Raw genomic sequence first — 57,671 nt, 5'->3', positions numbered from 1 at the left:
CTCGAGCGATGGCCGTGGGCGATGCGCTGGCAGTTGCCGGCATGGCGCCTGAGGCCATGGCTATAGGTGTAGCTTGCCCCCTCGATGGTCTCTTCGCGCAGTGTCAGTCGAATGGCCTCAACCCGCGGCGGTGGCTCGTGCGACAGCTCGGCGGCCAGCTGCTCGGCCAGTCGGCTCGGGGTGATCGCATCCCAGGGCAGCAGGGTGAAGGCCTGGCGAGGGCCACGGACCTCCATGACATAGGGAGTCTCGGTGCGCACACAGAGCCCCTCGTCGCAGTCGTGCACACTGATGCCGGCGGCCGCGGTAGGTACCAGCAGGGTGTGGTCGGCGTCCCGGTCGAGCCGCGTCTTGATCCACGGCTTCACCTCGCCGAAGTCGAATAGCATGCCATCCTCGCCGAGCTCGCCGTCGAGCTCGGCATCCACGGACCAGCTGGCGCCGATCAGGCCTCGGCTGGGACACCACAGGGAAACGTCGAGATGGGTGAGGCGGTTGACGAACAGTGTCATCAGTCGATCCCCGCAATCTTGTGGGTCTGCAGCGACAGCCGCCACTGGGGGTTGGCCAGACAGTAGGCCACGGTCTCGGACAGGGTGTCGCCGACGACTCCTCGGGGAGCGGTGTCCATGGGCTGCAGGAAGAAGTGCCGGAAGTCCAGGTCGACAAACTGTTCGGGCAGCGCCTCGGCCTGGGGGTAGACCAGCTTGAGCTCGTCGCCCGAGGCCTGGACGAGCGGGGCGGTGCCCTTGGGGCTGACACACAGCCAGTCGATGCCAGGCGGCGCCGGCAGAGTGCCGTTGGTCTCCACGGCGACATCGAAATTGCGGGCATGCATGGCGGCAATCAGGGGGGCGTCGAGCTGCAGCAGCGGCTCGCCTCCGGTAAAGATCACCTGCGGCGTGGCCGTGCCGGGGGCGTCCGGCCACAGGGCGACCAGGTGGTCGGCCAGTGCCGAGGCCGAGGCGAATCGCCCGCCGTTCTGGCCATCGGTGCCGACAAAGTCGGTATCGCAGAAGCGGCACACTGCCCGGGCCCGGTCCTCCTCGCGACCCGACCAGAGGTTGCAGCCGGAAAAGCGGCAGAAGACGCTGGCGCGGCCGGCCTGGCCGCCTTCGCCCTGCAGCGAGTAGAAGGCCTCCTTGACCTGATACATCAGTGATCTCCTGTGGCAGAGCGTAGGGCCGGGGAGGCGGCGGGGTCGGGTTGCTGATCATCGGCGGCGGCGTCGGGCCGCTGGGAATAGCTCAGCGGATCGCGCACCCCGTTGGCGGCGAAGGCCGCCAGGCGCTCCCGGCAGCTGCCGCAACGCCCGCAGGCCAGGGCTTCCCCCCGGTAGCAGGTCCAGGTCTCGGCATAGTCGAGTCCCATGGCCAGGCCATCGGCGAGGATGGCGGCCTTGTCGTGGTGCAGGTAGGGCGCATGAACGGCGATCGGTGTGAAGTGGGCGAGGCCGGCCACGGCCTGCATGGCCGCGACGAATTCGGGTCGGCAGTCCGGGTAGAGCACGTGGTCGCCACCATGGGCACCGTAATCGACCCGGTCGGCGCCGATGTTCACCGCCTTGGCGATGGCCAGCGAGAGCAGGATCATGTTGCGGTTGGGCACCACGGTGTCCTGAAGGCTGGTCTCTTCGTAGTCGGCCTCCGGTAGCGTACGGCTGGCATCGGTCAGTGCCGAGGCGTCGATCAGGCCATGGATGGCGGTGATGTCGACCACCCGATGGGGCACGCCGAGCCGCTGGCAGACTCGGCGGGCGACCTCGAGCTCGCGGGAATGACGCTGGCCGTAGTCGAAGGAGAGGGCGTGTACCCGGCGGCCCTCGCGCAGGGCACGGTGCAGCACGGTATAGGAGTCCATGCCACCGGAGTAGATCACCACGGTGGCCGGGGAGTCGGGTTGGGTCATGGGGATACCTGATGAGTCGGAGAATTTTTCCGTCCCGTCGCACCATCTGTCGGGCGCGTCGGGACCTTGGCCGGGGTCCGGTCCGGAAGGCCGCCTAGTCTACGCAAGGCGGGGGATTCTGGCCAGGATCGGCGTGAGTTGCTACACTTTCGCGCCTTTCATCCCCTTGCATCCCTGCGGCCAGACGCCGTCGAGGGTGCCATCGTCCTGACAACGGTGATCCCCATGCAAGCCCCTGAACTGCTGTCCCCCGCGGGCACCTTCAAGAACATGCGCTACGCCTTCGCCTACGGCGCGGATGCGGTCTATGCCGGCCAGCCGCGCTACTCGCTGCGCGTGCGCAACAACGATTTCAAGCTCGATAACCTGCACAAGGGCATCGCCTATGCGCATGAGCGGGGCAAGCAGTTCTACGTGGCCTCGAATATTGCGCCGCATAACAGCAAGCTGAAGACCTATCTGCGCGATATGGAGCCGGTGATCGAGGCCGGGCCGGATGCGCTGATCATGTCCGACCCTGGCCTGATCATGATGATTCGCGAGCGCTGGCCCGAGCAGGAGATTCACCTCTCGGTGCAGTCCAACGTGGTCAACTGGGCGGCGGCCCGCTTCTGGCAGCAGCAGGGGATCAGCCGAATCATTCTCTCTCGCGAGCTGTCGCTCGAGGAGATCGCCGAGATCCGTGCCGAGTGCCCCGATCTCGAGATCGAGACCTTCGTGCACGGTGCCCTGTGCATCGCCTACTCCGGTCGCTGCCTGCTCTCGGGCTACTTCAATCACCGCGACCCCAACCAGGGTACCTGCACCAATGCCTGCCGCTGGCAGTACAACACCGTGGCGGCGGCCCACGACGAGACTGGCGACCTGGTGCCGGCCAACTCGGCCGCGGCCCATGCCGCCAGCGGTGTCTGGACACCGGGCCAGGGGGGTGGCCAGGGCGGGTTGATCGCATCGGGCGGTGGCAGCACGCGCCACAGCACGGCCACGGCCGGCGGGGTAGAGGGGCAGGATGAGCTCTCGGCCCTGATCGAGGATGCCACACGCCCCGGTGAGCTGATGCCGATCTTCGAGGATGAGCACGGCACCTATATCATGAACTCCAAGGATCTGCGCGCCGTGCAGCATGTGCCGCGGCTCACCGAGATGGGGGTCTCCTCGTTGAAGATCGAGGGGCGTACCAAGTCCCACTACTATGTGGCGCGCACCGCCCAGGTCTATCGTCGGGCCATCGATGACGCCGTGGCGGGCCGTCCCTTCGACATGCGTCTGATGGATGAACTCGACAACCTCGCCAACCGCGGCTACACAGAGGGCTTCTATCGACGCCATGTCCACGACGAGTATCAGAACTATGAGCGTGGCAACTCCGTGGGGGTGCACCAGCAGTTTGTCGGCGAGGTGATCGGCTACGACCCCGATCGCGGCGTTCTCGAGATCGACGTCAAGAACCGCTTCGAGGTGGGGGATGGCATGGAACTGATGTTACCGGGTGGCAATCGTCGTTTCGTCCTCGAGCATATCGAGAACAGGCGCGGTGAATCCGTCGGCGCCGCCCCCGGTTCGGGTCATGTGGTGCGCATCCCGGTGCCCGGCGAGGCGATCGCTCCGGAGCGAATCGAGTTTGCGCTGCTGATGCGCGATCTCGGCTGACGAGGGATTGCTGCGGTAAAGAGCCAGTCGGCGCCACCTCTCCCCAATGCCGGGATGGGCGGCGAGGCGCTCATCCCGGCGTCATGCAGGTGAGAGACGATGCGAGCCCACCCCTTTCCAGGGAGTGGGCTCGCGGCGTATATGGCGATCATTCGGGTGGGATGTCACCCCTTGCGCAGTGAGGCGTTGAGGTGATCGACCACCTCGGCCCAGTCGGCATCCTCCTCGATCGCTTCGCGCAGGAACTCCGCCTGTCCTTCGTTCCAGCAGGCGGCATCGGGCAGGGCCGTCTCCTCGGGGATGGGGGCGTGGCGGTCGATAAAGCGCTTGATCGAATCGGGGTCCGAAGCGAGCCCGAGCTGTTCGAAGAGTTCGCTGAAGGGGTGGTCGGGATGTTCCATGTTGGTGTCCCCGGCTGGGTCAGTGGGGCGGTCAGCCGATGGTGACCGCGAAGCATGCACCCCCACCATAGCCATTTGTCGCGCTCTCTGCCTGAGGCGCGTCAACGCTCCCGAGTCGGTGGCGCTAACGCTCTCCCACCAGTGGCGCAAGGAAGCGACGTCGCCGCTCGGCATCCTCCAGCGGCTGGGCGAGCAGGTGAACCAGCTTGGTCAGGGCCGCCTCGGGAGTCATGGCTCCACCCGCCAGCACCCCGGCATCGGTGAGCCCCTGGCCGGCGGCATAGTCCCCCGGGCTGATGGTGCCATGGGGGCACTGGCTGATGGCGGCGATCAGCTTGCCGTCAGCGCTGGCTCGGGTCAGCTGTTCCAGCAGGGCAGGATCGTGGGGCAGGTTGCCGGCTCCCCACACCTCGAACAGTGCCCCCTTGAGGCGTGGGTCGTTGAACCAGGCCGCCAGCTGGCGGGTGCTGATGCCAGGCCACAGCGCGATGCGTGCCACGCCGCCGTCGCCAAGCGGCGCATAATCGGGCAGCTCAAAGCGCGGCGCGATATCTTTCTCCTGGTCAAGGCCATGTTCGGGATAATGCCTGGCGGTGCCTGCGATCTGCTCGCCGAGCAGCGGGGCGTTGGGACTTTCGAAGGCGATGGCATCGCGAGTATGCCACTTGCGGGCACATACACCGCGGAGCAGCCTTCCCCCGAAGGCGATGGCGATCTCCTGGAGTGCCGGGTTGGCGGCGAAGCGCAGTGCCAGGGCGACGTTTCCGGCGGCGTCGCTGTCCGGCGCCTCCAGGGGCTTCATGGCGCCGGTGAGCACCACGGGGCGGTCGATGCCCTGCAGCTGGTAGGCGAGACTCGCGGCGCTCCAGGCCAGGGTGTCGGTGCCGTGAAGTACCACGATGCCGGCATGGTCACGGTAGCGCGCGGCGATGATCGCGGCCAGTCGCGACCAGTCGGCGGGGGTGGCCGCGCTGGAGTCGATGGGGTTCGATAGGGAGAGCAGCTCGTAGGCGGGCAGTTCGGCGACGCTGCCCGCCGGCAGGCCCCTCAGGGCGCGTGCCAGGCGGGCTTCGATATTGCCGCCCGGGGCCAGTCCCCTGGGCGTCTCCTGCATCCCCAGGGTGCCGCCGGTGTAGATCACCAGCAGGGGGCGAGGCCGTCGGGAGTCAGGCGTGCTCATGGGCGGCTCCTAAGTGGCTGTGGCCGATATCATGTGAGTGGCGTGTGGCCGATATCCTGGTGGCACAGGGGCATGATCAGAGCGTCTGGTCGCTATCGGGTGACCACCTGGCCATCATTGTCGATCTCCAGGCGGCGGTTGCGACCGGCAAAGAGGGCAAAGGTGGCCGCTAACGCACAGATCGCCAGCAGCACGCCGGTGATGCTGCCGAGCCCCAGGTCGAGCTGAAGCATCACGCCTACCCCCAGCGGGCCCATGGCAGCCAGCGTGTAGCCACCGCCCTGGGCAAGGCCGGAGAGCTTGCCGGCCAGGCGCGAGTTGCCGGTGCGCAATACGATCAGCGTCAGGGCGAGACTGAAGCTGCCCCCCTGGCCCAGGCCGAGCAGGACCACGCCGACCCAGCGCAGCGAGGGTGCCCCCTGCAGCAGCAGCCAGAATCCCGAGGCGACCAGCGTCAGTACCAGGAGCAGGGCGGGACGCTGATCCCGGGCCAGGCGTGCCAGCCAGGGGGCGGCCAGGGCGGCGGGCAACTGCACCATCACCGAGGCGCCCATCATCCAGCCGGCCTCGGCTTCTCCGTAGCCACGGGCCACCAGCAGGGTGGGAAGCCAGCCAAAGACGATATAGGCCAGGGATGACTGCAGCCCCATCATCAGCATGACCTGCCACGCCAGGGGCTGGGTCAGCACCGCGCGCATCGAACCGCCGCCGCTGGGCAGCGCCGCCTCATCGCGGCGGGGAGCCAGGGTCTGCCAGGCCACCAGGGCGATGAGCGCCAGCGCCGACCAGCTGGCAAGCCCCAGATGCCACGCTCCCAGCCAGTCGGCCAGAGGAATGCTCAAGCCCGCCCCCAGGGCCCCGCCCAGGCACAGCGCCATGGTGTAGACGCCTGTCATCAGATCGGCCCCCGCGGGGAGCTCGCGCTTGACCAGCGCCGGCAGCAGGGTGCCAGCCACCCCGATGGCGGCGCCCGCCATCAGCGTGCCGATAAAGAGCGTGGCGATGACGGGAATGCCACGCAGCGCCAGTCCCACGGCCAGCAGTATCAGCCCGGCGGCCAGGGCCCGCTCGGGTCCCAGGCGCTTGGCCAGCCAGGGGGCCATGGGCGCAAACAGCCCCAGGCAGAGAACCGGTAGCGTGGTGAGGGTGCCGATGGCCAAGGGCGACAGCCCCATGTCCTGCTGGACACGAGTCAGCAGCGGGGCCAGGGAGGAGAGGGCAGGGCGCAGGTTGAGGCCCACCAGTACCATCAGGGAGATAAACAGTCCCAGGCTGACGGTGGAGTCCCGCCTAGTCGCGGTCATGGCGCCACTCCCAGGCCTGTTTGGGTCGCAGTCCCAGGCGCTGCTCTTCCCTGCGGGGGGCCAGGAGGGGATGCTCCTCGTTTTGGTTCTCGGGCCGAAAGACCACCCTGCCAAGATGGTGGGGCATCTCTTGTTTCACCTGGTGCAGGATATCGGTGACATCCTCGACGCTGACCAGTGCGCCCCCACCGTTCAGCGGGTCGGGCTGGGCCACCAGGCGACCCTCGAAGAGCCAGCAGCGCTGGGGAACCTGGGCAACCTGCCAGTCGCGGCCCTGCCACCGGGCCCGGCCATCGGACAGCAGCTGTAGCTCACCCAGCGGCACCAGCGCCTGGAAGAGTCGAGCGTTGAGCACGGCTCGACCACCACGGGCCATGGTCACAGGGCCCGTGTAGCGAGACTCGGCCAGCGCGGCCATCACCGCCTTGCGATTCGGCTTGGCGGCCAGGGTCCCACGACCACAGAGATGCAGCAGGTCATGGTCGACCTGCTTGATAACCCAGATATCAATAGGTTGTTTGCCAAACAGTTGTTTGAGCATGGTTGAGTGACACTGTCAGGAGAGTAAGAGATATATTCACATATTGTGATGCTATCTGCTACTACCGAGTCAGGCCTGCTGACGACCGCCGCCGCTGCCTCCGCGGCGCCGGCGACGCGTTCCCGCTGGCTGCTCGGCGCCACGGCCCTGCGTTTGCCCGCGGTTCTGGCCACCGCCACCGCGCCTCTGGCCATTACCGCCGCGTCCACCACCGCCACGACGATTGCGGCCGTTTTCGATGGGCTCCGGCTTGGCATTGGGGTCGGGCTCGAAGCCGGGCTCGATGCGCTTCTCGAGGTCGCGCTTGATCAATCGCTCGATGCCCTTGAGCAACCCGTGTTCGTCGACGCAGACCAGCGACACCGCCTGGCCCTCGCTGCCGGCACGGCCGGTGCGGCCGATACGGTGGACATAGTCCTCGGCGACATTGGGCAGCTCGAAGTTGACCACGTGGGGCAGCTCTTCGATATCGAGGCCGCGGGCGGCGATGTCGGTAGCCACCAGCACCTGCAGGTCGCCGGTCTTGAAGGCAGCCAGGGCCTTGGTGCGCGCGGACTGGCTCTTGTTGCCATGGATCGCCATGGCCGGGATCTCCTGCTTGGAGAGCTGTTCGGCCAGACGGTTGGCACCGTGCTTGGTGCGGGTAAAGACCAGTACCTGATGCCAGTCGTGCTCGGTGATCAGGTGGGCCAGCAGCTCGCGCTTCTTCTCGCGGTCGACACGGTAGATCGTCTGGTCGACGAGCTCGGCGGTGGTATTGCGGCGAGCGACCTCGATCATCTTGGGATCATCGAGCAGCTTGTTGGCCAGCGCCTGGATCTCGTTGGAGAAGGTCGCCGAGAACAGCAGGTTCTGACGCTTCTCGGGCAGGACCCGCAGGATCTTCTTGATATCGTGAATGAAGCCCATGTCGAGCATGCGGTCGGCTTCGTCGAGCACCAGGATCTCCACCTTCGACAGGTCGACGTGTTTCTGCTGCTGCAGATCGAGCAGACGTCCCGGGGTGGCAACGAGCACATCGAGGCCCGGGCGAATGGCATCGACCTGGGGCTGCTGGCCGACGCCGCCGAAGATCACGTGGCTCTTCAGGGTCAGCAGGCGACCATAGTCGGCCACGCTCTCGCCCACCTGAGCGGCCAGCTCACGGGTCGGTGTCAGCACCAGGGCGCGCACCTGACGCTTGCCGGGACGTGGGCCGTCGGCCAGGCGCTGCAGCATCGGCAGGGTAAAGCCGGCGGTCTTGCCGGTGCCGGTCTGGGCGCTGGCCAGCAGGTCCCCGCCCTTGAGCACGGCGGGGATCGCCTGCTGCTGGATGGGAGTCGGGGTGGTGTAGCCTTGTGCCTCGACGGCGTTCAGCAGTTCGGCACGCAGGCCGAGTTCGGAAAAGGTCATGCGGTCTCCGCAGAACACCTCGGCCGCGCCGCGCGATCGTGCGCAGCCAGTCCCGGGCCGGGGTGTGAAAGATTCGGGGTCATGGCGCGGCAGGAGGGACTCGCTGATGTGCCGCGATGCGCATTATGCCAGATTCCGGGCTTGGGCGCAGCTACTCTTGTCGGCGTGTGCCGCGAACGGCCGCGGCGAGCTCGTCGGCCGCGCTGTCCCAGCCTCGGCCCAGGGCGCGGACCAGCGCAGGATAACCATCGGCCTCGAGGACGTTCTCGAGCTCCAGGGTCTGCATCGCCAGCAGGCTGCCGTCGGCGGCATGCAGGCGCCAGCGGCCGCCGATGATGGCCCGGCCATCGTGACGTCCCTGGAAACGGTCGATCTCCAGCGCCAGACTCAGGGCGTGTGCCTCGCGGGGGGCCGTGCCGTCGAGCAGGACCCGGGTATCGGGAAGCCGCTGCGCCAGGCGGTCGCGCAGGCCGCGTTGCAGCTGCTTGCCGAGGGCTTCGGCCCACTGATGACCGCGGGCTTCCACCAGGGTGATATCGTCGATCTGCATGACGATGCCCTCGACATCCAGGTAGTCGGCGAGTCGTGGCGTGGCAACCTGCAGCTGATAGCGCGTTTCGGCTCCCGCCGCACCCTGCTGGGCGGCCTCTGGCAGAGTGGTTTGGGGCAGAGTGGCTTCTGGCAATGTGTAGCGCTCGGGCGCGGGCTTGCTGCTGGCGCACCCCCCCAGCGTGCCAGCCAGCAGCAGGGGGGCCAGGGCGGCACCAATCCATCTTCTTGCCATCATTACAAGCTCTCCTGAGGGTAGTCACTCTCGTGGTGCGCGCGGCACGGGGTCCTCGGTATCCAGGCTGTCGAACAGCAGGGCTCGCGGGTTGTCGGACAGCGTTCTTGCCACCGGCTGGAGGTCACGCAGCAGCCGCTCCAGGCGCTGGGTGGCGCCCACCAGCTCCTGGTAGGCCGATGACTCGGGCGAGAGTCCCTCCAGGGTGGTGCGCAGCCCCTCCAGGGTGGCATTGAGATTGGCCGGGACGTCGCGGGTCCCGGGGGCTTCCACCAGCTCCCTCAGGGAGGCGGAGAGCGTGCGTACCTCCGCGAGCATTGCCTCGGAGGCATCGAGGTTACGGTCGAGGCCCTCCAGCAGGGGCTCCACCTCCAGATCGTTGAGCTTGGCCAGCAGGCTGGTGATCTGGGACTCGATCAGCGCGAAGCCGCCGGACGTGGTGGGGAAGACGCGCTGCTCGGCGAAGGTGAGCGGCGAATACTCCTCCTCCAGCTCGCTGTGGAAGTTGAGATCCACGAACAGCGCTCCGGTCAGCAGGTTGCCGCTCTTGAGGCTGGCACGCAGCCCCAGCTCGAAGAAGCGCTCATAGCGTTCCCGCCATTCGTCGATGTCGACCGCCTGGTTTTCGATGCCCAGGCGCTGGGGCTCGATGCGGATCAGCACCGGAATGGCGAAACCGTTGCGACCGCCGGGCTGCTCGGCGGTAAAGTTCCAGGGCACGGCGGCCACGGTACCTAGGCGCACGCCGCGAAACTCCACCGGCGCCCCCTTGGTGAGGCCGCGAACGGAGTCGTCGACCAGCAGCACGTATTCCAGATAGCGGTTGAAGGTTCCCTGGCGTGCGGTGTCCTCGTCGGGGTAGAGGGTGAAGGTCGTGTCGGCGGCCACCGTGCCGCCCAGCGGCAGGTCCTCGGGAATGCCGAAGGTGACGCCACCACCGAGCAGGGCCTCGAAGGATTCGACATTGACTCGAAAGCCTTCGGAATCCAGGCGCAGGTCGATGCCGCTGGCCGACCAGAAGCGGGTGCTGTCGGTCACCAGGCTGGCGTAGGGGGCCTCGATAAAGACGCGATGCTGCATGCGCCGGGTGGTGGCGTCGAAATTGGCCTCTTCCACGCGGCCCACGGTATAGCCCTGGTAGGTGACCGGGTCACCCACCCGCAGCGAGTTGCCCAGCTGGCTGATCAGGTTGATGCGCAGGCCGGCGGCCCCGGCGGGTGCCACGGGCGGCTGGTCACTCACCTCGAACTCGCGCGCCTCGACCTCGCTTTCGCCCGGTTGCAGCTGAATATAGGCACCGGACAGCACGGTGTTCAGGCCGCTGATGCCCTCGCGCCCCACCCGCGGCTTGACCACCCAGAACTGGCTATCCTCGACCAGCATCGCCTCGTTGTCCGGTCCCATGCGTGCGGTGATGACGGCGGTAGAGAGGTCCTCGGAGAGGTGCACCTGCTCGACCCGGCCTACCTCCACATTGCGCGTCTTGATCAGGGTGCTGCCTGCCTCGATGCCCTCGGCGTTGCTGATGGTCAGGGTGATCTGCGGGCCACGGCTACGATAGTTGTCGTAGACCAGCCAGGCACCGATCAACAGGGCCACGATGGGCACGATCCAGATCGGCGAGACGCGTGCCTGGGGCGTTGCCCGGGCATGGTGCTGCGGGGTGGCGTCGTCATGGCGCGGAGTCTCTTCACTCATCCAGAGCTTCCTTCAGGGTGTCGTCCATGGAGGGGCGGCCGAGACGCCGTTGTCTCAGAGGGCGTCGGCGTGTCCCAGATCAGTCGGGGGTCGAAGGTCATGGCGGCCAGCATGGTGATCACGACCACGGCGCCGAAGGCCAGGGCGGCGGGCCCCGGCTCGATGGACATCAGCGTGCCGGCGCGAATCAGCGCCACCAGGATGGCGACCACGAAGACATCGATCATCGACCAGCGACCGATGAATTCGGTGACGCGATAGAGCCGTGTGCGGGCCGCCGCATTGAGCTCGCTGCTGCGTCTGACCATCAGGCACAGCCAGGCCAGGGCCATCAGCTTGCCGACCGGCACGATCACGCTGGCGATGAAGATGACGGCGGCGACCGGCCAGGAGCCCATGCCGATCAGCTCGACGACGCCGCCGACAATCGTCGAGGGGGAACTATGTCCCAGGCTGGTGGTGGTCATGATCGGATAGACATTGGCCGGGATATACATGATCGACGCGCCTGCCAACAGCGCCCAGGTGCGCTGCAGGCTATATGAACGCCGCGCATGCAGTGTCTCGCCGCAGCGCTCACACTGGCCATGACCGCCGGCATCGAGGCGGCCGACCAGCCCGCAGGTGTGACAGCCGGTGAGGCCCTGAGGGGCCGCGGTCTCGCCGGTGCGGGCCCCCTTCGGTGCACGCGGTTCGCCGGCCAGCGAGAACCACATCCAGTCGGCATCCAGCGACTGGGTGGTCAGCAGCAACAGGAGGGCGAAGGCGCAGAACGACCAGAACGACACGCCGAGGTCGATGTCGGCCATGCCGGCGATCTTGATCAGGCTCACCAGGGCGCCAATGATAAAGACATCGGCCATCATCCAGGGGGTGAGGTGTGCCAGGGAGCGCGCGATCGTTCGGCTGGCCGGTAGCGGGGTGTCGCGTAGCAGCCCCAGCTGCAGCCAGATCACCCCGGCCAGATAGATCGCGGGCAGTACCACGATGGTCAGGAGCACGGCACCGCCCACTATCGGCTGGTGGAAGCCGATCAGTGTCGTCGCGGTCTGGGTCAGCTCGATGCGATTACCGATGCCCCGCACACTGAAGCTGAGGAAGGGAAAGGCCAGGGCCAGGCCCAGAGCCATCAGGGCGGCCAGCGCCAGGGCCAGGCTTCGCTGGACGGGACGAAAATGGCGGGTCACCAGGATGTGATGGCAGCGTGGGCAGTCGGCCTTCTCGCCGGGGCGCAGTGGTGGCAGGGCGACCAGCCAGTCGCACTCCTGACAGGCGCGCAGGCGGCGGCGCGCGCGGCTCTCCGGCGGCGTGCGCTCGACGCGTGGTGCCTCACCCTGCAGCAGCGGCGGGGTGGTCAGGCGTTGGCGAAGGGGAATAGAGGGCGTGGCCAAGGGGGCTGATCTCTCCTGGGGCGCGGCTTCACTCGAAGGGCGGCGCAGGCGTACACTGCGCCGGGCCGTGGGCTAACGGAAAGTGTGACACGTCACCACGGGCACTGCCATTTTTCAACATGCACATATGAATGTAACGGGAACGAGACGATGATCCTACCCGCGGTGGCGGTAGTGGCAGGGTTGATCCTGCTGGTGTGGAGCGCCGAGCGTTTCGTCGATGGCGCGGCGGCAACCTCGGGCCGCCTGGGGCTGTCGCCGCTGCTGATCGGCATGCTGGTGATCGGCTTCGGTACCTCGGCGCCGGAGCTGGTGGTCTCGGCGCTGGCGGCGGGGCAGGGTAACCCCGGGTTGGCGCTGGGCAACGCCTACGGCTCCAATATCGCCAATATCGGTCTGATCCTTGGGCTGGTGGCGCTGATCGCGCCGCTGACGGTGCACTCCTCGGTGGTGCGTCGCGAACTGCCGGTGCTCGGCGTCGCGACACTGCTGTCGGCGTTGCTGATGTGGGGAGGCGTCATCGGTCGTCTCGAAGGGGGCTTGCTGCTGGTCCTGCTGGCCGCCTTCATGGGAGGGAGTATCTGGCGTGCCCGCCACGAGGGCTCGGATTCGCTGGCCGCCGATACCGAGGAGAGCCTGACGGTTCACCCCATGAGCCTGAAGGCGGGTCTGGTCTGGACCGGTGTCGGCCTGGTGCTGCTGGTGGTCAGCTCGCGAGTCCTGGTATGGGGTGCCGTGGCCATCGCCCAGGGCCTCGGGGTCAGCGACCTGATCATCGGGCTCACCGTGGTGGCGGTGGGTACGTCGCTGCCCGAGCTCGCCTCATCGGTCAGCGCGCTTCGTCGCAACGAGCATGATCTGGTGCTGGGCAATGTGGTGGGGTCCAACCTCTTCAACACTCTCGGAGTGGTGGGCCTGGCGGCGGTGATTCATCCCATCGAGGTGGGCGCCGAGGTGCTGCTGCGCGACTGGAGCCTGATGACCGTCATGACGCTCATGATGGCGCTCTTCGCCATGGGCTGGCGTGGACGAGAGGGGCGCATCAACCGCCTCGAGGGGGCGGCGCTGCTGGCGATGTTCCTGGGGTACACCGGCTGGATGGTGAACCTGGTGGTGAGCGGCGGGGGTGGTTGACCCGGCGACTGCGACAATGCGACTCCCCCCTGAAAGGCTTCTTACACTGTGGGTCACTGGTGAATGAGCGTATGCTGATAGGAAACCGAGTGGGTAGCGGTGGCCGACTGATCGCGGCCCTCGTTTCACTCGGACCTGCTAGGCTTTGACTGTTCCCAGGTGTCCAGGAGGCGTGCATCCATGCACCCCCTTGCGACCTTCTCGAGTTAACAGCGTAACGAGGCAAGCGCCATGGAACTGGATCCTCTTCTGCTGTCGCGACTGCAGTTCGCCTTTGTGGTCTCCTTTCACGCCATCTTCCCGGTGTTCACCATCGGCCTGGCATCCTACATTGCCGTGCTCAACGGCCTCTTCTACAAGACGGAACACCCCGCCTGGGACCGCCTCGCGCAGTTCTGGACCCGAGTCTTTGCGGTGGTGTTCGGCATGGGCGTGGTATCGGGCATCGTCATGTCGTTCCAGTTCGGCACCAACTGGAGCAACTTCTCCTATGCCACCGCCAACTTTATCGGACCGATGCTCAGCTATGAGGTGGTCACGGCCTTCTTCCTGGAGGCGGCCTTCCTCGGGGTGCTGCTGTTCGGGCGTGGCAAGGTGCCCCAGGGGGTGCACCTGTTCGCCGCGATCATGGTGGCGCTGGGCACCTTCATCTCGTCGTTCTGGATCCTCTCCGCCAATAGCTGGATGCAGACCCCGGCCGGCGCGGAGCTGATCGATGGCCGGTTCCATATCACCGACTGGTCGGCGGCGATCTTCAACCCGTCGTTCCCCTGGCGCTTCTCCCACAAGGTGATGGCCTCGTTCGTTACCGGTGGCTTCGTGGTGGCGGGCGTCAGCGCCTGGTACCTGCTGATCGGCCGCGATGTCGAAGCCAACCGCCGGGCGCTCTCCATGTGCCTGTGGCTGCTGCTCGTGCTGACGCCCACCCAGGCGGTGATCGGTGATTTCCACGGCCTCAATACCCTGGAGCACCAGCCCACCAAGGTCGCCGCCATGGAAGGCAACTGGGAGACCGATACCAATGTGCCGCTGCTGCTGGCCGCCTGGCCCGACCAGGCGGCCCAGGACAATCGCTTCGAGATCGGCATTCCGAACCTGGCCAGCCTGATCCTGACTCACCATGTCGATGGCGAGGTTCCGGGTCTCAGCGAGGTGTCGGAGGATGAGCAGCCGACGGTATGGCTGGTGTTCTGGTCGTTCCGGGTCATGGTCGGTCTGGGCGTGCTGATGATCGGTGTCTCCCTGGTGGGGCTGTGGCTGCGTCGTGGCGGCCGCCTCTATCGGCAGCGAGGCTACCTGCAGGTGCTGCGGCTGATGAGCGTAACGCCCTTTATCGCGGTGCTGGCCGGATGGTTCGTGACCGAAACGGGCCGCGCGCCCTGGCTGGTCTACGGACTCATGACCCACGCCGAGGGGGTCACCCCGTCGCTGACCGGTGGCATGGCACTGTTTACCCTGATCGGGTACATGACGGTCTATGCCGTGGTGTTCGCCTGCGGCCTCTACTATCTCACTCGCGTGGTGCGCCAGGGCATGCTGCCCGAATCGGGTGACGATGCCGATCCTTCGCCCCACGCCAAGCGGCCCTTCTCGGCAGCCAATGCCCGCTTCGATGACGATGCGGCCCCAACCTGGAGGCAGTGATATGGAATCCTTCGACCTCTCCATGATCTGGGCGGTGATCATCGGCTTCGGCGTGATCATGTACGTGCTGATGGATGGCTTCGACCTGGGCCTCGGCATCCTCTACCCCTTCGCGCCGAGCGAGGAGGCTCGGGATGTGATGATGAACTCCGTGGCCCCGGTGTGGGACGGCAACGAGACCTGGCTGGTACTGGGTGGGGCCGGGCTGCTGGGGGCCTTTCCGCTGGTCTACTCGGTCTATCTGCCGGCCCTCTATATCGGTGTCTTCCTGATGCTCGCCGGCCTGATCTTCCGCGGCATCGCCTTCGAGTTCCGCTTCAAGTCGCGACGCAATCGGGTGTGGTGGAACCGTGCCTTCTGCTGGGGCTCGGCGGTCGCCGCCTTCGCCCAGGGCGCCGTGGTGGGGGCCTATATCGAGGGCTTCCCGGTCGAGGACTTCGTCTTCGTCGGAGGGGCCATGGACTGGTTGACGCCCTTCGCGGTCTTGACGGGCATCAGCCTGATGGTCGGCTATGCACTGCTGGGGGCCACCTGGCTGATCCTCAAGTCGGAGGGCGAGATCCAGCGCTGGGCCTACCGCATCACTCCGGTCCTGCTGCTGGCGGTGCTCTCCGCCTTCGCCATGATCAGCGTCTGGACCCCGCTGGTGGATCCGGCGGTGTTCCAGCGCTGGTTCGACCATATTCATCTGATCTGGGTGCTGCCGGCCCTGGCACTGGCCTGTGCCGCCTGGCTGTTGATGGCGGTTCATCGGCGCCAGGAGGGGCAACCCTTCATCGCGACGCTGGGACTCTTCCTCTTCACCTACCTGGGCCTGGTGGCCAGCAAGTGGCCGGTGATAGTGCCCCCCGACTACACGATCTGGGACGCCGCCTCGGCCCCGGAGTCACAGCTCTTCCTGCTGATCGGTGTGCTCTTCGTGATTCCCATCGTGCTGGCCTATACCGCCTGGTCCTATTGGGTATTCCGCGGCAAGGTCCGTCCCGGCGACGGCTACCACTAGTCGGTGGGCAGTCGTCATGGTGCCGCCGGGGAGGCCTCCCGGTGGCTGGCCGCTTATGCCGCCGATGAGCGCTGGCGCCTGACCCTGGCGGTCGTCGCCGGAGTGGTGGCCGCCCTGGCCACACTGGGCCAGCTGGCGCTGCTCGCTCGATTTATCAGCGAGCTGCTGATGGCGCAGGCGCCGTTGGCGAGGTTGACTCCCCTGGCGCTGGGCATGCTGGCGCTGCTGCTGGTACGCAGCCTGGCGCTGTTCCTCCAGGAGCGCCTGGGACTCGTTGCCAGCCTGGCCCTGCGACGGCGGATACGCGGTGAACTGCTTGATCATCTGGCCAGGTTGGGGCCGGCGGGGCTCTCCACCAGGCACTCGGCGTCATTGGCCAGCCAGCTGGTCGAGCAGGTCGAGGCCCTGGATGGCTATATGGCGCGTTATCGCCCCCAGCTCGCCCTGGCAATATTCCAGCCGCTGGTCGTGCTCGTGGCGGTGGCCTGGCTCGACTGGCTGGCGGCGCTCTTCCTGCTGCTGTCGGCGCCACTGATCCCCTTGTTCATGGCCCTGGTGGGCATGGGGGCCGAGCGCCTCAATCGCGAACAGTTCGAGGCGGTCTCGCGGCTGTCGGGCCACTTCATCGACCGGGTCCGGGCGATCACTACCCTGCAGCTCTTCGGTCGCACCCGGGAGGCGACGGCCGAGGTGCATGGCGCCGCCGACGACTATCGCCGGCGCAGCCTGCGCACCCTGCGCGTGGCCTTTCTCTCCTCGGCGGTACTGGAGTTCTTCGCCTCGGTGGCCATCGCCGTGGTGGCGATCTATGTCGGGTTCGGTCTGCTCGGCTATATCACCTTGGGTCCCTCGCCTGAGCTGACCCTGTTCAGCGGCCTGCTGGTGCTGCTGCTCGCCCCGGAGTTCTTCCAGCCGCTGCGTGTGCTCTCCCAGCACTATCATGATCGGGCCGCTGCCCTGGGCGCCGCCGACGGGCTGATGGCGCTGCTTGCCGAGAGTGTCGAGGAGCTGCGCGGAAGCGGCGGTGAAGAAGCGCCACCCGCCGCCGTATCGGGGGAGCTGATTCGCCTCGAGGCGGCCACGGTGAGCTATCCCCAACGCGGCCGTGTGCTCGGCCCCCTCGACCTGGTCCTGGTGCCCGGCGAGGTGGTGGTGGTGAGCGCCCCCTCGGGGGGAGGAAAGTCGACGCTGCTGCAGCTGCTGGCGGGCTTCGTTGGCCCCGAGCGGGGGCGGCAGCGGATGGCGCCGGGGCTGCGCTACGCCTGGATGGATCAGCGGCCGCTGCTGGTCAAGGGCAGCCTGGCCGATAACCTGCGCCTGGCGGCACCGCAGGCGGATGTGGGGGCCATGCGCCGGGCCCTGGAGCGTGCCGGCCTGGGCGAGCTGCTGGCACGCCTGCCCCGGGGGCTCGATACACCGCTGGGCGAGCGGGGCGCGGGGCTCTCCGGTGGTCAGGCCCAGCGCCTGGCGCTCGCCAGGGTCTTCCTGTGCGATGCCCCGCTGGTGCTGCTGGATGAACCAACGGCGAGCCTGGACGCCGCGACCGAGGCGGATATCATCGCGGCGCTGGGGGAGCTGGCCTTGGAGGGACGCTGTCTGGTGATCGCTACCCACCACCCGGCGCTGATGGCACTGGCCGACCGGCGGCTGATGCTCGATCAGCAGGGGGAGCGCATCCGATGAGAAAATCCGTCGAGGGGCGTCGTGACCTGTGGGGCGAACTGGCTCCCTGGCTACAACTGCTGGCACGCCGCCGTGGCCGGCTGGCCGCTGGCACAGGGTTGATGGCAGTGACGCTGCTGTCGGCCATCGGTCTGCTGGCGCTCTCCGGCTGGTTTATCACCGCCACCGGTCTCACCGGCATGCTGCTGGCCGCAGGCGTGGCGGCACGGCTGGATGTCTATCTGCCGGGTGGCGGCATCCGCGCCTTTGCGGTGACGCGAACCGTGGCCCGCTATCTGGAGCGGCTCTACAACCACGACACGGTGCTGCGACTGCTCGCCGATCTGCGCGGACGGCTGTTCGGGATGATCGCCGCTCTCGATGCGCACGCCCTGAGAGAGCGGCGCGCCAGCGACTGGCTCAACCGGTTGACCGCCGATATCGATACCCTGGACAGCCTCTTCCTGCGGCTGCTGGCCCCGGCCGTGGTGTCGCTGCTCGCGATCCTGGGGCTGGGGGGCTTCCTGGCCCTCTGGGCGCCCATGGCGGGTCTCGTGGTCGGGGGCGTGTTGCTGATCGGCTGGGGCTGGCTGGTGGTCGGCCAGGCGCGTCTCGGAATGGCCGCCAGTCGGCGCCAGATCACCACTCGCGAGTCACTGCGAGGGCGTCTTGTAGAGCAGATGCAGGGCATGGCGGAGCTGGAAGCCTATGGCGCCCTTGCTCATCATCGTCAGCGGATCGAGGCCCTGGAGGCGGAACTCTATCGGGATCAGCGATGGCTCGGGACCCTGGTGGCGCTGGGCAATGCCCTGGTCGCGGTGCTGGTGGGGGGCACGGCACTCACGGCGCTGTGGCTCGCCGCCACGGCCTGGCAGGCCGACATGCTCAGCGGGCCGGTGGCGGTGATGATGCCCCTGGCGGTGCTGGCCATGAACGAGGCACTGACCGGCCTTCCCGCTGCCTTTACCTGGCTGGGCGCCACCCGGGGCGCGGCCCGGCGACTCAACGGGCTGCGCCGGGCCGCGTCTCGGCCGCCGGCGGTGAAGAGTGGCCGGGCCGCACGCCCCGGTCCTCTTTCGGTAAGCATCGACAGGGTCTCGCTGCACTATCCCGGGGCGCCACTGGCGGCTCTGGAGGGGCTCACGCTGAAGCTCGCTGCCGGTGAGCGGCTGGCGCTGTGCGGTGTCTCGGGGGCGGGCAAGTCGAGTGTCGCGGGGCTCCTGCTGCGTCAGCTCACGCCCAGCGCCGGCGAGATCCAGCTGGGAGGCGTGGCCCTGGACGCCTGGCCAGAGGCATCGCTTCGCCGGCGAGTGGCCGCGCTGACCCAGCATATCGACCTGCTCGATGACAGCCTGGCCGCCAACCTGCGCCTGGCCCGACCGGAGGCGGAGGAGGGGGCGTTATGGGCGGCACTGGCCTGGGTCGAGCTGGCCGACTGGGCGCTGACGTTGCCCGCGGGCCTTGACACTCGAGTCGGCGAGGGGGGGCGACGCCTCTCCGGTGGCCAGGCGCGACGCCTGGCCCTGGCTCGGCTTTACCTGCTGGACCCCGATCTGGTACTGCTCGACGAGCCTTTCGCCAGCCTCGATGCCGCCACCGTGGCGCGGCTGAGCCCCCGCCTGGATGCCTGGCTCGAGGGGCGCACCACGATCTACCTCGTACACCAGCTGGATGGCGGAGATTTCGACCCACCCGGGATCGATCACCGCCTGATACTGGTCGAAGGTCAGGTGAATTTATACAAGGAGTCGATATGACTGTCAGGGACGCACTACCCGAGCGGGGCCGTCGCCATCTCTCTCTTCGCCTCGTCATCCTGCTGGCCGGGGCATGGCCACTAGGCTCGGCCATGGCCGCCGAGCTGCCCGTCGAGGCGGTGACGCTCTCCTCCGGTGGCCTGGCGGAGGTGCAGCGCAGGGCCAGTCTCGAGGGAGATGGCACCCTCTATCTGGAGGTGCCCCTGGAGCAGGTCAACGATGTGCTCAAGAGCCTGGTGGTGCGTGACCCGGCGGGACGCCTTCAGGGGCTCAGCCTCGATGGCCTGGCGACGCTTGAGGAGACCTACCGTCGGCTGCCCTTTGGTCCGGAGGATCTGGGCTCGGTGGCCCGACTGGCCGATAGCCTGCAAGGGGTGAAGGTAAGGGTGAGCTCCGGTGGCCAGCGCCTCGAAGGGCTGCTGCTGGGTGTCGCGGAGCATGGTGCCGACGAAAACGGGCGCGCCGTGCAGACCCTGTCGCTGCTCGAGGAAGAGGGTGGCGTGGCCACATTGCGCCTGGGCGACGATGCCCGCCTCGAGGTGCTGGACCCAGACCTGCGTGAGCGCCTGGCCGAGGCCGCCGAGGTCAGTGGTCGCGCTCGCACCGACGAGATGCGCCGCATCGCCATCGATCTCGAGGGCGAGGGCGAACGTGATGTGTCGCTTACCTATGTGGTGGCGGCTCCGGTCTGGAAGAGCAGCTACCGACTGCTGCTCGAGGCCGATGGCAAGGCTCGCCTGCAGGCGTGGTCGGTGATCGAGAATGCCAGCGGCAGCGACTGGAGCGATGTGGCGCTGACGCTCTCCAGCGGCGCCCCGGTCACCCTGACCCAGCGCCTGCTCGAGCGCTACTGGCCAACGCGCACTGAGGTGCCGGTCACTGCCGACAGCATCGCACCGGTGCGGCCCGACGAGGGTGCCATGGAGGCGCTGCGTGGTGCCAAGGCCGAATCCATGATGGCCTATGGCGACGCGGCAGTGAGCCGCAGCGCGGTGGCGCCGTCTGCTCCGGCATCGCGCCCCGAGGTGGTCGAGGGCGCCACGACGGCCACCTGGCGTCTCCCCACCTCGGTGGATCTCGCGGCGGGGCGGACCCTCTCGCTGCCCTATATCGATGCCGCCGTGCCGGCCCGCCGTGTCTCGCTCTACCAGCCCGAGCGCGGCGAGCGTCATCCGGTGGCGGCGGTGCGCCTGGAGAATGACACCGATGCCTGGCTGCCTCCGGGTCTGGTGACCGTCTATGACGCCGGAGTGGGACACGTGGGTGATGTCAACCTGCCGGGGATTCCCGCCGGGGAGTCGCGTCTGGCCAGCTTCGCCGCCGATCGCAAGGTGCGTATCGTCGAGAGCGCCCGCCCCGAGGAGCGGCTCGAGCGCATGGTCATCGTCGATGGTGCCCTGCGGATCACCCACCAGTCGCGGCGGGTGACGCGTTACGCGGTAGAGAACGATGCCCGTGAGGCCCGGGAGGTGGTGATCGAGCATCCCCGCCGCAGCGGCTGGGAGTTCGCCTCCGAGGCCCTGATTGAGAGCACCCCCGGCCATCATCGCCTGGAAGTGAGCCTGGCACCTGGCGAGAGTGGTGAGGTCGTAGCGCGGGAGACCCGGGTGCGGCGTCAGAGCCTGGCGCTGGCGAATGCCGGCGTGACCCAGCTTGTCGAGTGGCGAGAGGCCGCCGACGGCGAGACCGCGACGCATCTCGAGCAAGTGCTGGAGCGTCGCCGGGCGCTGGCCGAGGTGGAGCGCGAGCTGGAGGATCTCGAGGAGCGGCTGACGCGAGCCGCCGAGCGCCAGGCACGAATCCGTGACAACCTGGCGGCGGTAGGCACCGACAACGACCTCGGCCAGCGCTATCTCGGGGATCTCGAGGCCGAGGAGGAGGAGATCGCCGCGCTGGAGGAGCAGCGAGAGGCGTTCGAGTCCGAGCGAGAGGTGCGCCGCGAGGCCCTGGCCGAGACGCTGCGTGAGTTGCCGTAGAAGCGTTGACAGGCGCGGCTTTCGTGTAGGCCCGGTTTCTTTCAGGATGGGGCCATACCGTTCCGGGAGAGTGAGATAAACGATGCGTGACTTCCTGACCCGACTGCCCAAGGTCGAGCTGCACCTGCATATCGAAGGCACCCTGGAGCCCGAACTGATGTTTGCCCTGGCCGAGCGCAACGGCGTCACGCTGCCCTATGCCTCGGTGGAGGAGGTGCATGCCGCCTACGACTTCAGTGACCTGCAATCCTTCCTCGACCTCTACTATCAGGGGATGAGCGTATTGCAGACCGCCCGGGACTTTCATGATCTGGCCATGGGCTATTTCCGTCGCGCCCATGCCGAGGGCGTGGTGCATGTGGAGATGCACTTCGACCCCCAGGCACATCTCGTGCGGGGCGTCGGACTCGCGGTCGTCATGGAGGGGCTCTCCCTGGCATGCCGCGAGGCCGAGAGGGAGCTGGGCCTCTCCACGGCACTGATCATGGCGTTTCTGCGCGACCGCGATGCCGCCGAGGCGGTGTGGGTGCTGGAGCAGGCGTCGCCCTATTGGGAGATGCTCGATGCCGTGGGGCTGGATAGCGCCGAGCTGGGCAATCCACCGGAGGCGTTCAGCGAGGTCTTCGAGCGCGCTCGCCGCCTGGGCATTCCGCGAGTGGCGCATGCCGGCGAGGAGGGCCCCCCGGAGTACATTCGCAACGCTCTCGACCGGCTCGACGTGTGTCGTATCGATCACGGGGTGCGCTGCCTGGAGGATCCGGCCCTGGTGGCCCGCCTGCGTGACGAGCAGGTGGTGCTGACGGTATGTCCGCTCTCCAATCTGCGCCTCAAGGTGGTCGAACGGCTCGAGGAGCATCCGCTGCCACGGATGCTGGCCGAAGGGCTCAATGTGACCCTCAACTCCGACGATCCCGCCTACTTCGGCGGCGGCATGCTGGCCAACTTCCTGGCCTGCAAGCGCGCCTTCGGCTGGGACAAGGAGACCTTCCGGCGCCTGGCCGGCAACGCCATCGAGGCCGCCTTCGTCGGTGAGGCGCGCCGCCAGGAGTGGCGTCGGCGGCTGGCAGAGGCCTGACCGGCCAGTCGTAACGCCATGACCGAAGACGGCAGCCCGGAGGCTGCCGTCTTGCTATCCAGGCCCGGCGCATGGTCAGGCCTGCATCATCCCATCGGGCTCACGTGGTGGCGAGCAGCACCACGCAGAGGGCGGCGGAGACCCACATGGCGAGTCGAATCTCGCCACCCTTGCCGGTGGCCAGCTTGATCAGCACGTAACTCAGGAAGCCGAAGGCGATGCCCAGCGTGATGGAGTAGGTGAGCGGCATCAGGATGATCGCCAGGAAGGCGGGAAAGGCCTCTTCGTAACGACCCCAGTCGATGCGGCCGATCGGCGACAGCATGAACAGCCCCACCAGCACCAGGGCCGGAGCGGTGGCGATGACTGGCACCAGCGACAGCAGCGGCGACAGGAACAGGAAGGGCAGGAACAGCAGGGCGATGGTCACCGCAACCAGCCCGGTGCGTCCCCCCTGGGCCACGCCCGCCCCGGACTCGATAAAGGTCTGAGCGGCACTGGTGCCCAGTGGTGCCGCGATCATCGAGGCGAAGGCGTCCACGGTCATGGAGCGCTTGAGGTTGCGCGGGTTGCCATCTTCGTCCTTGAGGTCGGCGGACTCCGACAGCGCCATGAAGCAGGAGAGGGCATCGAAGAAGTTGGTGAACAGCATCACGAAGATGAAGGGCAAGTAGGCCACCTTGAGGGCGCCGAGGATATCGACCCTCATGACGGCACCGAAGTCGGGCCAGGCGGCGAGACCGCTCCACTCCACCATCAGCTCCTCGCCCCACAGCCGACCCATGGGGGCCGCCAGCAGCGTGGTCAGCGCGATGCCCAGGATCAGGGCGCCGTTCATGCGCAGGATCACCATCACGGCGGTGGCCATCAGGCCGATGAAGAAGGTCACCAGACCGGGATCGAAGCTGCCCAGCGTCACCAGGGTAGCCTCGCTGCCCACGATAAAGCCGGCGTTCTTCAGCCCGATAAAGGTGATAAAGAGGCCGATGCCGCAGGTGATGGCATAGCGCAGCGAGGCGGGAATCGCCTCGATGATCGCCTTGCGCACATTGAAGACCGCGAGCACGGCAAACAGCACACCCGACCAGAACACGCAGCCCAGGGCGACCTCCCAGGAGAGGCCGGCCCCCAGCACCAGCGTATAGGTGAACAGGGCGTTCATGCCCATGCCCGGCGCGACCAGGATGGGGTTGCGCGCATACAGGCCCATGGCCAGGCTGCTCATGAAACTGATCAGCACGGTGGCGGAGAGTGCCGCCGAGAAGGGGATGCCGGCCTCGGCCAGGATCGCCGGGTTGACCACGATGATATACATCGAAGCCAGAAAGGTGGCGACGCCGGCAAGGATCTCGGTCCTCAGGCTGGAGCCGCGTCGGCTGACACCGAAGTAGCGATCGAGAGGGTGTTCGTCGGCCGGCGTTGGCACGCTCGTCGTTTTATCGGCCAGTGGCGAAGTGTTGGCGCTCATGGATACCCCTTGTTGTTGTTGAGTAGCTGTATTGAATTGGTTGTTGTCGATCGGCGATTCTTGATGGGCCATGGTGATGGAGCGCTCCCTGGTGCCTATCATGGCCGAGCCGTGTCGGCGCCTCGCTGGTACGCCGACACGTGGAGCCTTCACTCGTGTTCAGGATCCGTGGCTTTCTTCCAGGTCATCACGTCGATGTTGTAAACGACCATCGGCCCAGGTTTCGGCGACACAGCGGTCGTCGCCCATCATCATCACCGCGAAGAGCGTTTCGGAAAGCGAGGTGCTTCGCGCCGTACGCCTCGCCATCAGCGGTGTGGCGGCAGGGTCGAGCACCACGAAATCGGCGGCCATTCCCGGTGCCAGGCGGCCGATATGGGCATCGAGAGAGAGTGCCCGGGCATTGCCCAGCGTCAGGCCATAGAGTCCCTGCCAGGCGGTGAGAGGCTGACCGCGCAGCTGTCCCACCTGATAGGCGGCCTTGAGCATGGCAAGACCGGAGAGGTCGGTGCCGGCGCCCACATCACTGGCGAAGGTGACGTTCAACGCCATCTCCCGGGCGGCCTGACGGTCGAACAGCCCGCTGCCCAGGAAGAGATTGGAGCTGGGACAGAAGGCCAGGTTGGCCCCGCGCTCGGCGAGACGGCCGCGCATCTCGTTGTCGAGGTGGATGCCATGGGCGAAGGTGCTGCGTGGTCCGACCAGCCCCGACTGCTCATAGACCTCGAGGTAGTCCCGACTGCCCGGGAAGAGCTCGGCGACCCAGTCGAGTTCGCCGGTGTTCTCGGCCAGGTGGGTCTGCACCCACAGGCTGTCGTCGCTGCGCAGTACCCCTCCTGCGGCGTCGAGCTGCGCGCGAGTGGAGGTCGGGGCGAAGCGCGGCGTCAGGCTGTAGCCGAGCCGCCCCTTGCCGTGCCAGTCGCCGATCAGTCGCTCACTGTCACGGATGCCCCCCTCGAGGTCGTCGGTCAACCCAGCCGGGGCATGGCGGTCCATCAGCACCTTGCCCGCCAGCATGCACAGGCCGCGGCGGTGACTGGCGGCGAAGAAGGCGTCCACCGAGGCGGGGTGGCTGGAGCAGAACACCTGGGCGGTGGTGGTGCCGACCCGCAACAGCTCGTCGAGAAAGGCGTCGGAAAGCGCCGCGGCGTGGTCGGGGTCGGCGAAGCGCTGCTCCTCGGGGAAGGTGTAGTCATTGAGCCAGTCGAGCAGCTGGCGACCGTAGGAGGCGATGATCTCGAGCTGCACATAGTGCACGTGGCTATCGATAAAGCCCGGGGTAATCAGCTTGCCGCGATGATCGATCACCTCGGTACCGGGGGGCAGGGTCGGTGCCAGGCTGGCGTACTCCTCCACTGCCCGGATCCGGCCATTCTCGATCCACAGGGCACCGTCGGCGATATGGCGCACACTGCCCGGGGCGGGCGTGTCGCTGTCGCCGGGGTCGTCATCGAAGCTCAGCAGTTCGGCGCGCAGCACGCGCGAGTCAGACTTTGTCATCTTTAGGGCTCTTGGTTGCCGCCATCGGGCTGATCCGGCAACAGACCTTCGAAGAGGCGCTGTGAATCCGTCCCTGGACGCTACATTTGCCATCCATGGCAAATGACCTCCTCTTCGGTCTGTTCCCGGCGCCCGATGGCGATCGTTGTCGAGGCTCAGTGGATCTTTTGGGTCGCTGGCTAGAAAAGAGCGCGCAGCTCGGCCGGATTCAGGCCCCGCTGTTCGGGGCGTTCGTTGTCCGCCACCAGTGGCAGCAGCTCGGCCACGGTGGCCAGGGCGATGGCGTAGGGGCGCTTGTCGCTGCCTCTCTTTTTATTTCCCTCCGGGCCTGTCGTCATGCCCATGGGACAGCGCACCCGAGCCAGGGCGGTCTCATCGTGGCCGGCGTCGCGCAGACGCGAGCGGAAGCTGGCCCACTTGCTCCGGGAGCCGATCAGGCCGATGGAGGCGCAGTCACCGCGACGCAGCAGGGCGTCCATCAGGGCGCGGTCTTCGGCATGATCGTGGGTCATCACCAGACAGTGGGCGCCCGGGGGCAGGGCGGCCACGGCGGCCTCGGGGTCCGGTGCCGGACGGCATGCCAGCCGCGCCTGGTGGGATGCCCAGTCGGGAAAGACGCCCTCGCGGCTGTCATGCCATAGCAGCTGCCAGCCGAGCGGCTCGATCAGGCGGGCGATCTCGCCGCCCACATGGCCGGCGCCGAATAGCGCAAGGGTGGTGGTGCTGCCGGGGAAGACCTCGATCAGCACATTGACGAAACCTCCACAGCACTGGCCGCTGCGCCCGCCCAGGCTGAAGGCTTCCAGGCTGATGCCGGGTTCCGGTCGTCCCTCGTGTCCGGTCAGGCGCTGCCGGGCGGCGGCAATGGTCTGCCACTCGAAGGTGCCGCCTCCCAGGGTGTCATAGACGGCGTCTGCGGTGATCACCATGCGTGCCCCGGGCTCGCGTGGCGTCGAGCCGGCACTGGTGACCTGGGTGGCCAGGGCATGGGGCACGCCCTCCCGCTGCAGGCGGTGAAGGGCGGCGTGCCAGCTTTCCGGGCGCGCATTCATGGCACTACCTCCTCGCTGGGCCTTGCCTCCTGATGGTCATGGCGGCGCAGCGCCTCGGCGGCCATCAACACCCGCTCCGGCGTTGCCGGCGTATCCAGGCGTGGCGAGGCACGGTAGCCAGCAAGGCTTGCCAGGGCATCGCGCAGCGCCGACCATACCGAGATGGCCAGCATGAAGGGGGGTTCACCCACCGCCTTGGAGCGGTAGAGGCTGGCCATGGAGTTGGGGTGGCCCTCCATCAGCTCGACATTGAACACCGGCGGCAGGTCCCCGTAGGTGGGGATCTTGTAGGTGGCTGGCCCCTCGTTGAGCAGGCGCCCGTCGTCGTTCCACCTGAGCTCCTCGCTGGTCAGCCAGCCCATGCCCTGGATAAAGCCGCCTTCGACCTGGCCCAGGTCGATGGCCGGGTTGAGCGAGTCGCCGACGTCGTGAAGGATATCGACGCGCGCCACCCGGTACTCCCCGGTCAGGGTGTCGACGTGGACTTCGCTTACGGCGGCGCCGAAGGCGTAGTAGTAGAAGGGGCGCCCCTTGCCGGTTTCACGGTCATAGTGGATCAGCGGGGTGGCATAGAAGCCCTTCTCGGAGAGCGATATCCGCCCGAAGTAGGCCGCCTGCACCAGCTCACCCCAGGGGATGCGCCGCTCGCTCTCGCCGTTGCCGGCCACCAGGTGGCCCGCTTCCAGGCGCATGCCGTCACGTTCGAGGCCCTGGTCGACATGCAGGTTCGTGGCGGCGAAATTGAAGAGCCGCTCCTTGAGCCTGAGACAGGCGTCCCGGGCGGCCATGCCGTTGAGGTCGGCGCCGCTGGAGGCGGCTGTCGGCGAGGTGTTGGGAACCTTGTCGGTGCGGGTAGCGGTGATGCGTACCGCCTCGAGGTCCAGCCCCAGCTCGCGTGCCACCACCTGACAGATCTTGGTGTGCAGGCCCTGGCCCATCTCGGTACCGCCGTGATTGATCTGCACGCTGCCGTCGGTATAGACGTGGAGCAGGGCACCGGCCTGGTTGAGGTGTCTGGCGGTGAAGGAGATGCCGAACTTCACCGGCGTCAGCGCCAGTCCCCGCTTGATCACGGAGTCTTGGGCATTGAACTCGGTGATCTCACGCCGGCGCTGCCAGTAGTCGCTGGAGGCTTCCAGACGCTCGATCAACTCGTGGAGCAGGCCAAGCTGTTCCACCGTCTGGCCATAGTGTGTGGTTCGGCGCAGGGGCGTCTCGCCCCCTCGATAGAGATTGCGCTTGCGAATGGTCAGCGGGTCCTCGCCGACACGCCGCGCAATGTCGTCCATGGCCGCTTCGATCACCATCATGCCCTGGGGGCCCCCGAAGCCGCGGAAGGCGGTGTTGGAGGCGAAGTGGGTGCGTGCTCGGTGGCCCGTGACCCGGGCCTGGCCCAGCGAGTAGGCGTTGTCGGCGTGGAACATGGCGCGGTCGACGATCGCCTCGGAGAGGTCCGGCGAGTATCCGCAATCGCCGATCAGGGTGAGTTCGCCGCCCTGGATCACGCCCGACTCGTCGATGGCCAGACGGTAGCGATTGTGGAAGGGGTGGCGCTTGCCGGTGACGCGCATGTCCTCGGCGCGAGGCAGGCGCAACTTGGCGGCACGCCCGGTGCGACGGCTGATCAGGGCGGCGATGCACGCCCACGGCGAGGCCTGGGTCTCCTTGCCCCCGAAGCCGCCCCCCATGCGGCGCACCTCCACCGTGACCGCATGCAGCGGCACGCCCAGCACCTCGGCGACCAGCTTCTGGGTCTCGCTGGGGTGCTGGTTGGAGGTGTGAACCACGACACCCTCATCCTCGGTGGGCGTCACCAGGCAGGCCTGACCCTCTAGATAGAAGTGCTCCTGACCGCCGACGAACTGCTCGCCCTCCACGACCGAGGAGGCCATGGCGAGGGTGGCCTGCCAGTCGCCGCTCTCCTGAACGTGGGTCGGGCGCACGAACTCGCCGCGCTCGGCGGCGGCCACCGGGTCGAGGCTGGCCGGCTGCTCGTCGATCTTCACGACGCCTGCGTCCATGGCGGCCTTGACCGCCTCCCGGGCGGCCCGGTGACTCTCCCCGGCGACCGCAAACAGGACCTGGCCCGCGTAGCTGATCTCCTCTTCCACAAAGATCGGATCGCCGGGAAATACCGGGCCAATATCGGTATGCCCCGGCACGTCGTGAAAGCCGACCGCGTCGATCACGCCTGGCAGGGCGCGGACGCGTTCCATGTCGATCGGCGCCAGGCGGCCGTGGGCGACCGGGGAGAGCGCCAGCGCGAGATGCAGGCAATTGGACGGTGCCTGAATATCGTCGATATAGGTGGCCTTCCCGGTCACGTGCTTGACGGCGCTTTCGTGGGCATGCGCGTGGGTATTGCCGGCGGTGGCGCTCCCCTGGCGCTGCTGGCGGGGCTTAGTGAGCGTACGCATGGAGCATGACCTCCCGGGAGCCTTGGGGGTTATCGTCGGATGGGTGCGATTCGCTTACCACCAGCCGCAGGCGTTCTAGCAGGTTGGCGGCGCTCAGGCGGCGGTAGTCGGCGCTGCCGCGCACATCACTCATGGGCTGGAAGTCCGCCTCGAGAGCGGCTCGGGCCGCAGCGAAGGCCGCGGGTGTGGGGGCGTGTCCCTCCAGGGCCGCCTCGGCCGCCTCGGCGCGTCTGGGGATCGCCGCCATGCCGCCGAAGGCCAGGCGCACCTCACGCATCACGCCGTCGTCAAGGCGCCAGGTGAAGGCGCCGAGTACCGCGGAGATATCATCCTCCCGGCGCTTCGAGAGCTTCCAGATCCTCAGCTCTCGCTCGGGCTGGGGGTGGGGCAGGAAGATGGCGCGAATCACCTCGCCCGGGCGCAGTTCGGTGCGCTTGTAATCGAGGAAGAACTCATCGAGGGGGAGCACGCGCTCGGCTATTCCTTCATCGTCTCCTCCTTCAGCGTCTCCCGGGCCCGCCAGCCAGAGGCGACTGCCCAGGGCGAGCAGCACCGGTGGGGTGTCGCCGATGGGCGAGGCGTTGGCGATATTGCCACCCAGGGTGCCGCGGTTGCGTACCTGGGCCGAGCCCAGACGATGGAGCAGATGCTCGAAGGAGGGGTAGTGCTCGGCCAGCAACGGCCCGAGTCGTGCATAGGTCACCGCCCCGCCGATCCACCAGCCGTGCCGTCCGTCATCCAGCGTGGCCGGCTCGATGTGCTGGAGCTCGGGCACCCGGGTCAGGTCCACGACGCGCGGGAAGCGGGCCAGGCGCTGGGTCACCTCGAGCCAGAGGTCGGTGCCCCCGGCGACCAGTGGCGCCTCGGGGTGAGTTCGGCGCTCGGCCATCAGCGACTCAAGCGAGGCGGGCTGAATAAAGCCGGACTCCTTCGACTGGGACGCCGGCCTGGCGCTCTCCGGCTTCTCTCCCTCCTTGACGCTGTTGCCTTCCGGGGCCGTCGGCTCCCAGGCCCTGACGACGGGGGCGGGGTAGTCACCCATGGTCATGGCGGCATCGTGAATCGGGCGATAGCCGGTGCAGCGGCAGAGGTTGCCGCCAAGCGTTGCCTCCAGGCGTGCCGCCGTCAGTGGGGCAGGCGTACGCTGTTGTTCCTCGTGGAGGGTAAACAGCGACATCACGATCCCCGGGGTACAGAAGCCACACTGGCTGGCGTGGCACGCGACCATGGCCGCCTGGGCCGGGTGCAGGGCATCGCCCCGGGACAACCCTTCGACGGTGACCAGGGCGCGACCGTTGAGCTGATGAGCGGGCGTGATGCAGGCGTTGGCGGCCTGGTAGCGAAGGGTACCCTGGTCGTCGCGCTCGCCGATGGCCACGGTGCAGGCGCCGCAGTCTCCGGTGGCGCAGCCCTCCTTGGTACCGGTCTGGCCCAGGGTGTCGCGCAGCAGCTCGAGCACGCTGGTGTCGGGCGTCGCCTCGCACCGGCGCGGTTGGCCGTTGAGCAGAAATTCAATCATCGCCGTTCTCTTTGTGGTTGGAATTCGGGCGGTGGCGGAATCCGAGGCTTTGCTGTCAGGGGGGGCCTCGAATCCAGTCTGACCGATCGGTCAGGATTGCTTTCAGCTTGGTTCAGGAAAGGGAGAAATGCAAGCACTGGCCGACTGCTCCAGGGCAATCGCAGTTATCCGAACCAAGGGGCGCTGGGGACAAGCCGAAGGGGAGGTCCGAGGACCAGGGACGGCCGAGGTAGCGTACAGGGAGGTATTTACAGCGCCTCCTCGTAGGCTTGTCGACAGGTCAGCCCCGGGCTACCAAGTTGCCAAGCTATCTACGAGTTTCCGCCATGGTTTGCACGCCTTGGGGGCGTGCGGCAAACTTCTGCCATTCAGACCGCCCAGGAGAGCCCCATGACCCAGCGTGATGCTGTCGTTTCCGTTCGCACCGACAACGGCAGCGGGGCCACCCGGGAGCGCAACGAGCGCGAGATACTGGCCGCCGCCGAGCGGGTGTTCGCAGATCATGGCTACCGTGGCGCCAGCCTAGCCGAAATCGCGGCCCAGGCGGGGCTTCCCAAGTCCAATCTCCTCTACTACATGGGCAGCAAGCGTGGCCTCTATGTGCGTCTGCTGGAGCGGATGATGGCGCGCTGGAATGCGCTGCTCGACGAGATCTCCGTGGATGACGACCCGGCCGAGGTGCTGGAGGCCTTTATCCGCAGCAAGATGCAGCTCTCCCGGCGACATCCCGAGGGGTCGCGGCTGTTTGCCGCCGAGATCCTGGCCGGCGCCCCCTTCCTCCAGGAGTACCTGCGTGGCGACCTGCGGGACTGGGTAGAGGCCCGCGCGGCGATCTTCCGCCAGTGGGCCGAGCGCGGCCTGATGGACCCGGTCGACCCGGTCTGGCTGATCTTCCTGATCTGGTCGGCGACCCAGCACTACGCCGATTTCGAGGCCCAGGTGGTCGGCATCACCGACCGGGAGTCGCTCAGCGACAGCGATGTCGAGAGCATCACCACCTTCCTGACCCGGGTGATCCTCAAGGGCTGTGGCGTTGAAGTACGTGTCGAGACGGAGCGCTGACACCTCATGACCCTGCCCATCGACGCGCGACTCGACGCTATCCATGCGGCGCTGGCCGATCACTCCCGTGCGTTGCTGGTGGCCGAACCCGGTGCCGGCAAGACCACCCGGGTGCCGCTCTTCCTGCTCGATGCCCCCTGGGCCCGGGAGGGCCGCCTGCTGCTGCTCGAGCCGCGACGAGTGGCGGCACGACTGGCCGCCGGCTTTATGGCCGATCGACTGGGTGAGCGGCTCGGGGAGACGGTGGGGTACCGGATGCGTGGCGAGAGCCGGGTGGGCCCCGCCACGCGTCTGGAGGTGGTGACCCAGGGGGTGCTCACCCGGATGCTGCAGGAGGATCCCCTGCTCGAGGGCGTGGCCGGCATCCTCTTCGATGAGTTTCATGAACGCAGCCTGGAGGCGGATCTGGGCCTCGCTCTGGCCCTGGACGCCCAGACGGTGCGTGACGACCTGCGCCTGCTGGTGATGTCGGCCACCCTGGATGTCGATGCCCTGCTCGGTGTGCTGGGTCAGGAGACGCCGGTGATCGAGTGTCCAGGGCGAACCTTTCCGGTCGAGACCCGCTATCGAACGCTCAATGCCCGCCAGGAGGTGCCTGCCCAGCAGGCCAGGGCACTGCTCGACGCCATGGCCGAGCAGCAGGGGGATGCCCTGGTGATCCTGCCCGGGGTGGCGGAGATTCGTCGCCTGGGGGCGGAGCTGGCCAGCCGTGCCCCCGAGCTGCTTGCCCTGGAGCTCCACGGACGCCTGCCTCTCGAGGCCCAGCGCCGCGCCCTGCGCCCCGACCCCGAGGGGCGCCGGCGGGTGGTGCTGGCCACCGCCATCGCCGAATCCAGCGTCACCGTGGATGGCGTGCGCCTGGTGATGGATGCCGGTCGCGAACGGGTACCGGTGTTCCAGCCGCGCAGCGGCCTGACCCGGCTGGAGACCCGGCGAGTCAACCGCGCCAGCGCCGACCAGCGACGCGGGCGTGCCGGCAGGCAGGGGCCGGGGCTCTGCGTTCGACTGTGGGCCGAGGAGCAGCCGCTGATCCCCCATGGTGAGCCGGAGATTCGTCAGGCCGACCTGGCCCCGCTGGCCTTCGAGCTGGCGCGCTGGGGGATCACCGATGCGCACCAGTTGGCCTGGGTGACGCCGCCACCGGCCGGGCCTTTGGCCGCCGGTCGCGACCTGCTGCGCCGCCTCGGGCTGGTGGATGATGCCGACCACCTCACCGAGCTGGGTCGAGGCGCATCGCGATGGCCCATGCATCCTCGCCTGGCGGCGATGTTGGAGCGTGCCGGCGAGCGTCGGGCCTCCTCACTGGCCTGTGCCCTGGTGGCACTGCTCGAGGAGCGCGGGGTCGACCAGGAGCGTGACCTGGAGCGCATGTTGCAGGCCCGGCTGAGCGAGCCCCGTTCGCACCGACAGTGGCAACGAGACGCCGAGCGCCTGGCCCGCATCGCGGGGGTGGCACTCAAGGTCTCCGACCCGAGCCCACTCGGGGAGCTGCTGGCCATCGCCTACCCGGAGCGTATCGCCCAGCGCCTCGAGTCGCCGGGGCGTTTCCGCCTCGCCGGCGGTGGGCACGCCACTCTGCCCGAGGGCCACCCCCTGGCCCACACCGAGCTGCTGGTGGCCGCCGAGCTCTCCGGTGAGGCCAGCGGTGCGCGAATCTTTCGCGCCGTGGCGCTGTCTTGCGAGCGCCTGGAGGCGCTCTATCCCGAGTGTGGCGAGTGGCGCACGCGTCTCGAGTGGTCCGACGAGCAGGGTAGGCTGACGGGGGAGGAGGTGCGTGGCCTGGGGGCCGTGGTGCTCGAGCGACGTGCGCTTCAGGCGTTGCCGCCGGAGGCGGTGCGCCAGGCTCTGCTCGATGCCCTGCGCCGCCGCGGGCTCCCGGACAGCGACGCGCTGACTCAACTGCGGGGCCGGCTGGCGTTGCTCTACCGCACCCTGGGCGAAGCGTGGCCGGAGGTGACCGACGAGGCGCTGCTCGAGGGGCTCGACGACTGGCTGGGGCCCCACCTCGACGGCATTCGTCGGCTCGACGCCGTGGAGCGCCTGCCGCTGGCGCGTCTGCTGCTGGATAGCCTCGACGGGTCCCTGCGGGGACGCCTCGATGAACTCGCTCCGGAGCGCCTGACGGTGCCCAGCGGTGCCACCCACCGGGTCGATTACGCGCCCTGCCTGGCGGGCAAGCCACCGGTGCTGGCTGTAAAGCTGCAGGAGTGCTTCGGTTGGCACGCCTCGCCGCGGGTCGCCGAAGGGCGCGAGGCGGTACTGTTGCATCTGCTCTCGCCGGCGCGTCGGCCGCTGCAGGTCACCGCCGACCTGGCGAGCTTCTGGGCGGGGGGCTATGCGCAGGTGCGTCGCGAGATGCGAGGTCGGTATCCCAAGCACCCCTGGCCCGAGGATCCCATGGCCGCCGAGGCCACCGCCGGTACCAAGCGGCGTCGCGGTTAGGAAACCCTCTTTTTGGAAATGCTCGTGTTTCGATGGCAGTTATTGCCCTTGTCCATTTTCGGGGGAAGGACAGCGCAACACCCAGGCAGGGGGCGTGCGCCTACATCATCGAGACAGGCCCCTAAATATCAATGGCCTGCATGCTAATATATGCCGCTTGTATCAATGACAAGGAGGGCCGCGCATGGCACAACAGCTAGAGGACAATACGACGCCGTCAGGCGAAGGCCTTCCCGCCCCCGATGGACCGACCCAGTTGATCGACACGGATTACCAGATCGGTCAGGACAATATTCAGACCAACACTCTTGGGGTGGATGTTGATCTGCATGGCAAGGTATTTGCGGTCTCGGCACTCGTGGTGCTGTTCTTCGTGATATTGACACTTGCCCTGCAGGACCAGGTCGAGCCGTTGTTCACCCTGATGCGCAGCTGGCTGACAGACAACCTGGCGTGGTTCTTTATTGTCAGTGCCGATGTTTTCGTACTGCTCTGTATAGGCTTGATTATCTCGCCTCTGGGACGGGTGCGACTGGGCGGTCCACAAGCGCGGCCCGATTATGGCTTTCTCGGTTGGGTCTCGATGCTGTTTGCCGCGGGCATGGGTATCGGGCTGATCTTCTACGGTGTCGCCGAGCCGGTGACCCACCTCTCCTCTTCCCTTGGGGGAGTCAGTGTGGGGGAGAGTGGTCTGCGTACCGACTGGGCGCCGCTGGGAGGTGCCGAGGGAGATGCAGCGTCGGCATCATCGCTGGCCATGGCGGCCACCATCTACCATTGGGGGCTCCATCCCTGGGCGATCTATGCGGTGAGCGCGCTGGTGCTGGCACTCTTTTCGTTCAACAAGGGGTTGCCATTAACCATGCGTTCCGTGCTCTACCCTCTACTGGGCGAGCGCGTTTGGGGCTGGCCAGGCCATATCGTGGATATTCTGGCGGTGTTCGCCACGCTGTTCGGGCTGGCCACGTCGCTGGGTATCGGGGCCTCCCAGGCAACCGCAGGGCTCGGGTATCTGTTCGATATTCCCGCCAATAACTTGACCATGGTACTGCTGATCTCGGGCATTACCGTCGTGGCCTTGATCTCGGTACTTGCCGGTGTGGATAAGGGAGTACAGCGCCTTTCCCAGCTCAATATGCTGGTAGCGTTCCTGCTGCTGTTGTTCGTGATCATGGCGGGCCCGACACTCGGCATCCTCCTCGGCTTCTTCGAGAATCTCACCGCTTACGCGCGGCATCTGCCTGCACTATCCAACCCGTTCAATCGCACAGATGCCAACTACAGTCAGGGCTGGACGGCCTTCTACTGGGCATGGTGGATCAGTATTGCACCCCTGGTGGGCATGTTCGTGGCGCGTATCAGCCGTGGGCGCAGCGTGCGCGAGTTCCTGATCGCCGTGTTGCTGGTACCTTCGGTGATTTCCGCCTTCTGGATGACCGCATTCGGCAATACCGCCATCGACCTGTTGATTGCCCAACAGTTCGATGCCTTGAGTGAGGCGGCGGTGGAGCTGCAACTGTTTGTCATGTTGAGTCAGCTGCCGCTCTCCTCCATCACGTCCTTTCTGGGGATCGTGCTGGTGATCGTGTTCTTTACCACGACGTCCGACTCAGGTTCGCTGGTCATCGACTCGATCACCTCCGGCGGCAAGGTGGATGCGCCTCGTGTGCAACGAGTGTTCTGGGTCATCATCGAGGGGGCCATCGCCATTGCCCTGTTGCTCGGTGGTGGGCTCACGGCCCTGCAGGCGATGGTGATCTCGACCGGAGTACCGTTTGCCCTGGTATTGCTGGCGTGTAGCTACGCGGTGATCAAGGGGCTGCTGAGTGAGCCACGCCATCACCATCAATAGCGCGCAATGGCACGCCGATGGTTCCTTCCTGAAAGGCTCAGCGTGATGGAGCCCCGCACCGGCCGGCTGCCGAAGAGACCACCGAGGCTGAGGGTGCTGCCGACCAGGAAGCGACTGTTGGTCTGGTAGGCGGCGCTGCCGGTCGAGCCGTCTGCCGACCCTTGGTAAGATGGTGGACTGCCAAGCTCACAGGAGCCACCATGCCGAGCGCTTCAATTTCCTGTCCCTGTGGCGGTGGCAAGCCGCTGGACGCCTGCTGTGGCCGCTACCATGCCGGGGAGGCCGCCCCCACGCCCGAGGCGCTGATGCGTTCGCGCTACAGCGCCTTTGTGTTGAACCTTACCGACTATCTGCTCACGAGCTGGCATCCCGAGACCCGCCCCGCGTCGTTGACGGCGGATGACACCACACACTGGCTTCGGCTGCAGGTAGTGAGCAGCGGCGAGCAGGGGGATGACGGCTGGGTGACGTTTCGTGCCACCTTCCGTGAGGGCCACCATTACGGGGTGCTCGAAGAGGCGTCGCGGTTTCGCCGGGAGGAGGGCCACTGGCGCTATCTGGATGGACACCCGACGGTGTCGCGCCTGAAGCCCGGGCGCAACGACGCCTGCCTCTGCGGCAGCGGGCGCAAGTTCAAGCGCTGCTGCGCCCTGGGCTAGCCCCTCCCACGGCTGGCCGTCACCCGGTTGAGCCCTTAGACTGGCCGGCCGCCGCCTCAACACTCTTCACTCCTGCGATCGGATATCTCCCATGGCCCAGACCCCCTCGAAACGAATCAACAAGTACATCAGCGAAAGCGGCATGTGCTCGCGACGAGAGGCCGACAGGTACATCGAGCAGGGCAATGTGCGTATCGACGGCAGGCGAGCCACCCCCGGCGACCGTGTCGCTCCCGGTAGCGTGGTCAAGGTGAATGGCCAGGTCGTCGAGCCCCTGGCGCTGGAGGAGGAGGATCTGGTCTTCATCGCCCTCAACAAGCCGGTGGGCATCGTCAGCACCACCGACCCGGACGAGAAGGCCAATATCGTCGATTTCGTCAAGCACGGCACCCGAATCTTTCCCATCGGCCGTCTCGACAAGGACTCCCAAGGGCTGATCTTTCTGACCAACAACGGCGACCTGGTCAACCGCATCCTGCGCGCCAGCAACAATCACGAAAAGGAGTACCTGGTCACCGTCAACAAGCCGGTGACCGACGAGTTTCTCGCCGGCATGGCCGGTGGTGTGCCGATCCTCGGTGAGGTCACCAAGAAGTGCCGGGTGGTCAGGGAGTCGCGTTTCGTCTTCAACATCACCCTGGTGCAGGGCCTCAACCGTCAGATTCGCCGGATGTGCGAGGTGTTCGGCTACGAGGTGGTAAGGCTGGAGCGCATCCGCATCATGAATGTGTCGCTCAAGGGGCTGGCCATCGGTGACTGGCGTGATCTGACTCCGGACGAGGTGTCGATGATCCTCGCCATGACCGAAGACTCCGCCTCGGAAGCCGGCGAGCCCGCGCGTCGCAAGACCCGGCGCAAGGGGGCGGGCGGCGGCAAGGCCCGTGCCGGCAGCTCGGCAGGCAAGTCGGCGGGAAAGCCGGCAGGCAAGGCGGGAGCACGCCAGAAACGCACGCCGCGTGGCGCTGACGGGGCCAGCTCTCGCACTGGAAAGCCCGGCACTGGAAAACCTGGCTCAGGAAAGCCCGGTAGCGGCAAGCGCAAGATGACGGGCAAGGGCGCGGCAGCCGGCAAGGGGATTGCTGGGAAGTCGGCCGGCCCCAGGAAGCCGGGAGCCAAGCCGAAGGGCGGCCGCCCCTCCGGCTCCCGTGCCAAGGCGATGGCCCCGGGCGGCAAGCCCCGTGGCAGGAACAAGTAGCGCTTCGCTCCAGATAAAAAAGAGAGACCCTTATGACCGACCCTCGTCGATATAGCCCCGCCGCGGCACGCAATCGTCAGCCGATTCTCGAGGTGCTTCAGGCTGCGTTGCCAGAGCGCGCGCGGGTGCTGGAGCTCGCCAGCGGCAGCGGTGAACATGCCGTGCACTGCGCCACCGCCATGCCGCAGTGGGTATGGCAGCCGAGTGACCCGACCGCCGAGGCGCTGGCCTCCGTCGCCGCCTGGCGCGAGCAGGCGGGTCAGGCCAACCTGCTCGAGCCGATGCGTCTCGACGCCACCGATAAGCAAAGCTGGCCGGCGGGGCCCTTCGAGGCGATCGTTGCGATCAACCTGATCCATATCTCGCCCTGGGGGGTGAGCGAGGCGCTGATGGCGCGCGCCGGTGAGCGACTCGTCTCCGGCGGCGTGCTCTATCTCTATGGCCCCTACCGCCGCGCTGGCGAGCACACCGCACCCAGCAACGCCGCCTTCGATGCTGACCTACGACGCCGCGACCCACGCTGGGGGGTGCGTGATCTCGAGGAGGTGGTCGCCGAGGCCGAGCGCCATGGCCTCAGGCTCGAGCGCACGGTGGAGATGCCCGCCAATAATCTTAGCGTGGTACTCGTTCGCGACTAGGCTCTGTCCGAAAACTGGCTGCGCTCGGCTATACGGCGTTAAAAATCGACTCAAAGTACTCATTTACACTCCGTAAACTCGTGCGCGAGCCCGGTCCGTCTTTTCGCCGGTTTTTGCCTTGTCTAACCTTCGCTCGCCGACTTTTCAGCCAAAGCCTAGCGAGCCTGGGGGATTTCGCCGGGCTCACGGTAGCGGGGTGGCGCGTTCTCGCGCTCCTCACGGCTGAGTGTCTCGTCCTCGGCGGGCACCCCCCATACCGTCTCCCGGCGCCCGTCGTCGAAGGTGTAGGTGGTGCAGCCGGCAAGCAGCAGGGTGCCCAGCAGGGTGGCAGGCAGAAGTAAGCGTGTCGTCAGCATGGGGGCATCCAGTTGTTATCGAGCAGCGCCCAGGGCGAGCGCCGGGCAGGAGCCCCAACGCTACCCTGTCTGGCGATACCTGGGAAGTGCCTGGTCTGCCCCGGAGCACTTGCGGTCTCGCCACCGGCATGGCGTCAATTTTCACGTGGTGACGGCGAGTTGCAGGGCTTGAGTCGGGCAGTGGCGGCGAGTAATCTCGCCGAACTTAGCATGACCTAAAGTCAACACAGGATCGCAACGCATGCAGCAACTGCTCGAAAGTCTGACGGAAATTCTGGGGCCGGAAAATGTGCTGACGGGCGAGGCCGTGCTGGAACGCTCTTCCGACTGGTTCACGTCGCTGCCCTGTGAGGCAGCCGCCATCGTACGCCCGGCCACGACCGAGCAGTTGAGTCGGATCATGACGCTCTGCCACAAGGCTCGCCAGCCGGTGGTGACCCATGGGGGAGTGACCGGCGTGGTGCATGGAGCCGTGGCCAGTGCCAACGAGCTGGTGATCTCGCTGGAGCGCATGACGGCCATCGAAGAGGTGGATGCGGTGGGAGGCACCATGACGGTGCAGGCCGGCATACCCCTGCAGAGCGTGCAGGAGGCCGCCGCCGAGATCGACATGCAGTTCCCGCTGGACCTCGGCGCCCGCGGCTCCTGCACCATCGGTGGCAATATCGCGACCAACGCCGGCGGTGTTCGGGTGATCCGCTACGGCATGATGCGCCAGCAGCTGCTCGGCCTCGAGGCGGTGCTGGCGGATGGTCGAGTGGTCAGCTCCATGAACAGGATGCTGAAGAACAATGCCGGCTATGACCTCAAGCAGCTGTTTGTCGGCAGTGAGGGCACCCTGGGCATCGTTACCCGTGCCGTGCTCAGGCTGCAGCCGAGGCTGCCCAGCGAGCAGTGCGCCCTGGTCGCGGTTCCCTCGTTCGACGCCCTGACTTCACTGCTCGACCTGACCTCGAGGCGCCTCGGCCTGAGCGCCTTCGAGGCGCTCTGGAACGGCCACTACCGGCTGATGACCGAGGAGAGCGGTGCCCACCGGCCGCCCCTGGCAGCCGACTCCCCTTTCTATGCCATCATCGAGACCCAGGGAGTGGACCGGGAGCTCGATGCCGAGCGCTTCCAGGCGCTTCTCGAGCAGGCGTTCGACGAGGGGCTGGTCAGCGATGCCGTGCTGGCCAGTTCCGAGGCTCAGCGCCAGGAGCTATGGGCGATCCGGGAGAATATCGAGGTGCTGGTCCGAGCCCTGGATCCGATGTTCTCCTTCGACGTCAGCCTGCCGATTCCCGCCATGGAGACCTATGTGGCCGACCTGGAGCGGCAGCTGGCACAGGCCTTCCCCGAAGCGGGCCGCCTGGTCGCCTTCGGCCATCTGGGAGACGGTAACCTGCATATCATGGTGACCGTGGGCGATGCGGGCAGGGAGAGCCGTTATGCGGTCGAGAAGCTGGTGTATCAGCCCCTGGCCGAGATCGGCGGCTCCATCTCGGCCGAACATGGCATCGGAATGGAGAAGCGTGACTACCTCTATCTGAGCCGCAATGCGGATGAGATCGAGGTGATGAAGATGCTCAAGAAGGCGCTCGATCCCAAGGGACTGCTCAATCCCGGCAAGCTGCTGCCCTAGTCACTGCCGGGACAGGCGGTCGGGCCTGGAGAGAACGAGAGGGGACTTGCCCGACTCTTGAGCGATGAGCGATGCCGCCTGGTCAGGCGGCATCGCGGTTTCAGACCTTCACGAATCTGCCTAGCCTCCCGACCAGCCGACCAGGATAGGCACGTAGACCACCAGCAGCAGCACCGCGATCAGCCCCAGCAGGTAGGGGTTGATCGCCCGGGTGATGCGTTCCAGCGGCAGCCGGGTCACCGACGAGGCCACATAGAGATTGATCGCCACCGGCGGGGTGATCATGCCGATGGCCAGGCCCACCACGATGATCAGCCCGAAGTGAATGGGGTCGATGCCCAGCTGGGTGACCAGCGGCAGCAGCACCGGCGTCAGGATGATCAGGGCGCTGGCGGTCTCGATAAAGACGCCGGTGAGCAGGATCACCGCGACCACCAGCAGCATGATCACCATCGGGTCGGTGGAGAGCGAGAGCACCGCCTGGGCGATGGCGCCGGGCACCTGCCAGCTCGACAGGGTCCAGCTGAGCACCGCCGAGGTGGCAATCACCAGCATGATCACCGAGGTGGTGATGGCCGAGCGGATCAGGATGCGGTAGACATCCTTGATTCCCAGATCGCGGTAGACGAACAGCGACACCAGCAGGGCGTAGTTGACCGCGATCACCGCCGCCTCGCTGGGAGTAAAGACCCCGGAGAAGATCCCGCCGAGGATGATCACCGGCGTCATCAATCCCCAGCTGGCGCTCTTGAAGGTACGCCAGATGGTGGCCGCCGACAGGGCGGTGCCACGCGGGTAGTTGCGACGATAGGCCTGCACGATGGCGATGGCGGAGAGCCCGAGGCCCATGGCGATGCCCGGCAGGATACCGCTCAAGAACAGCGTCGATACCGACTGCTGGGCGATCACGGCATAGATGATCATCGGCACCGAGGGCGGGATCACCACCCCGATGGTGCCGCTGGCGGCGATCAGGCTGGCGGCCGAGGCGGGCTCATAGCCCTTCTTGCGCAGCTCCGGCACCAGGCTCGAGCCCACCGCGGCGGTGGTGGCGGCACCGGAGCCCGAGATGGCGGCGAAGAACATCCCGGCGCCGACCGAGACGATGGAGAGCCCGCCCTTTAGAAAACCGAACAGCGAATCGGCGAAGTCGACCAGCTTCTCGCTCACCTTGCCCTGGGCCATCAGGTCGCCGGCCAGGATAAACATCGGTACCGCCACCAGGGCGAAGGAGTTGATGCCCTGGAACATCTGCTGGGTGACCACCATCAGCGGCACGCCCTGGGCATTGAGCGCCACCAGGGTGCTGGCACCGATGGCCAGGGCGATGGGCACTCCCAGCAGCATAAAGAGCAGAAACAGCAGGAAGAGCAGGGCGGTCATGGCGCCTCCTCGTCGTCGCTCGGGGAGGCAGCATCACCGTTCAGGGCCAGGGTGGCGATATCCACCAGGGCGTACCAGGCCATGATCGCCGCCGAGAGAGGAATCACGGCGTAGACCCAGGTCATGGAGACGCGCAACGAGGCGGACTTCTGGAAGCTCTGGACCTGCATGTACTCCCAGCCGATCATGACCAGGGCAAGCAGAAAGCCGAGTGCCACCAGCAGGGCGGCGATGCGTGCCAGGCGCCGGGGTAGCGCGGGCAGGGCTTCGACTACGAAGGTCACCGCGATATGGCGTCCGCGGCGGAACGCCAGGGTGGCCGCCAGGAAGGTGATCCAGACCAGCAGGAAGCGGGCCACCTCCTCGGTCCAGCCCACCGCGGTGAAGAACACGCGCGACAGGATCTGCAGGGTGATCACGCCGATCAACGCCGCCATCGCCGTGAAGACCACGGGTGCGATGACGGCGTCGAGGGCGCGCTCACTCCACTGCAGCGGTCGCAGCAGGGAATGGGCGAGGGAAGGCACTTACTTCAGCGCCTCCTGGATGCGCGGCAGGTAGTCACCGAACTGCTCGCCATACTGCTCATAGACCGGGGTCACGGCCTGCTGGAAGGCGGCGATATCGGGCTCCTCGACGATCTCCATGCCCGCCTCACGCAACGCCGCCAGCTGTTCGGCCTCCATCTCGGCGTTGACCCGGCGCTCATGCTCGGCGGCTTCCTGGGCGGCCTGCTCGATCACCGACTGGGCGGCCTCCGGCAGCTGGTTCCAGGCCGGCATGCCCATCACGAAGATCGCCGGGGCGTAGGTATGGCGCGACAGCGTCATATGATCCTGGGTCTCATACAGCTTGAAGGAGTGGATCACGTTGACCGGGTTCTCCTGGCCATCGATGGTGCCCTGCTGCATGGCGGTCAGGGCCTCGGTCCAGGCCATGGGCACGGCGTTGGCACCCAGCTCGCGGAAGGTGTCGACGTAGACGGGGTTCTCCATCACGCGGATGCGCAGGCCGTCGATATCCTCGGGGCTCTCCACGGCACGCTCGCTATTGGTCAGGTTGCGAAAGCCGCGCTCGGCATAGGCCAGGCCCTTGAGGTTGACCTCGGAGAGTCGGTCCAGCAGCTCCTGGCCGATCTCGCCGTCGAGCACCTCATAGGCCGCCTCGGGGCTGGGGAACAGGAAGGGCAGCTCGAAGACCGCCATCTCCTCCAGGAAGTTGGCCACCGGCCCGTTGGTGATCACGCCCATGTCGACGGTGCCGATCTGCATGCCCTCGAGCAGGGTGCGCTCGTCGCCCAGGGCGGCGTTGGGGTAGAGCTCGATATCCAGCTTGCCGGCGGTGCGCTTCTCCACCAGCTCCTCGAACTTCATGGCGGCGAGGTGGAAGCCATCCTGTTCATTGACCACATGGGCCAGGCGCAGGGTCACCGGGTCCATGTCATCGAACTCGTCTGCCTGGGCAGTGGCGATCATGGCCAGGGAGACGGAGAGTGCCAGCGTGCTGCGGATAAAGCCGTTCATTATCGGTTTCCTTTGTGTGTCAGCAAGTTGCAGAGTCCAGCGCCGGAAAGCATGCATCGCCCCGGACGCCGCGGTCAATCGCGCCGGTGATCACTCCGCCAACGCGGCGGCCTGGGCACGCAGCCAGGCGATCTCCTCGGCCCAGATGGCGGGCTCGATGGTCTCCAGCACCAGCGGCATATGGTCGGTGCGGGGGTCCTGCATCAGGGCGGTAAAGCAGTCGCTGCCGATATTGCCCTGACCGAGACTGTGGTGGCGGTCGACCCGGCTGCCGAACTCGCTCTTGGCGTCGTTGAGGTGCATGCCCTTGAGGTACTCGATGCCCACCACGGCATCGAACTCGTCGAGCATCGCCACGGCCGCCTCTCGAGTGCGTAGCTCGTAGCCGGCGGCGAAGGCGTGGCAGGTGTCGATGCATACCCCGACCCGTGACTTCTCCTCCACCTGCTCGATGATCTCGGCGAGATGCTCGAAGCGCCAGCCCAGGTTACTGCCCTGGCCGGCGGTATTCTCGAGTACCGCGGTGACGCCGCGGGTCTGGGCGAGTGTCTCGTTGAGTGACTCGGCGATGCGCGCCAGGCAGTCGCTTTCGCTGATCTTGCGCAGATGGCTGCCCGGATGGAAGTTGAGGCGGTCGATGCCGAGCTGCTCGCAGCGTTGCAGCTCATCGAGAAACGCCGCCCGTGACTTCGCCAGTCCCTCGGCCTCCGGGTGACCCAGATTGATCAGATAGCTGTCATGGGGAAGGATCTGGCCGGGTCCGAAGCCATGGCGCTGGCAGGCGCTGCGAAAGGCCTCGATCACCTCGTCGGTGAGGGGCTTGGCCCGCCACTGGCGCTGGTTCTTGGTGAAAAGCGCGAAGGCGTTCGCCCCGATCTCCACCGCGCGTTCCACCGCCTTGTCGACGCCGCCGGCGGCGCTGACATGGGCTCCGATATATTTCACTGCTCTCTCCCCGTAACGGTTTGATGTCGCGGCATTGTAGGCGTCCAGGGCGGGACGGCAACTCTCAACGCCGCCGTCCCAGCCAGTAGCGATGGCCGCGGCGTTCGGGAGGCGCCTCCACCAGCGGTTCACGAGGGCGATAGGGTCGCCCCGAGGGCGGCCTGGGGCCCTGGCGTTCGGCCAGCGCCATCAGGCGCTGGATCCGCTCGGCGGTGGGCGGGTGGGTCTGCAGGTAACGCAGCCAGCCCGGCAGCTGCCGGCGACCGAACAGGGTCGTCAGCCAGATGCCGTTGCGCCGTTCCAGCAGAGAGAGTGCCTCGGCCAGTGCCTGGGGGTCGCGGGTCAGTGCCGCCGCCTCCAGGTCCGCGGTGAACTCGCGGTTGCGCGACAGGGCCAGCTGCAGCAGGGAGCTGGCCAGGGGCGCCAGGCCGACCGCGAGCAGCTCGAGCCAGGGCATGCGGATCTCGCCGGCCATGGCCATCGGCAGCAGGGCAATCAGCGCCAGCTGCACCAGCATGGCCCCCCAGACGGTGAGTCGCGTCATGGTGGCGGCCATGGACATCACCCGGGTATCACCGTGGCGCAGATGGCTGACCTCATGGGCCAGCACGCCGGCCAGCTGGCGCAGGGGCAGGCTGTGCAGCAGGCCCTCGGTTATCGCGATGCCGCCGTCCCGGGCATCGCCCACGGCGAAGGCGTTGAGGTCCGCGGAGGGAACATAGAAGAGCCAGGGTGGCTGGGTGATCCCCGCGCGCCGGTAGAGTAGCTCCATGACCCGGTAGAGCTGCGGCGCCTGATGCCGGTGCAGCGCCCCGGCGCCACTGCGCGCCAGCACCAGCCTGGCCGGAATTCGCCCCCCGAGGTAGAGGGTCAGCATCACCAGGCCGAAGACCCATAGTACGCCCACGGGGCCCGCCAGCAGCCAGGCCGGCATGGCGAGCAGTATCGACATGCCGACCAGAATCAGCAGATGCTGGCAGGTGTTATGCAGCCGCTGGGCGGTGAGGCGAGAGCGCATGGCGAATCTCCTGTTGGGGCCATATGGAAGGCCCCGGCAGACCCGTGATGAGCCTGGCCGCTGACCAAGTCGGCACCCGTGTCTGTAACAGTGTATGTCAGCACGTAAAATTTTATGGAAATACTTCCCAAGGATTGAAAACCCTGCGGTGATGCGTTTTATTAGCCGGGTAAACAACTAGGAGAGTAATGATGTCACTGCCCATTCATACCCCGGAAGTCCTGGAGCATCTGCTGCGTCAGGCGGAAGCGATCAAGGCGTCTGAAGAGGCCATCAGTACCTACATCGACTGAGCGCCCCGCGGCCAGGGATGGCCAACCGTCGCGACTCTTTTCTCCACCACTATCCCCACCTCATTCCTCACCTCTCACCCCTTTCCTCACCTTGCTTCCAGCTCTCTGCCTGTTACCTGCCTACCCGGCCCGGCAAGGGTTGCCGACGACAGCGGCCAATTGAGATGAGCTAGCGCCTCCGGCACTATGTGCGCTCACCGGCGACGGGTCGGTGATCGGCATGCCAACGACCAGGGACGCGACATGGGCCAGCTGCTACGCATCGTGATGATCCACGGCCACCTCGAGGGAGTGGTCGAGCTCAGTGTGGATGGCCACACCAATATCTGCGGTACCAATGCCTCGGGCAAGACCACCCTCCAGCGGCTGGTGCCGGTATTCTACGGTGAGCTGCCCAATCGGGTGGTGCCGCGCACACGCCTCAAGTTCGACGCCTTCTATCTGCCCCATCGCAACAGCTACCTCGTGTATGAGTACCGTCGCGAGGAGGGGGATCTCTGCCAGGCGGTGCTGACCCGCCGTGGGGAGGGCGGGGTGGAGTATCGCTTCGTGGGCGATGCTTACCGGCCCGAGGACTATCTGGTGCAGAGCGACGCCGGCGTGGTGGCGCTGGACTATGCCCAGTGGAGCAATGGCCTGCGCCGCCGGGGGGTATCGGTCTCGCCCAAGCTGGGTGCCACCTCCGAGTATCGTGCGGTGATCCAGAATGACTTCACCCAGACCGGCAGCCAGCCCCGGGGCAACAGCAGGGAGGGGGTGCGCCTGCGCCAGACCGCCGCTCGCTTCAGCCTGGTGGTGCGGCCCGGTCAGCGCATCCGCCATATCGAGAAGCTGGTCTCGGCGGTGCACGCCAAGGAGGGCAAGATGGACACCCTCAAGACCATGCTGGCGGCGATCTTCGAGGAGGATGGCGTCGAGCTGCCGGTGACCCGCATTCGCAACACCAAGGCCCGTGAGTGGATCGCCCGCATGCGTCAGTCCATGCGCCTGGAGCCCCTGCAGCGCTCGCTGGGTGAGCTGGAGCGCCTGGATCGCGAGATCGCCGATCTCGAGGCCTCGCTCTGGCAGCTCAAGCCCCAGCTGGAGGCCGATCGTCACCGCGCCGAGCGCGAGAAGGCCGAGCGTGAGGCCGAGATTCAGCAGCGACAGCGTGATTTCCAGGCCCGCGAGACGGCCTACCGCGAGCAGCGCGATGCCTACAACGACCGCGCCAGCGAGCTGCAGAGTGAGCTGGAGCAGACCCGCGGCGTGCTCGATGACCTGCAGCGCCAGTATGAGGCCTTCGAGGCGGCCGATATGCCGAGTCTGGAGCAGGATCTCAAGGCGCTGCCCCAGTGGCGTGAGCAGCAGCAACAGCTACGCGATCATCTGGAGGTGATGCAGCAGGCGGTCAAGGAGAGCAAGGCCAAGCTGGAGGCACGCCTGGTGGAGCTGGGTGACCTCCTCGAGGCGCGACGCGATGAACTTCAGGGCCTGATCGATGCCCTGGGGGAGGAGAAGGAGGCCTGTCGCGACCAGCAGAGCGAGGCCGAGGGGCGCCTGGATGCCGACTATCAGGCTCGCCGCCAGGCGCTGGACGACGACTACCGCGCCCGTCTGGAGCAGATCACCGAGCGCCTTGCCGAGCTCAAGGCGGGCCTTTCGCACACCGCCCAGAGCCCCGAGGAGGCCCGCGAGGCGGAGCAGGCCCAGGCTCGGGTCGACCAGGCCCAGAGTGAACAGGCGTCTGCCGCGGCGGCCATGGAGCAGCTGCGTGGCGAGCTCGATGGGCGCAAGCAGGAGCGCGACGCCGCCGAGCACGGGCTGGAGAGGGCCCGGGCTCGACGGTCTCGCGCCGAGGCGCACCTCACGGCGCTGCAGCTGCAGCGCGACCCCGCCCAGGGCAGCCTGCGTCACTTCCTGCGCCATCACCGCCCGGGCTGGGAGCAGACCCTGGGCAAGGTGGTGGCGCCCGAGCTGCTGGAGCGGCGTGACCTCGCCCCGCAGTTCAACGACAGGGCGAGCGATGACCTCTTCGGCCTGACGCTGGATCTGGCCGCCATCGAACCGCCCGACTATGCCCAGGACGAGGCCGAGCTGCAGGCCGCCATCGCTGCCGCCGAGGCGGCGCTGGGCGAAGCCCGGGAGGATGAGAAGGCGGCCGAGAAGTCCCTGCGGGCCAGCCATCAAAGGGTGCAGGAGGTCGACGCCCGCCTGGAGCGCGCCCGCACCACGCGGCGCCGCGCCGCCGAAGAGGTGGATTACGCCCTGCAGGCGCGCAGCCAGTGCCAGCAGCGCCATGCCGCCGCCCAGCAGGCGCGCCAGGCCGCCAGCCGTGAATCGCTGGCCGAGCAGGAGGCCGCCCATCAGGCCGTACGTGAGGAGCAGCGCCAGGCCCTGGAATCACTGGCCGGTGGCCACCGTGCCCAGCGCCTCGAGCTTACCGCCGATTTCCAGGCGCGGTTGGCCGGCTTCGACCAGCAGATCCAGCAGCACCGCCGTCGGCTCACCGAGCACAAGGAGGAGCACCGCCGCCAGCGTGACGAGCTCAACGCCGCTTACGACCGCGAACTGGCGGAGCAGGGGGTCGATCCGGTCAGCGTGCGCGAGACCCGTGCACGCATGGAGGCTCTGGCCAGGCGCATCCGTGATACCGAGGAACGCCGCGAGGAGCTCGATGCCTATGCCCGCTTCATGCGCGTGGAGTGGGGCGAGCGCAAGCCGCGGCTGGTGGAGAAGGAGGCCGAGCTCTCCCGCGAGCGCGATGCCCTCGAGCGTCGACGTCAACAGCACCGCGCCGACTTCCACGCCGCCCGCGACGAGCACCGCGCGACGGTGAATGAGCTCACGGCCCGCCGTGATGCGGCCAGCAGGCTGGTGGAGACCCTCGCTCCGCTGCTCGACAAGCTCGAGACCCTCGCCCTGGTGGCGGCCCCCGAGCCCCTCGGCGAGGTGCCCGGGGATACCGAGGAGCGCATCGAGCGCCTGCGCCAGGGGCTTACCGATCATGCCCGCGAGCTCGAGGCACTGCGCCGCGGCTGCGAGAAACTGGAGTCCGAGCTGATCAAGGGGGCCAGCGCCGACTTCCAGGATACCCTGGAGGCTGAGCGTGCCCGGCTCGATGGCGATAGCCCGCGCCGCCTGCTGCCGGTGATCGCCGGCATGCTGCAGCTTCTCGAGGGCCAACAGCAACAGCTGCTGCAGGAGGGGCGCAACCTCTCCGATGACCTCGACAAGTTCTTTACCGTGTTCAGCGACCTCAACCGGCGTATCAGTGCCCAGAGCCGGCGCCTGTCGGATGAGGTGGCCGACGATCTCAAGCTCGAGGGCATCGGCCGCGCCGAGGTGAAGATCCAGTCCACCATCGACGAGCTGGGCTTCTGGGAGCCGCTCAAGCGATTCTCCCGGCACTACCGCGAGTGGCGCGACTCGGGCCAGCCGCTTCCCGGTGACGACTATCTCGACAGCCTGGCCGATGTGGTCGAACTGTTGCGCAGTGACCAGCAGTACAGCTTCGAGAGCCTGCTGCGCCTGGAGCTGCATCTCAACGAGGGCGGTACCGACCTGGTGATCCGCAATGATCGTCAGCTGCTGGAGTCCTCCAGCCACGGCATGGCCTATCTGATCCTGTGCAAGTTCCTGCTCGCCTTTACCCGGCTGCTGCGCGGGCCGGCAGAGATCGCCATCCACTGGCCGATCGACGAGATCGGTACCCTTGCCTACCACAACGTCGAGAAGCTGTTCGATGCCTGCGACAACAACCATATTCATATCGTCGGCGCCTTCCCCAACCCGGAGTCGGACGTGCTGCTGCTGTTCCATAACCGTTATCTGATCGACCGTGACGAGGCCGAGCCCGCCAAGCGGCGGCTCAAGCGTATCGAGCCCCGCCTGAGCCGCCTGGCCCAGCGCCTGCAGGCGCGCGCCGAGGAGGTGGCATCATGAGCCAGGACGTGAAGCCCCAAGCGGAAAGCGACGAGGCGATGATGTCGGCACACGCCGGCCCCGAGCGCGCCCTGGTGGCGCTGGGGCCCCTGATCGAGCGGCTGCTGGCCGGCGAGTTCCTCTGTGCGGTCAGCGACGAAAGCGCCTTTCGTCACCTGCAGGACGAGCGGACCCGCGAGCGGATCGATGCCTATCTACGTCCGCTCAATCGGCGACTGGCCACCAACCACGAGGGCAGCGTCGTCTTCCTGGCCTGGCGGACCCTCGATGAAGGGGCCCGGGAGCAGCTCTCCCGACAGCTGGCGGATACCGTCAACAGCCTGCTCCCGCTGCTGGAGTGGCTGCAGCTGGTGCAGGAGGCGTTGGGGCGCGATGGCCCGGCCGCCCCGGGTGACGTGCTCAAGCCCGCCGACTTCAGCTCCCGCTGTGAGGATCACCAGGGGCTGCGCGAGCGCCTCGAGCGCCTGGCGGGCGATCCCTTCTTCGGCTCCCAGAGCGACCAGCTCGATGCCCAGCTCAAGCAGGTGTTCAAGCGGCTCAGGGAGCACGGCTATCTGCTGCAACCCCATCCCGATCGCCAGTACTACCTGGTCACCGCCAAGATCGACTACCTCATCGATCTGGTGCGCTTCATTCGCGACGAGGAGAACCTGCCGGTGGATGACCAGGCGCCCAGTGGCCAGGAGAGCCTGCTGTGAGTGATGCCCCTTCCCATGATCTGGAGAGCCGCCTGATCACCACCGGGGTCGAGCGGCTGGCGCTGCTCGGCAAGCATGCCGAGGCCCTGATGGCGGGCTACGCCCGGGACGAGGTGCCGCTGGAGGGGCTCAGCACCACCGCGCTCAACCGGCTGCTGGCGGCGCGCATCCTGTGGCGCCCGGACGAGCAGGGGGGCGTCAAGCTCGCCCCCAAGGTGCGGGAGCTGATCGCCGAGATGCTGGCCGACGAGAGTCGCCGCCACGTCAACGCCGATGTGGCCGAGACCCTGGAGCTTATGCGCAGCCTGGTGCAGAGCTACCGCGAGGCCCGCGATGGCGGTGAATACTGGCGCCAGGAGCAGCAGCTGTTGCGCCTTCGCCAGGAGGTGGATGACCTCAACGGCCGCTTCGCCGATGCCATCGACAGCCTGTGGCGCCGCCTCAACGGCGACTTCGGCTTCGTCAGCCGGCTGGGCGACAAGATCCGCGAGAACGAGCGGGCCCAGAAGCAGATCGTGCGGCTGCTCGATGGTCTGGCGCTGATCGACTTCGACGAACTGATCGCGCTGGTGGGCAGCGACGGCGCCCTGCGCAAGCTGCTGGTCAGTGGCCTGCAGCAGCAGCTCACCCAGCACTATACCAGCCTGCGCGAGGTGCAGCGGCGCATGGTCGAGCTGATGGCACGCTTCCGCCAGCAGCAGTCGCGCAGCCGCCTGGTGGCCGGCATGGCCGGTTTTCTGCGCGAGCACCCGGGGTTCGTGCCCGGCAACTATGCCCGGCGGGGCGAGGTGCCGGCGCTGGTCAATCGTGCCACGCCGCTGGTCGCCGCCGGCGCTGCGGCCCTGGACCATCACCCCGATAGCCGGGCGTTGACCGAGTTGCTGCACCGGCTGCCGCGCCCGGCCCAGCGTCCGGAACCGGTTACCGCCGCCGGTGCCGCCGCGCCCCAGGAGGACGCCCTGGTCGCCGCTCGTCATCAGGCCCTCAAGGAGGAGGTGGAGCGCTTCTACCTCTCGGTGGTGGACCGCGGGGGCGAGGGCGTCAGCGCCCTGGGGTATCGGCAGGAAGGCGAGCTTGAGTGGGGCGAGGAGATCTGGCTGTTCCAGGTGATCGCCGAGTTCCAGGGCCTGCCTCGCAACGAGCAGCGCGCCTTTCGCCTGAGCCAGCAGGAGAGTCAGGCCAGCCCCTACAATCACCTGAGACTGATCCACGACGTCGTCGTGCAACTGGCGTAAGCGCCAAGCCGCTCGCCATGCCAGTATAAAGGCCGCTATCCAACAGGCTGTTTACTTACCATGCTGCTATCCAATCGAGCCCGTAAGCTGCTGCGCGACGCCTTGGGTGAGCTGGCCGATCGGGCCAGTGTCGAGAAAGCCAGTGTCGAGAAAGCCAGTGTCGAGAAAGCCAGTGTCGAGAAAGCCAGTGTCGAGAAAAAACGTGGCGCTGTTACCAACGCCATCATCGAGTGGTGCCGGGATCACGATATCGAACTCGGGGCGCGTCTTACCCATGACCGGCTGCGACTCGACGCCGAACTGCTTGGCATGATCGACGAGACCCTGGTCGGCCTGGGCGAGCCTGCCCTGGGGGCCGACCTCGGTGGTCTGAGCACCACGCAGCAGGCGGTGCTTGGCAATCGCGAGGACAAGGCGATGCGCGAGAAGCCCCGGGCGCGGCGAGTGCTGGCCAGCCTTCCGGCGATGGGTAAGCGAGCCGGGCTGATCAAGCGCGAGCGCGAGGTGGTGGATATCGACTGGCGGGATATCGATCTCGACGCCTTCGAGGTGCTGGTGCAGATCGAGAACCTGGATGGCTTCTACGACTTCTCGCCGGCGATTCCTGCCCTGGAGGGCTGGTCATCGATGCTGATGCTCTACCGTGGCGACCGCCACTATGGCGGCGGCTTCTCACGGCTGGCCGAGGCCTGGAGAGCGCGCGGCAAGCCGCATCTCTATCTGGGGGATTTCGACGCCAAGGGGATCGGCATCGCGCTCTCCAGTGGCGCCACGCATCTGCTGCTGCCGCCGCCGGCTACTCTCGCCGAGCGGGCCAACCCCCAGCACCTGCCGCCGGAGCAGCAGGGCGATCAGCGACGACTGCGAGCCCATGTCGCCGGGTTGCCCATGGGGCATCCGCTTGCCGACTCTCTGGCGATTCTGCTGGACGACCAGCGCGGCCTGCGCCAGCAGTGGTTTGGCGATGCCGAGCGCTGGCGGCGGGTGGCGCTGTACGATGGATTGCCATCGATGTCGTGATGAGGCGCCGATGCCCTCGAACTTCCCTATCTGGATGACGTGACCGTGGAACTTCTTCAGCAGCTCGATATGCGCCATGCCCTGACCGGCCTGGTAGCGTTTGTGGTCGGTGTCCTGATCACCTTCTCACTCCAGCAGCGCCGGCTTGGCGCCGTGCGTCATCAGCGGGATGAGGCCCGTGATGCGCTTCACGCCCAGCAGCTGGAGGCCCGCGAACAGACCGTGGCGCTGCAGGTGGCCGAAGGCGAGGTGGAGACCCAGCGCGAGGCCGTCGAGGCCCGGGGGCGTGAGCTCGAGCGCTTCCGCGACGCCTACTATGCGCTCAAGCAGACCCATGGCGAACTGACCACCCGGCTGGAGGAGAAGGAGGCCCACTTCGCCCGTCAGCTGGCCTGGATGGAGGAGAGCAAGCAGCAGCTCAAGGTGGAGTTCGAGAACCTCGCCAACGAGCTGCTGGAGCAGAAGGGCAGGGCCTTCACCTCGCTCTCCGAGCGCAGCCTGCAGGGGCTGCTCAAGCCGTTTCAGGAGGAGATCAAGGGCTTTCGCGACAAGGTCGAGACCCTGCATACCCAGGAGACCGCCCAGCGTGCCAGCCTCACCACCGAGCTCAAGCATCTGCAGCAGCTCAATCGTGATATCACCGACCAGGCCGCCCAGCTGACCGAAGCCCTCAAGGGGCAGAAGAAGGTGCAGGGCAACTGGGGCGAACTGATGCTGGAAAACGTGCTGGACAGTGCGGGGCTGCGCGCGGGTGTGGACTACCAGCGCGAGAAGAGCTTCACCACCGAGCAGGGCAAGCGCCGGCCGGATGCGCTGGTCTATCTGCCCGAGGGGCGTCATCTGGTGATCGATGCCAAGACATCGCTTGCCGCCTATCTGGAATATGTCAACGCCGAGGATGAACTGACCCGCCAGCGGGCGCTGGCCGACCACGCCAGCGCCGTGGGTGACCGCATCGAAGAGCTGGCGGACAAGCACTACTATGATCTGCCGGGACTCAACTCCCCGGAGGTGGTGATCATGTTTATCCCGGTGGAGTCGGCCTATATCGAGGCCCTGCGTCATGATGCGACGCTCTACCAGCGGGCCATCGAGCGCAATGTACTGGTGGCTACCCCCACCACGCTGCTGACCAGCCTGAATATCGTCGGCCAGCTATGGCGCTTCGAGAATCAGAGCCGCCACAGCGCCGAGCTTGCGAGGAAGGCCGAGCGCTTTCATACCAAGCTCTCCTCCTTCCTGGAGAGCATGCAGGACGTGGGCAGGAAGCTCGACGGCGCTCGCGAGAGCTACGACAAGGCGCTGGGTCAGCTGGTCAACGGGCGTGGCAACCTGGTCAAGCAGGCCAGCGAGTTCCGCGAGCTGGGCGTGGCGGTGAAGAAGGAGCTGCCCGCCGAGGTGCTGGAGCGGGCTCGGCTGGAGGTCGGCTCTTCGGGGCCCGCCAGTCAGGTCGAGCCGACAGCGGGAGAAGAGCGTTAAATGCCCTGCCGGCCCGGGCCGGCTAGACTGGCGATGAGTGTCACTTCGACAGGGATGGTAGATAACCGACATGGCCTTTCGTTTTCAGCGCCGTATCCGTCTGGCGCCGGGTGTTCGTCTCAACCTCGGCAAGGGGGGGCTCGGCCTTTCGGTGGGGCCTCGGGGGGGCAGCCTGAGCGTGGGCCCCGCTGGCGTGCAGGGCCATGTGGGGGGGGCAGGCACCGGCCTGGCCTATCGCCAGCGCCTGGATGGCCGCGATGCCGGTGAGTCAAGCGGCGGCCGCCAGAAGGCTGCGCCCCCTACTGGTTGTGGCGATGGTGGTCGTGGCGATGCCGCGGCGCTCGAGGCGCGATTGGCCGAGGGCGATAGTGTGCCGCTGCGACTGGAGATCGACGAGAGCGGCCAGCTCCACTATTTCCACGACGATGGCACGCCCATGAACGATGCCGAGGCACGCATCATTCGTCGTCATGCCGAGGCGAGCCTGCGCGAGCAGCTCCAGGCCCACTGTGACCGTCTGAATGCCGAGATCGAGGGGCTGGGGCGGCTGCACGAGGAGACCCCATCGCCGGAGTCCAACGGCTATGAGGTCAGCGAGTTCGACGAGGCCCCGCCACCGCCATTTCAACCGCTGTCGCCGGTATGGTGGCATGCCCTGGTTCCGCCGGCGAGGCGCCGCCGAGAGGCGCGTAGTGCCCGTCTCAAGAGCGAGTTCGATGAGCGTTATCGCGCCTGGGAGTGGCGCAAGGCCGAGCATGATGCCGCGGAGTTTTCCCGTTATCAGCGCGAGAGCGATGGGGTGTGGGGTGACCCCCAGGCCATGGAGGCGACGCTGCGCGAGCGTCTCGAGGAGATCGACTGGCCCCGCGAGACCCTGGTCGACTTCGAGCTGGGCAGCGATATATCGACCATTGCGGTGGATATCGACCTGCCTGGGGAAGAGGAGATGCCGGACCGCTACTGGGCCATGCCCCCCAAGCAGCTCAAGCTTTCGCCCCGCCGGCTGAGCGCCACGCGTCAGCGCGAGCTCTATCGTGATCATGTGCATGGCATCGCCTTTCGCGTACTGGGGGCGGTGTTCGCCCGCCTACCCGGGGTCAAGGAGGCGCGTGTGTCGGGCTACCGCCAGACCATCGACCCGGCGACCGGCAGTGAATCTGACCAGTATCTCTATAGCGTCAAGGTGACCCGGGAGCAGTGGGAGCGTATCGCGTTCGATAACCTCGAGCAGATCGACCCAGTGTCGGCGCTCGAGGCCTTCACCCTGCGCCGGGACATGACCAAGACCGGCATCTTTCGCGATATCGAGCCGCTGAAGCTGGTATAAGCGAAGGGCGGGCCTGAGCCCGGTCAAGGTGCTGGCCCTGAGGTCGCATCCGTTACTGAAGTCGCGGGGTGGGTCACGGTGTGGGCGGCTCACCAAGGATGCTGATCCCCGTACCGAGCCGCTGCTCGATGCTCTGACCGATGGCCAGTAACCGCGCCTCCTGATGGGGGCCCGCCATTACCTGCAAGCCCACCGGCATGCCGGCGCTATCGTTACCCACCGGCAGGGTCAGGCCGCACAGCCCCATGAAGTTGGCGATCATGGTATTGCGCAGCGCTTGCATATTGGCCCTTGCATAGGCCTCCACCGAAAGCAGACTTCCCACCGTGGGCGGCGTGATCGCCACGGTGGGGGTGAGCATGGCGTCCACACCGGCGACCTCCCTCTCGGCCATGCCATACAGCTTGTCGATAAGGGCGCGTCGACGCACGTACTCCCAGGCGGGCATGTCGTCTACCGCCTCGACCCTGGCGGCAACATTGGGGTCCAGCGCGGCGATCGCTTCGGGAAGGTCGGTCTTGAGAAAGGCCGACAGCTCCGCCGCGGCAACTCCCCCCTCCAGGAACAGCCTATACGCCTCATCGGTGTTGGGCAGATCCAGGGTCACCAGGCGCGCCCCGGCGGCCTCGAGCTGGCGGATGGCGCGTTCGACGCTCTCTGCAATGCCTGGGCTGCAGTCGTCCCAGAAGAACGCACTGGGTACACCAAGGGTGAGATCGGCGAGGGCGGGAGGGGCCGGGACGCGGTCATCGCGGCCCGTCAGTGCACCATCCAGGGCATCGAAGGCAAACGCCAGGTCGTCGACGCGTTGAGCCAGCAGCCCAGGGGTGTCCAGGGTAGGAGAGAGCGGCACGATCTGCTTCCCCGGCCAGCGTCCCGCGGTGGTCTTGAGGCCTGCCACCCCCGTCATGGAGGCGGGGATGCGCACCGAGCCCGCGGTATCCGTCCCGAAGGCCAGGCTTGCGGTTCCGCCGACCAGCGATACCCCTGCGCCGGAGCTCGAGCCCCCGGGGATTCGGTGATTCTCAAGATCCCAGGGGTTGCGCGGCGCTCCCCAGTGGGCATTGGTCCCGAGGCCACCGAAGGCAAACTCCACCGTGTGAGTCTTGCCCATCACGCTGGGCAGCTGGGCGAGCAGGGCCCTGACCAGCGGGCCGGCCTGCTCCCACTGTGGTGGCAGCCGCTGGGACGAACCGGCATAGGTCGGCAGCCCCTGCACCGCAAATAAATCCTTGAGTGATACGGGGATGCCCATCAGCGCGCCGGTGTCTCCCCCCTGGCGAATCACACGATCGGTTGCCTGGGCGTGGGCGAGAGCGGCCTCTCCGTTCCAGGTCATGTAGGCGTGATCGTGCTGGCCGCGGATGCGGTGAGCTTCCAGGGAGGCCTCTGCCAGCGTGGTGGCCGTGAGTTTGCCACCGCGCAATGCGGCATACTGCTCGCGGAGCGGGAGCCTGAGGGGGGAGTCGGTCATGGCTGTATTTCCTTATTGTCAGTCCCGAATCGAGACGTGGTTTGGCTTCAGAGAACTCTCGGTGATGCGAGGGATGCGTTAGCTTCTCATATTATTAGTGAACTTGTATAAGATCGAAAGCCAGACAGCCAATGGAACAAATAACAGAAAAAGCCATGCCGGGCTGGCATGGCTTATATGTTTAAAGGGCAGGCGCAGAGATTAGGCTGTGGCAAGCTCGTTTTCGACGGCATTATTTGCATCGGCCGAGGAGGTTGTAGCATAAAGTTCTGCAGGAATACCCTCCTGTTCGTAATGCTTCGGATTGACCCAGGTGGTCGTTACATGCTCCCAAGGCACGTTTTCACCGGTCTGCTTACGGTGAAAGTTTGCCCCCGTCTTGGAAGCCTGACACCAGGTGGTGGCAGGGAAGAACCCGATGGTGTCCCCATCGTAAACCACCTTGAAGATATCCATCATTAATGCGTTGACCTCCTAAACATACCAAGTTGTTAAGCCTAGTATAATGCTTTGAAGTAACACTTTTTAGCTGACCCTCCATGATACCATTTAAAATAAAAAGTAGCTAATTTTGTAAATTTTAGGAGTGTTGGAAAAGTGGAATAAAAGAGGTTTTATTTGCTTTCCTGGTTGTTCATCTCCCCGATCCACGCCACCTCCAGCCGAAAGGGCCCTGACCGCCGGTCGGCGATAAGCAACCCCACCTGCCGGAGCGCCGCGGGATCGAGCGGCGGGGCATCCGCCAGTCGCCTGCCGCGGAACACCGCCTCGAACTCGTGCCAGGACAGAGCAAGGCGTTGCCATTCGTCGGCGGGGAGCTGGAACAGGGCCCGGTAGGCGGTGCCGTCGAACAGTTGGTTGGTGCGTAGGCGCAGCTGGTAGCAGCGGCCGTCGCCACGCACATGGAGCACAAGCCCAGGAGCGCCGCTCAGGTCCATGGCCTCGGGCTCGCGGCGCACCGAGGCGAAACCGCCGTTGTTCTCGAGGGAAGTCTCGCCGCTGAACACCCCGACGCCGTCTTGCATATGCAGGTTGCCGCGGGAGGCGCCGCCCATTACGTCATCGTTGATG

At 66.7% G+C, this 57,671-nt stretch carries 46 protein-coding genes (2 of these 46 running past the window's edge); 21 read left to right on the top strand and 25 right to left on the bottom strand.

The genetic code is table 11. From position 1 onward, the window contains the following. The 3 genes in view from RM463_RS01415 to queC are tightly spaced (each overlapping or abutting the next) and all read right to left on the bottom strand, a layout consistent with a single transcriptional unit that may run on beyond the window. Positions 1–512: the 5' portion of a 6-carboxytetrahydropterin synthase gene (locus RM463_RS01415; RefSeq protein ID WP_311428682.1), read on the bottom strand. It extends 334 nt beyond the left edge of the window; 512 of the gene's 846 nt are visible here — the first part of the coding sequence; it begins with the start codon at positions 510–512; the stop codon falls past the left edge of the window. Then, positions 512–1,156 carry a 7-carboxy-7-deazaguanine synthase gene (queE, locus tag RM463_RS01410; RefSeq protein WP_311428681.1) on the bottom strand — a complete coding sequence of 215 codons (645 nt, stop codon included), beginning with the start codon at positions 1,154–1,156 and terminating at the stop codon, positions 512–514. Before queE ends, RM463_RS01415 begins: the two co-directional genes overlap by 1 nt. After that, on the bottom strand, positions 1,156–1,908 hold the full coding sequence (gene queC / locus RM463_RS01405) for a 7-cyano-7-deazaguanine synthase QueC (RefSeq protein WP_311428680.1): 753 nt from the start codon (positions 1,906–1,908) through the stop codon (positions 1,156–1,158). Before queC ends, queE begins: the two co-directional genes overlap by 1 nt. Before the next feature lie 225 nt (positions 1,909–2,133). Between queC and yegQ the strand changes: the two genes are divergently transcribed. Then, a complete protein-coding gene (yegQ, locus tag RM463_RS01400) occupies positions 2,134–3,558 on the top strand; it encodes a tRNA 5-hydroxyuridine modification protein YegQ (RefSeq protein ID WP_195687159.1) in 1,425 nt (474 codons plus the stop codon). A 164-nt stretch (positions 3,559–3,722) separates the two neighbouring features. On the opposite strand, the gene RM463_RS01395 is transcribed toward yegQ, so the two are convergent. The 8 genes from RM463_RS01395 to RM463_RS01360 form a co-directional block, all read right to left on the bottom strand. After that, a complete protein-coding gene (locus tag RM463_RS01395) occupies positions 3,723–3,959 on the bottom strand; it encodes a DUF2789 domain-containing protein (RefSeq protein WP_195687158.1) in 237 nt (78 codons plus the stop codon). 124 nt (positions 3,960–4,083) lie between these two features. Further along, complete coding sequence (locus RM463_RS01390) at positions 4,084–5,139, bottom strand: asparaginase (protein WP_311428679.1); 1,056 nt, start codon at positions 5,137–5,139, stop codon at positions 4,084–4,086. Between the two features lie 92 nt (positions 5,140–5,231). Then, positions 5,232–6,443 carry an MFS transporter gene (locus RM463_RS01385; protein WP_311428678.1) on the bottom strand — a complete coding sequence of 404 codons (1,212 nt, stop codon included), beginning with the start codon at positions 6,441–6,443 and terminating at the stop codon, positions 5,232–5,234. Further along, positions 6,430–6,984, bottom strand: coding sequence for a hypothetical protein (locus tag RM463_RS01380; RefSeq protein WP_311428677.1), 555 nt, complete (start codon positions 6,982–6,984; stop codon positions 6,430–6,432). Before RM463_RS01380 ends, RM463_RS01385 begins: the two co-directional genes overlap by 14 nt. A 69-nt stretch (positions 6,985–7,053) precedes the next feature. Continuing rightward, complete coding sequence (locus tag RM463_RS01375) at positions 7,054–8,376, bottom strand: DEAD/DEAH box helicase (protein ID WP_311428676.1); 1,323 nt, start codon at positions 8,374–8,376, stop codon at positions 7,054–7,056. A gap of 151 nt (positions 8,377–8,527) precedes the next feature. Beyond that, positions 8,528–9,163: an ABC-type transport auxiliary lipoprotein family protein gene (locus RM463_RS01370; RefSeq protein WP_311428675.1), complete on the bottom strand. Its 636-nt coding sequence runs from the start codon at positions 9,161–9,163 to the stop codon at positions 8,528–8,530. A 21-nt stretch (positions 9,164–9,184) separates the two neighbouring features. Then, positions 9,185–10,858 (bottom strand): intermembrane transport protein PqiB, encoded by a 1,674-nt coding sequence (gene pqiB / locus RM463_RS01365; protein WP_311428674.1) that lies wholly within the window; start codon positions 10,856–10,858, stop codon positions 9,185–9,187. Continuing rightward, positions 10,855–12,216: a PqiA/YebS family transporter subunit gene (locus tag RM463_RS01360; protein WP_409229220.1), complete on the bottom strand. Its 1,362-nt coding sequence runs from the start codon at positions 12,214–12,216 to the stop codon at positions 10,855–10,857. Before RM463_RS01360 ends, pqiB begins: the two co-directional genes overlap by 4 nt. A gap of 183 nt (positions 12,217–12,399) precedes the next feature. On the opposite strand from RM463_RS01360, the gene RM463_RS01355 reads away from it, so the two are divergent. The 7 genes from RM463_RS01355 (at position 12,400) to RM463_RS01325 (ending at position 22,500) form a co-directional block, all read left to right on the top strand. Then, positions 12,400–13,383, top strand: a complete 984-nt coding sequence (locus tag RM463_RS01355) for a calcium/sodium antiporter (RefSeq protein WP_311428673.1) — start codon at positions 12,400–12,402, stop codon at positions 13,381–13,383. Between the two features lie 231 nt (positions 13,384–13,614). Further along, complete coding sequence (locus RM463_RS01350) at positions 13,615–15,027, top strand: cytochrome ubiquinol oxidase subunit I (RefSeq protein ID WP_311428672.1); 1,413 nt, start codon at positions 13,615–13,617, stop codon at positions 15,025–15,027. Position 15,028: 1 nt separating this feature from the next. Next, on the top strand, positions 15,029–16,030 hold the full coding sequence (gene cydB / locus RM463_RS01345) for a cytochrome d ubiquinol oxidase subunit II (protein ID WP_195687151.1): 1,002 nt from the start codon (positions 15,029–15,031) through the stop codon (positions 16,028–16,030). A gap of 3 nt (positions 16,031–16,033) precedes the next feature. Then, entirely contained in the window at positions 16,034–17,713 is a 1,680-nt protein-coding gene (cydD, locus tag RM463_RS01340) for a thiol reductant ABC exporter subunit CydD (protein WP_311428671.1), read from the top strand. After that, positions 17,710–19,449 (top strand): thiol reductant ABC exporter subunit CydC, encoded by a 1,740-nt coding sequence (cydC, locus tag RM463_RS01335; RefSeq protein WP_311428670.1) that lies wholly within the window; start codon positions 17,710–17,712, stop codon positions 19,447–19,449. The genes cydD and cydC overlap by 4 nt, the downstream gene beginning before the upstream one ends. Further along, the gene (locus tag RM463_RS01330; RefSeq protein WP_311428669.1) at positions 19,446–21,425 is read left to right on the top strand and encodes a DUF4139 domain-containing protein; all 1,980 of its coding nucleotides are present in this window, start codon (positions 19,446–19,448) and stop codon (positions 21,423–21,425) included. Before cydC ends, RM463_RS01330 begins: the two co-directional genes overlap by 4 nt. An 82-nt stretch (positions 21,426–21,507) precedes the next feature. After that, positions 21,508–22,500: an adenosine deaminase gene (locus tag RM463_RS01325; protein ID WP_311428668.1), complete on the top strand. Its 993-nt coding sequence runs from the start codon at positions 21,508–21,510 to the stop codon at positions 22,498–22,500. A gap of 100 nt (positions 22,501–22,600) precedes the next feature. On the opposite strand, the gene RM463_RS01320 is transcribed toward RM463_RS01325, so the two are convergent. The 5 genes from RM463_RS01320 to xdhA all read right to left on the bottom strand — a co-directional run bounded on the left by RM463_RS01320 (position 22,601) and on the right by xdhA (position 30,456). Continuing rightward, a complete protein-coding gene (locus RM463_RS01320) occupies positions 22,601–23,968 on the bottom strand; it encodes an NCS2 family permease (protein ID WP_311428667.1) in 1,368 nt (455 codons plus the stop codon). A gap of 159 nt (positions 23,969–24,127) precedes the next feature. Continuing rightward, positions 24,128–25,468: a guanine deaminase gene (gene guaD, locus RM463_RS01315; protein WP_311428666.1), complete on the bottom strand. Its 1,341-nt coding sequence runs from the start codon at positions 25,466–25,468 to the stop codon at positions 24,128–24,130. 179 nt (positions 25,469–25,647) lie between these two features. Then, positions 25,648–26,520 carry a xanthine dehydrogenase accessory protein XdhC gene (gene xdhC / locus RM463_RS01310; RefSeq protein WP_311428665.1) on the bottom strand — a complete coding sequence of 291 codons (873 nt, stop codon included), beginning with the start codon at positions 26,518–26,520 and terminating at the stop codon, positions 25,648–25,650. Beyond that, positions 26,517–28,937 carry a xanthine dehydrogenase molybdopterin binding subunit gene (gene xdhB / locus RM463_RS01305; RefSeq protein ID WP_311428664.1) on the bottom strand — a complete coding sequence of 807 codons (2,421 nt, stop codon included), beginning with the start codon at positions 28,935–28,937 and terminating at the stop codon, positions 26,517–26,519. Before xdhB ends, xdhC begins: the two co-directional genes overlap by 4 nt. Beyond that, complete coding sequence (gene xdhA / locus RM463_RS01300) at positions 28,921–30,456, bottom strand: xanthine dehydrogenase small subunit (RefSeq protein WP_311428663.1); 1,536 nt, start codon at positions 30,454–30,456, stop codon at positions 28,921–28,923. Before xdhA ends, xdhB begins: the two co-directional genes overlap by 17 nt. A gap of 390 nt (positions 30,457–30,846) precedes the next feature. Here xdhA and RM463_RS01295 point away from each other — a divergent pair, with 390 nt between their 5' ends. The 6 genes from RM463_RS01295 (at position 30,847) to RM463_RS01270 (ending at position 38,304) form a co-directional block, all read left to right on the top strand. After that, a complete protein-coding gene (locus RM463_RS01295) occupies positions 30,847–31,518 on the top strand; it encodes a TetR/AcrR family transcriptional regulator (RefSeq protein WP_311428662.1) in 672 nt (223 codons plus the stop codon). A gap of 6 nt (positions 31,519–31,524) precedes the next feature. After that, positions 31,525–33,960 (top strand): ATP-dependent helicase HrpB, encoded by a 2,436-nt coding sequence (gene hrpB / locus RM463_RS01290; RefSeq protein WP_311428661.1) that lies wholly within the window; start codon positions 31,525–31,527, stop codon positions 33,958–33,960. A gap of 184 nt (positions 33,961–34,144) precedes the next feature. After that, on the top strand, positions 34,145–35,812 hold the full coding sequence (locus RM463_RS01285) for a BCCT family transporter (RefSeq protein ID WP_311428660.1): 1,668 nt from the start codon (positions 34,145–34,147) through the stop codon (positions 35,810–35,812). A gap of 200 nt (positions 35,813–36,012) precedes the next feature. Continuing rightward, positions 36,013–36,471, top strand: a complete 459-nt coding sequence (locus RM463_RS01280; protein WP_311428659.1) for a YchJ family metal-binding protein — start codon at positions 36,013–36,015, stop codon at positions 36,469–36,471. A gap of 91 nt (positions 36,472–36,562) precedes the next feature. Further along, positions 36,563–37,666 (top strand): 23S rRNA pseudouridine(2604) synthase RluF, encoded by a 1,104-nt coding sequence (rluF, locus tag RM463_RS01275; RefSeq protein WP_311428658.1) that lies wholly within the window; start codon positions 36,563–36,565, stop codon positions 37,664–37,666. Between the two features lie 32 nt (positions 37,667–37,698). Continuing rightward, positions 37,699–38,304: a DUF938 domain-containing protein gene (locus RM463_RS01270; protein WP_311428657.1), complete on the top strand. Its 606-nt coding sequence runs from the start codon at positions 37,699–37,701 to the stop codon at positions 38,302–38,304. A 155-nt stretch (positions 38,305–38,459) separates the two neighbouring features. Here RM463_RS01270 and RM463_RS01265 read toward each other — a convergent pair whose 3' ends face one another. After that, complete coding sequence (locus tag RM463_RS01265; RefSeq protein ID WP_311428656.1) at positions 38,460–38,660, bottom strand: hypothetical protein; 201 nt, start codon at positions 38,658–38,660, stop codon at positions 38,460–38,462. 241 nt (positions 38,661–38,901) lie between these two features. On the opposite strand from RM463_RS01265, the gene RM463_RS01260 reads away from it, so the two are divergent. Then, the gene (locus RM463_RS01260; protein WP_311428655.1) at positions 38,902–40,281 is read left to right on the top strand and encodes an FAD-binding oxidoreductase; all 1,380 of its coding nucleotides are present in this window, start codon (positions 38,902–38,904) and stop codon (positions 40,279–40,281) included. Positions 40,282–40,401: 120 nt separating this feature from the next. On the opposite strand, the gene RM463_RS01255 is transcribed toward RM463_RS01260, so the two are convergent. From RM463_RS01255 to RM463_RS01235, 5 genes are all read right to left on the bottom strand, one after another. Beyond that, positions 40,402–41,664: a TRAP transporter large permease gene (locus RM463_RS01255; RefSeq protein WP_311428654.1), complete on the bottom strand. Its 1,263-nt coding sequence runs from the start codon at positions 41,662–41,664 to the stop codon at positions 40,402–40,404. Continuing rightward, positions 41,661–42,191, bottom strand: coding sequence for a TRAP transporter small permease (locus RM463_RS01250; protein WP_311428653.1), 531 nt, complete (start codon positions 42,189–42,191; stop codon positions 41,661–41,663). Before RM463_RS01250 ends, RM463_RS01255 begins: the two co-directional genes overlap by 4 nt. Further along, positions 42,192–43,187 (bottom strand): TRAP transporter substrate-binding protein, encoded by a 996-nt coding sequence (locus RM463_RS01245; RefSeq protein WP_311428652.1) that lies wholly within the window; start codon positions 43,185–43,187, stop codon positions 42,192–42,194. A 90-nt stretch (positions 43,188–43,277) separates the two neighbouring features. Beyond that, positions 43,278–44,132, bottom strand: coding sequence for a deoxyribonuclease IV (gene nfo / locus RM463_RS01240; RefSeq protein WP_311428651.1), 855 nt, complete (start codon positions 44,130–44,132; stop codon positions 43,278–43,280). A 64-nt stretch (positions 44,133–44,196) separates the two neighbouring features. Continuing rightward, positions 44,197–45,150 (bottom strand): zinc metalloprotease HtpX, encoded by a 954-nt coding sequence (locus RM463_RS01235; protein WP_311428650.1) that lies wholly within the window; start codon positions 45,148–45,150, stop codon positions 44,197–44,199. A 536-nt stretch (positions 45,151–45,686) separates the two neighbouring features. Here RM463_RS01235 and RM463_RS01230 point away from each other — a divergent pair. The 6 genes from RM463_RS01230 (at position 45,687) to RM463_RS01205 (ending at position 55,126) form a co-directional block, all read left to right on the top strand. After that, positions 45,687–49,367 (top strand): ATP-binding protein, encoded by a 3,681-nt coding sequence (locus tag RM463_RS01230; protein WP_311428649.1) that lies wholly within the window; start codon positions 45,687–45,689, stop codon positions 49,365–49,367. 71 nt (positions 49,368–49,438) lie between these two features. Beyond that, a complete protein-coding gene (locus RM463_RS01225) occupies positions 49,439–50,065 on the top strand; it encodes a condensin complex protein MksE (RefSeq protein WP_311429109.1) in 627 nt (208 codons plus the stop codon). Continuing rightward, a complete protein-coding gene (locus RM463_RS01220; RefSeq protein ID WP_195687127.1) occupies positions 50,062–51,300 on the top strand; it encodes a hypothetical protein in 1,239 nt (412 codons plus the stop codon). Before RM463_RS01225 ends, RM463_RS01220 begins: the two co-directional genes overlap by 4 nt. Positions 51,301–51,360: 60 nt before the next feature. Continuing rightward, on the top strand, positions 51,361–52,320 hold the full coding sequence (locus tag RM463_RS01215) for a hypothetical protein (protein WP_311428648.1): 960 nt from the start codon (positions 51,361–51,363) through the stop codon (positions 52,318–52,320). A 45-nt stretch (positions 52,321–52,365) separates the two neighbouring features. Beyond that, the gene (gene rmuC, locus RM463_RS01210; RefSeq protein ID WP_311428647.1) at positions 52,366–53,799 is read left to right on the top strand and encodes a DNA recombination protein RmuC; all 1,434 of its coding nucleotides are present in this window, start codon (positions 52,366–52,368) and stop codon (positions 53,797–53,799) included. A 70-nt stretch (positions 53,800–53,869) separates the two neighbouring features. Continuing rightward, complete coding sequence (locus RM463_RS01205; RefSeq protein ID WP_311428646.1) at positions 53,870–55,126, top strand: DUF4236 domain-containing protein; 1,257 nt, start codon at positions 53,870–53,872, stop codon at positions 55,124–55,126. A gap of 73 nt (positions 55,127–55,199) precedes the next feature. On the opposite strand, the gene RM463_RS01200 is transcribed toward RM463_RS01205, so the two are convergent. The 3 genes from RM463_RS01200 to RM463_RS01190 all read right to left on the bottom strand — a co-directional run. Then, entirely contained in the window at positions 55,200–56,600 is a 1,401-nt protein-coding gene (locus RM463_RS01200) for an amidase family protein (RefSeq protein WP_311428645.1), read from the bottom strand. Between the two features lie 201 nt (positions 56,601–56,801). After that, on the bottom strand, positions 56,802–57,059 hold the full coding sequence (locus RM463_RS01195; protein ID WP_311428644.1) for a hypothetical protein: 258 nt from the start codon (positions 57,057–57,059) through the stop codon (positions 56,802–56,804). Between the two features lie 155 nt (positions 57,060–57,214). Beyond that, a protein-coding gene (locus tag RM463_RS01190) for a CIA30 family protein (RefSeq protein ID WP_311428643.1) crosses the window boundary here: on the bottom strand, positions 57,215–57,671 show its 3' portion. It continues 56 nt past the right edge of the window; 457 of the gene's 513 nt are visible here — the last part of the coding sequence; its start codon lies off the right edge, out of view; the stop codon is at positions 57,215–57,217.

Source organism: Halomonas sp. LES1 (genome assembly GCF_031846005.1).
In the GTDB taxonomy this organism is placed as follows: Bacteria; Pseudomonadota; Gammaproteobacteria; order Pseudomonadales; family Halomonadaceae; genus Halomonas.
The sequence above is the reverse complement of the archived record's forward strand: the minus strand, read 5'-3'. Positions and strand labels throughout refer to the sequence as shown.

Bases quoted from the DNA above. Each gene is read 5' to 3' on its own strand.
- cydC (WP_311428670.1), top strand. From the start codon at position 17,710: ATGAGAAAATCCGTCGAGGGGCGTCGTGACCTGTGGGGCGAACTGGCT.
- RM463_RS01285 (WP_311428660.1), top strand. From the start codon at position 34,145: ATGGCACAACAGCTAGAGGACAATACGACGCCGTCAGGCGAAGGCCTT.
- RM463_RS01235 (WP_311428650.1), bottom strand. From the start codon at position 45,150: ATGCGCTCTCGCCTCACCGCCCAGCGGCTGCATAACACCTGCCAGCAT.
- RM463_RS01265 (WP_311428656.1), bottom strand. From the start codon at position 38,660: ATGCTGACGACACGCTTACTTCTGCCTGCCACCCTGCTGGGCACCCTG.
- queE (WP_311428681.1), bottom strand. From the start codon at position 1,156: ATGTATCAGGTCAAGGAGGCCTTCTACTCGCTGCAGGGCGAAGGCGGC.
- RM463_RS01245 (WP_311428652.1), bottom strand. From the start codon at position 43,187: ATGAACGGCTTTATCCGCAGCACGCTGGCACTCTCCGTCTCCCTGGCC.
- RM463_RS01320 (WP_311428667.1), bottom strand. From the start codon at position 23,968: ATGAGCGCCAACACTTCGCCACTGGCCGATAAAACGACGAGCGTGCCA.
- xdhA (WP_311428663.1), bottom strand. From the start codon at position 30,456: ATGATTGAATTTCTGCTCAACGGCCAACCGCGCCGGTGCGAGGCGACG.
- RM463_RS01270 (WP_311428657.1), top strand. From the start codon at position 37,699: ATGACCGACCCTCGTCGATATAGCCCCGCCGCGGCACGCAATCGTCAG.
- pqiB (WP_311428674.1), bottom strand. From the start codon at position 10,858: ATGAGTGAAGAGACTCCGCGCCATGACGACGCCACCCCGCAGCACCAT.
- RM463_RS01205 (WP_311428646.1), top strand. From the start codon at position 53,870: ATGGCCTTTCGTTTTCAGCGCCGTATCCGTCTGGCGCCGGGTGTTCGT.
- RM463_RS01260 (WP_311428655.1), top strand. From the start codon at position 38,902: ATGCAGCAACTGCTCGAAAGTCTGACGGAAATTCTGGGGCCGGAAAAT.
- RM463_RS01330 (WP_311428669.1), top strand. From the start codon at position 19,446: ATGACTGTCAGGGACGCACTACCCGAGCGGGGCCGTCGCCATCTCTCT.
- RM463_RS01375 (WP_311428676.1), bottom strand. From the start codon at position 8,376: ATGACCTTTTCCGAACTCGGCCTGCGTGCCGAACTGCTGAACGCCGTC.
- RM463_RS01325 (WP_311428668.1), top strand. From the start codon at position 21,508: ATGCGTGACTTCCTGACCCGACTGCCCAAGGTCGAGCTGCACCTGCAT.
- queC (WP_311428680.1), bottom strand. From the start codon at position 1,908: ATGACCCAACCCGACTCCCCGGCCACCGTGGTGATCTACTCCGGTGGC.
- RM463_RS01280 (WP_311428659.1), top strand. From the start codon at position 36,013: ATGCCGAGCGCTTCAATTTCCTGTCCCTGTGGCGGTGGCAAGCCGCTG.
- xdhB (WP_311428664.1), bottom strand. From the start codon at position 28,937: ATGCGTACGCTCACTAAGCCCCGCCAGCAGCGCCAGGGGAGCGCCACC.
- RM463_RS01230 (WP_311428649.1), top strand. From the start codon at position 45,687: ATGGGCCAGCTGCTACGCATCGTGATGATCCACGGCCACCTCGAGGGA.
- guaD (WP_311428666.1), bottom strand. From the start codon at position 25,468: ATGACAAAGTCTGACTCGCGCGTGCTGCGCGCCGAACTGCTGAGCTTC.
- RM463_RS01195 (WP_311428644.1), bottom strand. From the start codon at position 57,059: ATGATGGATATCTTCAAGGTGGTTTACGATGGGGACACCATCGGGTTC.
- RM463_RS01380 (WP_311428677.1), bottom strand. From the start codon at position 6,984: ATGCTCAAACAACTGTTTGGCAAACAACCTATTGATATCTGGGTTATC.
- xdhC (WP_311428665.1), bottom strand. From the start codon at position 26,520: ATGAATGCGCGCCCGGAAAGCTGGCACGCCGCCCTTCACCGCCTGCAG.
- RM463_RS01385 (WP_311428678.1), bottom strand. From the start codon at position 6,443: ATGACCGCGACTAGGCGGGACTCCACCGTCAGCCTGGGACTGTTTATC.
- RM463_RS01350 (WP_311428672.1), top strand. From the start codon at position 13,615: ATGGAACTGGATCCTCTTCTGCTGTCGCGACTGCAGTTCGCCTTTGTG.
- RM463_RS01355 (WP_311428673.1), top strand. From the start codon at position 12,400: ATGATCCTACCCGCGGTGGCGGTAGTGGCAGGGTTGATCCTGCTGGTG.
- RM463_RS01255 (WP_311428654.1), bottom strand. From the start codon at position 41,664: ATGACCGCCCTGCTCTTCCTGCTGTTTCTGCTCTTTATGCTGCTGGGA.
- RM463_RS01215 (WP_311428648.1), top strand. From the start codon at position 51,361: ATGCTGCTATCCAATCGAGCCCGTAAGCTGCTGCGCGACGCCTTGGGT.
- yegQ (WP_195687159.1), top strand. From the start codon at position 2,134: ATGCAAGCCCCTGAACTGCTGTCCCCCGCGGGCACCTTCAAGAACATG.
- rluF (WP_311428658.1), top strand. From the start codon at position 36,563: ATGGCCCAGACCCCCTCGAAACGAATCAACAAGTACATCAGCGAAAGC.
- RM463_RS01295 (WP_311428662.1), top strand. From the start codon at position 30,847: ATGACCCAGCGTGATGCTGTCGTTTCCGTTCGCACCGACAACGGCAGC.
- RM463_RS01370 (WP_311428675.1), bottom strand. From the start codon at position 9,163: ATGATGGCAAGAAGATGGATTGGTGCCGCCCTGGCCCCCCTGCTGCTG.
- RM463_RS01395 (WP_195687158.1), bottom strand. From the start codon at position 3,959: ATGGAACATCCCGACCACCCCTTCAGCGAACTCTTCGAACAGCTCGGG.
- RM463_RS01390 (WP_311428679.1), bottom strand. From the start codon at position 5,139: ATGAGCACGCCTGACTCCCGACGGCCTCGCCCCCTGCTGGTGATCTAC.
- cydB (WP_195687151.1), top strand. From the start codon at position 15,029: ATGGAATCCTTCGACCTCTCCATGATCTGGGCGGTGATCATCGGCTTC.
- RM463_RS01200 (WP_311428645.1), bottom strand. From the start codon at position 56,600: ATGACCGACTCCCCCCTCAGGCTCCCGCTCCGCGAGCAGTATGCCGCA.
- hrpB (WP_311428661.1), top strand. From the start codon at position 31,525: ATGACCCTGCCCATCGACGCGCGACTCGACGCTATCCATGCGGCGCTG.